49 protein-coding genes and 1 tRNA gene (1 of these 50 only partly in view) are annotated in these 57671 nt (G+C 62.5%); 20 read left to right on the top strand and 30 right to left on the bottom strand.

All coding sequences use genetic code 11. From position 1 onward, the window contains the following. Nucleotides 1-54 precede the first annotated feature (54 nt). Together NKL04_RS01980 and NKL04_RS01975 are read right to left on the bottom strand one after the other, a co-directional pair. Nucleotides 55-1095: a polymerase gene (locus NKL04_RS01980; protein WP_352723191.1), complete on the bottom strand. Its 1041-nt coding sequence runs from the start codon at nucleotides 1093-1095 to the stop codon at nucleotides 55-57. Next, nucleotides 1092-2318 carry a glycosyltransferase family 4 protein gene (locus NKL04_RS01975; protein WP_023701113.1) on the bottom strand — a complete coding sequence of 409 codons (1227 nt, stop codon included), beginning with the start codon at nucleotides 2316-2318 and terminating at the stop codon, nucleotides 1092-1094. Before NKL04_RS01975 ends, NKL04_RS01980 begins: the two co-directional genes overlap by 4 nt. 999 nt (nucleotides 2319-3317) lie before the next feature. Here NKL04_RS01975 and NKL04_RS01970 point away from each other — a divergent pair. Both NKL04_RS01970 and NKL04_RS01965 read left to right on the top strand, forming a co-directional pair. Next, on the top strand, nucleotides 3318-4796 hold the full coding sequence (locus NKL04_RS01970) for a M10 family metallopeptidase C-terminal domain-containing protein (RefSeq protein WP_023701115.1): 1479 nt from the start codon (nucleotides 3318-3320) through the stop codon (nucleotides 4794-4796). Between the two features lie 84 nt (nucleotides 4797-4880). After that, nucleotides 4881-5093, top strand: coding sequence for a DUF768 domain-containing protein (locus tag NKL04_RS01965; RefSeq protein ID WP_023670889.1), 213 nt, complete (start codon nucleotides 4881-4883; stop codon nucleotides 5091-5093). Nucleotides 5094-5172: 79 nt separating this feature from the next. Here NKL04_RS01965 and NKL04_RS01960 read toward each other — a convergent pair whose 3' ends face one another. Then, entirely contained in the window at nucleotides 5173-5898 is a 726-nt protein-coding gene (locus NKL04_RS01960; protein WP_023670888.1) for an AAA family ATPase, read from the bottom strand. 341 nt (nucleotides 5899-6239) lie between these two features. On the opposite strand from NKL04_RS01960, the gene NKL04_RS01955 reads away from it, so the two are divergent. From NKL04_RS01955 to NKL04_RS01935, 5 genes are read left to right on the top strand one after another with little or no spacing between them, the layout of a single operon-like run. Then, on the top strand, nucleotides 6240-8990 hold the full coding sequence (locus NKL04_RS01955) for a non-ribosomal peptide synthetase (protein ID WP_023701116.1): 2751 nt from the start codon (nucleotides 6240-6242) through the stop codon (nucleotides 8988-8990). Continuing rightward, a complete protein-coding gene (gene nadE / locus NKL04_RS01950) occupies nucleotides 8987-9967 on the top strand; it encodes an NAD(+) synthase (RefSeq protein WP_280790677.1) in 981 nt (326 codons plus the stop codon). Before NKL04_RS01955 ends, nadE begins: the two co-directional genes overlap by 4 nt. A gap of 6 nt (nucleotides 9968-9973) precedes the next feature. Next, nucleotides 9974-12001: an asparagine synthase (glutamine-hydrolyzing) gene (gene asnB / locus NKL04_RS01945; RefSeq protein ID WP_023691501.1), complete on the top strand. Its 2028-nt coding sequence runs from the start codon at nucleotides 9974-9976 to the stop codon at nucleotides 11999-12001. Further along, nucleotides 11991-13547, top strand: a complete 1557-nt coding sequence (locus NKL04_RS01940) for a class I adenylate-forming enzyme family protein (RefSeq protein WP_031209394.1) — start codon at nucleotides 11991-11993, stop codon at nucleotides 13545-13547. The genes asnB and NKL04_RS01940 overlap by 11 nt, the downstream gene beginning before the upstream one ends. Before the next feature lie 55 nt (nucleotides 13548-13602). After that, complete coding sequence (locus NKL04_RS01935) at nucleotides 13603-13869, top strand: acyl carrier protein (RefSeq protein ID WP_023701118.1); 267 nt, start codon at nucleotides 13603-13605, stop codon at nucleotides 13867-13869. A gap of 53 nt (nucleotides 13870-13922) precedes the next feature. On the opposite strand, the gene NKL04_RS01930 is transcribed toward NKL04_RS01935, so the two are convergent. Further along, complete coding sequence (locus NKL04_RS01930) at nucleotides 13923-14615, bottom strand: N5-glutamine methyltransferase family protein (protein WP_023697126.1); 693 nt, start codon at nucleotides 14613-14615, stop codon at nucleotides 13923-13925. Nucleotides 14616-15101: 486 nt separating this feature from the next. Between NKL04_RS01930 and NKL04_RS01925 the strand changes: the two genes are divergently transcribed. Then, a complete protein-coding gene (locus NKL04_RS01925) occupies nucleotides 15102-15473 on the top strand; it encodes a response regulator (protein ID WP_023670881.1) in 372 nt (123 codons plus the stop codon). A 371-nt stretch (nucleotides 15474-15844) separates the two neighbouring features. Beyond that, nucleotides 15845-16048, top strand: coding sequence for a hypothetical protein (locus tag NKL04_RS01920; RefSeq protein ID WP_155921622.1), 204 nt, complete (start codon nucleotides 15845-15847; stop codon nucleotides 16046-16048). 172 nt (nucleotides 16049-16220) lie between these two features. On the opposite strand, the gene NKL04_RS01915 is transcribed toward NKL04_RS01920, so the two are convergent. The 8 genes from NKL04_RS01915 to NKL04_RS01880 form a co-directional block, all read right to left on the bottom strand. Further along, the gene (locus NKL04_RS01915) at nucleotides 16221-16406 is read right to left on the bottom strand and encodes a hypothetical protein (RefSeq protein WP_023697125.1); all 186 of its coding nucleotides are present in this window, start codon (nucleotides 16404-16406) and stop codon (nucleotides 16221-16223) included. A gap of 188 nt (nucleotides 16407-16594) precedes the next feature. Beyond that, entirely contained in the window at nucleotides 16595-16789 is a 195-nt protein-coding gene (locus NKL04_RS01910) for a hypothetical protein (protein WP_023701119.1), read from the bottom strand. Nucleotides 16790-16997: 208 nt separating this feature from the next. Next, the gene (locus NKL04_RS01905; RefSeq protein WP_280938714.1) at nucleotides 16998-17501 is read right to left on the bottom strand and encodes an NAD(P)H-dependent oxidoreductase; all 504 of its coding nucleotides are present in this window, start codon (nucleotides 17499-17501) and stop codon (nucleotides 16998-17000) included. A 111-nt stretch (nucleotides 17502-17612) separates the two neighbouring features. Further along, on the bottom strand, nucleotides 17613-18668 hold the full coding sequence (locus NKL04_RS01900) for an aldo/keto reductase (protein WP_023670876.1): 1056 nt from the start codon (nucleotides 18666-18668) through the stop codon (nucleotides 17613-17615). A 20-nt stretch (nucleotides 18669-18688) separates the two neighbouring features. Next, complete coding sequence (locus tag NKL04_RS01895; protein ID WP_023701121.1) at nucleotides 18689-19636, bottom strand: ABC transporter ATP-binding protein; 948 nt, start codon at nucleotides 19634-19636, stop codon at nucleotides 18689-18691. After that, entirely contained in the window at nucleotides 19614-20612 is a 999-nt protein-coding gene (locus NKL04_RS01890) for an ABC transporter ATP-binding protein (protein WP_023701122.1), read from the bottom strand. Before NKL04_RS01890 ends, NKL04_RS01895 begins: the two co-directional genes overlap by 23 nt. Before the next feature lie 2 nt (nucleotides 20613-20614). Further along, entirely contained in the window at nucleotides 20615-21613 is a 999-nt protein-coding gene (locus NKL04_RS01885) for an ABC transporter permease (RefSeq protein ID WP_023701123.1), read from the bottom strand. Then, complete coding sequence (locus NKL04_RS01880) at nucleotides 21614-22600, bottom strand: ABC transporter permease (protein WP_023701124.1); 987 nt, start codon at nucleotides 22598-22600, stop codon at nucleotides 21614-21616. 313 nt (nucleotides 22601-22913) lie between these two features. Here NKL04_RS01880 and NKL04_RS01875 point away from each other — a divergent pair, with 313 nt between their 5' ends. From NKL04_RS01875 to NKL04_RS01855, 5 genes are all read left to right on the top strand, one after another. Then, nucleotides 22914-24524 carry an ABC transporter substrate-binding protein gene (locus NKL04_RS01875; protein WP_023701125.1) on the top strand — a complete coding sequence of 537 codons (1611 nt, stop codon included), beginning with the start codon at nucleotides 22914-22916 and terminating at the stop codon, nucleotides 24522-24524. Nucleotides 24525-24587: 63 nt separating this feature from the next. Beyond that, complete coding sequence (locus tag NKL04_RS01870; protein WP_023701126.1) at nucleotides 24588-25772, top strand: LLM class flavin-dependent oxidoreductase; 1185 nt, start codon at nucleotides 24588-24590, stop codon at nucleotides 25770-25772. 9 nt (nucleotides 25773-25781) lie between these two features. Continuing rightward, nucleotides 25782-26819 carry an ABC transporter substrate-binding protein gene (locus tag NKL04_RS01865; protein WP_023701127.1) on the top strand — a complete coding sequence of 346 codons (1038 nt, stop codon included), beginning with the start codon at nucleotides 25782-25784 and terminating at the stop codon, nucleotides 26817-26819. 15 nt (nucleotides 26820-26834) lie between these two features. Continuing rightward, nucleotides 26835-28052: an acyl-CoA dehydrogenase family protein gene (locus NKL04_RS01860; protein WP_023701128.1), complete on the top strand. Its 1218-nt coding sequence runs from the start codon at nucleotides 26835-26837 to the stop codon at nucleotides 28050-28052. An 8-nt stretch (nucleotides 28053-28060) separates the two neighbouring features. Beyond that, nucleotides 28061-29323: an FAD-dependent oxidoreductase gene (locus tag NKL04_RS01855; protein ID WP_023701129.1), complete on the top strand. Its 1263-nt coding sequence runs from the start codon at nucleotides 28061-28063 to the stop codon at nucleotides 29321-29323. Nucleotides 29324-29356: 33 nt separating this feature from the next. Here NKL04_RS01855 and NKL04_RS01850 read toward each other — a convergent pair whose 3' ends face one another. Next, on the bottom strand, nucleotides 29357-31804 hold the full coding sequence (locus NKL04_RS01850) for an NtaA/DmoA family FMN-dependent monooxygenase (protein WP_023701130.1): 2448 nt from the start codon (nucleotides 31802-31804) through the stop codon (nucleotides 29357-29359). Between the two features lie 186 nt (nucleotides 31805-31990). Here NKL04_RS01850 and NKL04_RS01845 point away from each other — a divergent pair, with 186 nt between their 5' ends. Continuing rightward, nucleotides 31991-33445: an FAD/NAD(P)-binding protein gene (locus tag NKL04_RS01845; protein WP_050593567.1), complete on the top strand. Its 1455-nt coding sequence runs from the start codon at nucleotides 31991-31993 to the stop codon at nucleotides 33443-33445. 80 nt (nucleotides 33446-33525) lie between these two features. Here NKL04_RS01845 and NKL04_RS01840 read toward each other — a convergent pair whose 3' ends face one another. Together NKL04_RS01840 and NKL04_RS01835 are read right to left on the bottom strand one after the other, a co-directional pair. Then, complete coding sequence (locus NKL04_RS01840; protein ID WP_023701132.1) at nucleotides 33526-35121, bottom strand: ABC transporter substrate-binding protein; 1596 nt, start codon at nucleotides 35119-35121, stop codon at nucleotides 33526-33528. Nucleotides 35122-35215: 94 nt separating this feature from the next. Further along, complete coding sequence (locus NKL04_RS01835; RefSeq protein WP_023701133.1) at nucleotides 35216-36811, bottom strand: ABC transporter substrate-binding protein; 1596 nt, start codon at nucleotides 36809-36811, stop codon at nucleotides 35216-35218. Nucleotides 36812-37147: 336 nt separating this feature from the next. Here NKL04_RS01835 and gcvA point away from each other — a divergent pair, with 336 nt between their 5' ends. Further along, nucleotides 37148-38158, top strand: a complete 1011-nt coding sequence (gene gcvA, locus NKL04_RS01830) for a transcriptional regulator GcvA (protein WP_352723180.1) — start codon at nucleotides 37148-37150, stop codon at nucleotides 38156-38158. Between the two features lie 6 nt (nucleotides 38159-38164). Here the strand turns inward: gcvA and NKL04_RS01825 are convergent, their stop codons facing one another. From NKL04_RS01825 to NKL04_RS01785, 9 genes are all read right to left on the bottom strand, one after another. Continuing rightward, on the bottom strand, nucleotides 38165-39025 hold the full coding sequence (locus NKL04_RS01825; protein ID WP_023701135.1) for an NADPH-dependent oxidoreductase: 861 nt from the start codon (nucleotides 39023-39025) through the stop codon (nucleotides 38165-38167). A 51-nt stretch (nucleotides 39026-39076) separates the two neighbouring features. Beyond that, entirely contained in the window at nucleotides 39077-40171 is a 1095-nt protein-coding gene (locus NKL04_RS01820; RefSeq protein ID WP_023701136.1) for an LLM class flavin-dependent oxidoreductase, read from the bottom strand. Nucleotides 40172-40245: 74 nt separating this feature from the next. Further along, on the bottom strand, nucleotides 40246-41589 hold the full coding sequence (locus NKL04_RS01815; RefSeq protein WP_023701137.1) for an LLM class flavin-dependent oxidoreductase: 1344 nt from the start codon (nucleotides 41587-41589) through the stop codon (nucleotides 40246-40248). Continuing rightward, nucleotides 41586-42767 (bottom strand): acyl-CoA dehydrogenase family protein, encoded by a 1182-nt coding sequence (locus NKL04_RS01810; protein ID WP_023701138.1) that lies wholly within the window; start codon nucleotides 42765-42767, stop codon nucleotides 41586-41588. The genes NKL04_RS01815 and NKL04_RS01810 overlap by 4 nt, the downstream gene beginning before the upstream one ends. A 4-nt stretch (nucleotides 42768-42771) precedes the next feature. Then, nucleotides 42772-43113, bottom strand: a complete 342-nt coding sequence (locus NKL04_RS01805) for a DUF3088 domain-containing protein (RefSeq protein ID WP_023670853.1) — start codon at nucleotides 43111-43113, stop codon at nucleotides 42772-42774. A gap of 10 nt (nucleotides 43114-43123) precedes the next feature. Next, complete coding sequence (locus NKL04_RS01800; RefSeq protein ID WP_023701139.1) at nucleotides 43124-44479, bottom strand: LLM class flavin-dependent oxidoreductase; 1356 nt, start codon at nucleotides 44477-44479, stop codon at nucleotides 43124-43126. Nucleotides 44480-44492: 13 nt separating this feature from the next. Continuing rightward, complete coding sequence (locus tag NKL04_RS01795; RefSeq protein ID WP_023670851.1) at nucleotides 44493-45668, bottom strand: acyl-CoA dehydrogenase family protein; 1176 nt, start codon at nucleotides 45666-45668, stop codon at nucleotides 44493-44495. A 24-nt stretch (nucleotides 45669-45692) separates the two neighbouring features. Then, entirely contained in the window at nucleotides 45693-47132 is a 1440-nt protein-coding gene (locus tag NKL04_RS01790) for an NAD(P)-binding domain-containing protein (protein WP_023701140.1), read from the bottom strand. A gap of 833 nt (nucleotides 47133-47965) precedes the next feature. Next, nucleotides 47966-48041 (bottom strand) — tRNA-Ile (locus NKL04_RS01785). Nucleotides 48042-48175: 134 nt separating this feature from the next. Here NKL04_RS01785 and NKL04_RS01780 point away from each other — a divergent pair. Next, entirely contained in the window at nucleotides 48176-48886 is a 711-nt protein-coding gene (locus NKL04_RS01780) for an SIMPL domain-containing protein (protein WP_023672467.1), read from the top strand. A gap of 268 nt (nucleotides 48887-49154) precedes the next feature. Here NKL04_RS01780 and NKL04_RS01775 read toward each other — a convergent pair whose 3' ends face one another. Both NKL04_RS01775 and NKL04_RS01770 read right to left on the bottom strand, forming a co-directional pair. Then, nucleotides 49155-49499: a hypothetical protein gene (locus NKL04_RS01775; RefSeq protein WP_023672466.1), complete on the bottom strand. Its 345-nt coding sequence runs from the start codon at nucleotides 49497-49499 to the stop codon at nucleotides 49155-49157. Nucleotides 49500-49719: 220 nt separating this feature from the next. Next, nucleotides 49720-50166, bottom strand: coding sequence for a YcgN family cysteine cluster protein (locus NKL04_RS01770; protein WP_023672465.1), 447 nt, complete (start codon nucleotides 50164-50166; stop codon nucleotides 49720-49722). 202 nt (nucleotides 50167-50368) lie between these two features. Here NKL04_RS01770 and NKL04_RS01765 point away from each other — a divergent pair, with 202 nt between their 5' ends. Next, nucleotides 50369-52564 carry an OmpA family protein gene (locus tag NKL04_RS01765; protein ID WP_023691506.1) on the top strand — a complete coding sequence of 732 codons (2196 nt, stop codon included), beginning with the start codon at nucleotides 50369-50371 and terminating at the stop codon, nucleotides 52562-52564. A 326-nt stretch (nucleotides 52565-52890) separates the two neighbouring features. Next, on the top strand, nucleotides 52891-53406 hold the full coding sequence (locus NKL04_RS01760; RefSeq protein ID WP_023672463.1) for a TIGR00645 family protein: 516 nt from the start codon (nucleotides 52891-52893) through the stop codon (nucleotides 53404-53406). 130 nt (nucleotides 53407-53536) lie between these two features. Here the strand turns inward: NKL04_RS01760 and NKL04_RS01755 are convergent, their stop codons facing one another. The 3 genes from NKL04_RS01755 to NKL04_RS01745 form a co-directional block, all read right to left on the bottom strand. Then, nucleotides 53537-54403 carry an SDR family oxidoreductase gene (locus NKL04_RS01755; protein ID WP_023672462.1) on the bottom strand — a complete coding sequence of 289 codons (867 nt, stop codon included), beginning with the start codon at nucleotides 54401-54403 and terminating at the stop codon, nucleotides 53537-53539. A 119-nt stretch (nucleotides 54404-54522) separates the two neighbouring features. Further along, nucleotides 54523-55230, bottom strand: a complete 708-nt coding sequence (locus NKL04_RS01750; protein WP_156951471.1) for a helix-turn-helix transcriptional regulator — start codon at nucleotides 55228-55230, stop codon at nucleotides 54523-54525. 8 nt (nucleotides 55231-55238) lie between these two features. Then, complete coding sequence (locus tag NKL04_RS01745) at nucleotides 55239-56111, bottom strand: S1C family serine protease (RefSeq protein WP_023689760.1); 873 nt, start codon at nucleotides 56109-56111, stop codon at nucleotides 55239-55241. Between the two features lie 169 nt (nucleotides 56112-56280). On the opposite strand from NKL04_RS01745, the gene NKL04_RS01740 reads away from it, so the two are divergent. Then, on the top strand, nucleotides 56281-57231 hold the full coding sequence (locus tag NKL04_RS01740) for a S1C family serine protease (protein WP_023672459.1): 951 nt from the start codon (nucleotides 56281-56283) through the stop codon (nucleotides 57229-57231). Between the two features lie 4 nt (nucleotides 57232-57235). On the opposite strand, the gene NKL04_RS01735 is transcribed toward NKL04_RS01740, so the two are convergent. After that, nucleotides 57236-57671: the 3' portion of an arginase family protein gene (locus NKL04_RS01735; RefSeq protein WP_023701144.1), read on the bottom strand. The gene runs 476 nt beyond the window's last position; only the last 436 of its 912 coding nucleotides appear in the window; the start codon falls outside the window, past its right edge; its stop codon occupies nucleotides 57236-57238.

Genomic DNA, 57671 nt, shown 5'->3' with positions numbered 1-57671 from the left:
GCCAGGCGGACAACGCAGCTGAGCCGAAGATCCACATCAGGGCTAGAACCGAAATCAGGCCGCCCTGAGTGTAGAGATCCAGGATGGTGCTGTGCGCCTCGAAGGGCCGCGGCAAAAACTGTTGATTGACCACGGGGGACTATCTAGGTGCGGGCCCGGACCCAGTCCAAGCGATCCCGATCGTGCCCCCTTCTCCAAGGCTGCATTCCAGAGATAGAGGCGAAGCGCCGCGGTTTGGGCAGTCGCTTCCCCGCCCTTGTCTTTGGTCAGGCTCTTGGCGAAGTCTTCGGCGCTGGAGGCCTCGCTGAGGGCATAGGGCGCTATAGACAGGGCCAGCGGCAGGAAGCCAACGGCCATCAGGACGGCAAGCTGCCTTGAAAGGCTCGCCTTATTGCCGTCGCTCGTCAGCCAGGCCCGGACCCGCAGCCCGAGAAGGATCAGACAAGCCAGGACCGTGGTATAAAGGTAGGTATCGCTTTTTGTCAGCCTTCCGACGTAAACGGTGAATATGAGGCTGCATAGGGCAAGGCATCTTCCCCATTTATTGCTGGTGGTTGTGGCAAGATGCAAGGCCAGTGGACCGAGTAGGGCGCAGTAGAGCGCAAGCTGGTTCGGATTGTCGGACCACCCGCAGAAGCGGTCCCAGTACCAGGGTTCGACCCCAGCCTGATGGAGCCAGCCGAAACCAAGCCCTACCTGAATGATGAAGCCCGCATTCGCGACAGCAACCATCCACCAGGCGATACGACGCAAACGGAAAGACGCGTTGGGCTCCGCAGCGGCCAGACAGGTGACGCACGCCAACAGCACATAGGCCAGCGTGTCGTGCAACAACGGATCCAGGAACAACGTGGTTGTCAGAAAACCGATGATGTAACCCACGCCCATGGCAAGCGCCAGGATCAGCCAGAAAAGCCCAAGCTTAGCCAGTGCCGGCGTAACCTCCAGTTGGCCGCCAGCAAGGATTCGCGTCATCGACAGCATTATCCAGAGCGTGAGGCACAGTTCGCTGTAGCCGAAGGGCAGCCCTGGGATGCTGAGTTGCGCCGCGTAGGACATCGCGACGCCGAAGGCCAGAAGCGCATCACGCATCATTGCCGCGCCTCACCCAGTCGATGGGGGCTTGGCACCGCCTCTTCCCTCGGATTCGCCTGCGCAGCTTGAACAAGCCTGCTGCGATATCTGCCACCCAGTATTGTCTTATACAGGTCGCAATACTGGTCGATCACCCACGACAGCGAGAACCGCTCCCGCACGAATCCGACGGAACGGCCGCCCATCGTCTTGCCACGGGCGGGGTCGGAAAGAAGATCGACTATCCGGGAGGCCAAGCCATCCGCATCGCGCGGCGCCACGAGATAGCCGTTCCAGCCATCCTCAACCACATCGTTGCAGCCCGGCATATTCGAGGCGACGATCGGCAATCCGGACAATCCCGCCTCCAGCAGGACACGCGGAATTCCCTCGCGATATTGCGTCGGAAACGCAAAGATATCCGCCATGCCAAGGAGGGCTGGAATGTCGCGCCTTGGCCCCAATGCGACAACGTGGGGAACATGGCGCTCGATATCGGCTCTGCTGACGGCAAACGGACCTTCGGAGTCTTGCGGGCCGACAAGTACGAAACGCGCGTTGGGCCTCTCGCGGATAACGCGAGGAACCGCCTCGATGAGGGTTGGAATCCCCTTCTGCCGCGTGAGCCGGCCGACAAATATTATGACCTGGGCCGATTGTAGGCCAAGTTCCTCGCGCATCGTGGCAGCCGAAGGACCACGATACCTTGCCATCGAGAATGCATCGGGGTCGATGCCAGAACTCCGGATCAGTCGCCCTTTGCCGCGAGCCACCAGCCGGTAGCGCTCGAAGAAGGCCTGATCATCACTATTCTGGAAGACGGTCATGGCTGTCCAACGAGACGCCACCCCCTGAAGGCCGCAAAAGAAAGGACGCAATGCCAGGGCCCGCGGCTCCCGCGACGAGAATGTCCAACCAAGCCCGTTGATGGTGCGAACGACGGGAACGTGCCCGCGCACCGCCAGTGGAGTTAGGATATTGGGCTTGGTGTCGAAACTTTGAATGATGTCCGGACGCAGTTCGGACATCAGTTCACGGATCGCGCTGACAGCACCCCATTCTGCACCGCCGCTGCCAAAGCGGTCGAACCCAAATCGGCGATGGGCAATGCCATGGGGTGAGAAGGCGGCTCCGAGATCACTCGAAACGGCAGTGACTTGAAAACCCCTTTCGCGAAGCGCCAAAAGAAACGGGATTCTTAGTCTATGATCCTCGCCGCCAACGCAAACCAGATGCGGACTCATCCTGTCGCTCCTGGATGCGATCCCAATCTCGTTAAACAGCTGACCCTATCCGCGGTTTCCATGGCCGGTTTCATCGCCCCTGAACACACAACAGCCAGTCCCACGCTAGGAGCAGGCTTTCGTGCTGTCCTCGTCTGTTTGCATGAAGCAAGCTGATCAACGATGCGGCAATGCAGCCACAATCGCTGTCGCCTCGGTCAGTGCGTTGGATCATCCGGTCTGACGGTGCAACGACGACACGTTCGCGTACGACACGGCGGGCCGGATATTTAGAAAAAGAGGGCTGTGTTCGACGGGGTCCGCGCGCTCGCGTTCTCTGCCCGCCTTCTCACGCCGGATCAACATCGCACCCAGATGGTGTGATGACTCGCACCGGCAGTTCTCCCGACCGCTTCGTCTGGAACAGGCTTTCACCCAGTCTTTGGATATGGTCGGACCACCAGCCGCCTCTTCCTGCGGATGGGCGACCGCGTTGTCATGCTCCCCGTCATTCGGACCCGCACGCCCGCCTTTCGGTTGAACCCGGCGGGATCCAGTTCAGTGCCTCTCCGCAATTGCCAGCGGCGCGCGCCTCGCATGACCTTGTGGAGTACTGCCTTGCTCATTTTGGCGCCGAGGCTTTTCACGAGGAGCATTGAGCGGCTGCAATGGGAGGGCTTCGCCAGGACGCGATTCCTTTGCGGTCTGAGCTCGAAGAAATCCTGCGGGAGCGCGCATTTGGGCGGTGGCTCAACCGAAGCGCGCATTGGCCGATTGCCGCCACTGCAAACGCACAAGGCGCTCCGGCAGACTTCGCTGCAATGCTTTCGTTGCAGGCTTGAGCACCCCATACTTGGATCATCTACATACCTCTGAGGCAAGCGTAGCATCGAGGCTGTTGTGTTTTTCGGACGCTGATCAAAGATTCTATCAAGGGGCGCCGGTATTTGATTTGTCGCTAATGGATCCTTTCCCTAGGCAGGTGTGGGGCGCCTACCGAATCGGACGAAGGGTATGTCAATGACAACACTCCATTACGCCTCGGGCGGGTCGGCCTCCGAGGTCGCGAAAGCCGGATTCAATCTTGTTGATGTATCTTCCTTGGACCAGCTCAACGCCTTGCCGGCCGGCCAGAAAGGCCTGGTGTGGCTCAATGAAGCCGATGGTGCAACCTCCTCCTTTATCCAGAAGGTCACGCCCTTCATCGGCAATCCGAAAGTGTTTGGCTTCTTCCTGGTCGATGAGCCGGACCCGACCGGCAAATGGGGAACTTATGCCACCGCCGCTGATCTGAAGGCGGAGTCAGACTGGATCCACAGCCACCTGCCGGGCGCCAAGACCTTCATAACCATGATGAACATGGGGTCTTCCGCTAACCCCGACTTTTCAAACACATTCAATCCTGCCAACACGCATATCGACTATTACGGCTTGGATCCCTACCCGGTACGGACCGGAACAAGCACGATTGATTACAACATGATCGACAGGACTGTGGCGGCGGCCGTCGCCTCGGGCATCCCGCTCAGTCAGGTCGTTCCCGTGTATCAGACCTTCGGCGGCGGCGACTGGACGACCGACACGGGCGGTCGCTATGTCCTGCCCAGCGTTGCTCAGGAAAAGACCATGTTGGACCACTGGGCCAAGGTAGCGCCTTCGCCGGCCTTCGACTATGCCTATGCTTGGGGTTCTCAACAGGGCGACACGGCGCTTGAGAGCTCGCCGACGCTGCAGGCTCTGTTCCTTCAACACAACCAGAGCACCGCAAGCGGTCCTTCGGCCAGCGAACCGACGCCGCCGCCTACCAGCACAGTGCCTCCGCCCACAAGTGTCCCTCCGACCAGCACCGGCGATCACATTTTCTACGGCACGGGTAGCGCGGATGTGCTTCGCGGCACCGCTGGCGCGGACACGATGATGGGCCGCGGCTACAACGACACCTACTATGTCAACAACGCCGGCGACAAGGTGGTGGAACTGCGGCACAGCGGCAACGACAGCGTGCTGGCATCGGTGAGCTACGCGCTGTCGGCCGGCTCGCAGGTCGAGCATCTTGCGACCACCAGCAAATTGGGAACTGCCGCCATCAAGCTCACGGGAAACGAATTCGCCCAAACCATCGATGGCAATTCCGGGAGCAACACTATCAACGGCGGTGGCGGGAGAGACGTTCTGACCGGACATGGCGGCAACGACGTCTTTGTCTTCGATTCGGCTCTCAAGGTCGGCAATATCGACAAGGTCACCGATTTCAAAGTGGGCCACGACAAGATCCAACTCGACCACACCGTGTTTGCCGGCCTGCATACAGGCGCCCTTCCCTCTTCGGCGTTTTACGCCGGCAGGGCCGCGCACGACAGCGGCGATCACATCGTCTATAACAGCACGACCGGCGCGCTTTCCTTTGACAGCGACGGCTCGGGCGGCGCACATCAGATCCAATTTGCCACTCTATCGCCACATCTGGCTCTGACGGCGTCCTCGTTCATCGTGACGTGACCGTGGGACGTCAGCCTGAGCAAGATGGTCTGATCTTGAATATGGCTGACGGAACCAAGAAGCCCCGCCGAGCTTGTACTTGGTATGAGCGCGCGCGGCATCGAATTCCTGCAGAAATGGGTAGAGGATAAGATCCCACTCTACACCAAGGCCGATCCGGCTCTTGCGGCGAAACTTGCGGACCAAGCAACGGCGGATGCCATCAGAGCGGGAATCCGCCCCGAGGAAATCTCTGAGGAAGTCGGAAGCATGTTGACGACCATGCTCGAAGTGCTCGATCAGCACGATTCGACATGATTGCGCGCTTGGCGGCAGATGCTGCCCGGCTTGGCGCCAAATGCATAAATGTGTCATGGATCATAGGTCATGGGCCAGCCTAGGCAGCATGACCAACATGCTCTCCCAGAACGCGCGCGACGACCCCGTCCACGTCGTGAGGTTCAGCACCATTGACTTGTATCAACGGCCATCGGTCCTGGCGCAGGCACTCGCCGACCTCTCTTGAGATTTCGGCCTGCCTTAATCCTTTGTCCACGCCAAGTTCGAACAGCATAACCTCGAGGAGCGGTTGCTGCGCATGCCTATCCACAAGACGGCGGCGTAACGTTTCCTGGGGCGCGTCGAGTTGCACAACGAGATCCGGCCGCGGCAGGAACGCCAGGCACTCGCGGACCGCGTCGAGGCTTGGAGTTCTAGCCAGCACACCCAGCGCACACAAAGCCTGAATCATGCCCTCTTCGAAGATGAAGCAACCGGGCGACTCCCGCGCTTGGCGCCAGGACTGGCACAGTTGGGCGATGTCGACCTTCATTCGCCATGACCACACGCGGCTTCGAAGAGGGATCGATGCCAGAAGCCGGGCCGCGACACTGTCCTTTGGCAAGGTCGACAGCAAGATAGGACCGGATGTGGCAATCTTTTTGCCAATTCTTCCTATGCCATGGCGGATTTCCGGAGCGTCATCCTGAGCCGATCCAGGTTCAATCAGGCGATACCCATTTACTGTCTTCACATTGATGCCGTGTCTCGCCAGCCCTTGGCAGAGGCCGCGAAGCAGCGTGGTTTTACCCGCGCCAGGCGGCCCAAACAACTCGATGATCATATGCTCAAGCGTCTCCGAACGAGCAGTCATTCCCCTACGGATCAAGCTTAGCCGGATTTCAGATCACACCAACGTTCATTTGAATGATTGTTCCAGTCAGTGAATCTGGGCACCGAGCCCGGATTCTAGCGGAGATGCCGATCGCTCCGTTCGCCTGGGCAAGCCGTCTTGCGCTCGACGGAGCTTGCAAGGAAAAACGACCGGTGCTGGACACAGATGGCAAAACTTCTGAAGGACGCTCGGGAAGCGCTGGCTAGGCAAGATCGAGGCATCATCCGAATGATTGATGAAAAGATCTCCGCGGCGAGCGATGTTCGACCGTCAGCTTGGCGGGGCCCTGAATGTCCTCAGTGTGTTTGCATTCGGAAGTGGCAAATCAAAACCTACAGGTGGATCTGCGACCCACCCGAAAGTGGTCAGTCGTTCCCGAATATGATCTTGACCAAGGGGGGCCAGTCTGGCGCCGTTACCGACAGATGGGTGCCAAATTTGCGGACACTCCAATCTTCGACCACCTTGGAGATGTCGCCAGGCGGTATCCTGACAAGCTCGCAATCAGCGACGGCGCGAACCGCCTGACTTTTTCTGAGCTTTTCCGGGCGGTCGAGACGCTGGCAACTCATATCGCTGCCGTCGTCCCCGAAGGGCAGGCCATCGGCATCCTGCAAGCAAACTCCGCTTGGTATCCTGTGGCGATGTTGGCGACCATGGCGGCGGGACGGCCTTCGGTTCCGCTCAACACAAGAGATCCCGCCTCTCGCATTTTCGATATAGTCAGTGCCGCGGGGCTCGGCGCGATTATAGGCGCCGAAAATGTTCGCCCGGTCGAATTGGCCCAAGAGATCATCTGGATCGAAATTGCGGCCGCCGTGGCGTCCAACGATCAACACCCAGAACAGCAGCATAAGCCCCCTATGGTTTCGGTCGATGCGCCCGCATTGGTGCTTTACACTTCGGGCAGCACCGGGCGCCCCAAGGGAATCGTCAACAGCCAACGCAGCCTGCTATGGCGGGTCCGGCAATATGTCGATGCGTGCCATATCAGCGCGGATGACGTTTTCCTGCCGCTGACCGGGCCAGCCACGATCGCCGGTTGCCGGGAGATCTTTGCGGCGCTGCTGACGGGCGCCACGTTGCATCTTCTCGAGGTGGAGGCTGTCGGCCTGCGCGCTACGCGCGCTCGATTGCAGTCCGAAGGTGTGACGATCGCCTATCTTGTGCCGGCACTGCTTCGAGCCCTCCTGGCTGAGGCGCCCGCCGACGCTTCCTGGCCGCTCAGAGTGGCCCGGATCGGTGGGGAGAAAGTGTCATGGATGGACATCGCTTTGCTGCGCAAAGCCGTTTCGGACCAGTGTCTGATCCAGATCGGCTACTCATCGACTGAAACCATCGGTTCGCAATGGTTCTTGCCGCCTGACTGGCCCGAGCAAGACGCGTCGGTTCCCGTCGGCAGGCTGCTCCCTGGTATGACATTCGCTATCGTCGACGAAGCGGAGCGCAATGTAGGGCCAGGCGAAAGTGGAGAGCTTCTGATCAAAAGCCGCTATGTCCTGCTTGGTCATTGGGAGAACGGTGTGGTCGTTCCCGCGCAGCCGGACCCCGACGATCCCGAGGCTCGGCTTTTTTCGACCGGGGACCTCGTTCGGCTCGACGATGATGGCATCTTGAGGATCGTCGGCCGCAAAGGGCGCCAGATCAAGATCAATGGTCGACGCATCGAGCCCGCCGAACTCGAACGGGTCTTGCGTTGCGCGCCTTCGGTGGCGGATGCCGTGGTGATGGTAACGGCCGCGCAGGAACTCATCGCCTTCGCGGTTCCCCAGCGCTTCGCAGGCGGCGCTTTTGCAGACGACCTTCGCCAGCTCCTCAGAATGACCTTGCCGGCACCATTGCGTCCCTTGCGATTGCACCCCGTTGACGCAATCCCACGCCTGTCGGGAGGTAAGGTCGATTTGGCAACACTGGCCGAGATAGATCGTTCGCACGGAAGGAGGGCGCGAGTCGCCCGGTCGTCCACTCTCGATGCTCCGCCCGCCGGAGGAGCAAAGGACACACGTCAAATAGTGCAGCACGCGTGGACGCAGGTTCTCAACACAGGCACTGCCACGGGAAACTGGGATGATGCTGGAGGAGATTCGCTGCAGCTGCTGCACTGCGTGATGGCGATCGAAAACGCCATCGGGCAAGAGCTGGGCCTCGAAGCATTCACCGTCGGCATGAGCTTGGACGAGATGGTTGAGGCGGTCGTCTCTGCACGGTCGGGCGAAGGGCGCGAAAAGAAGCACCACCCCCCGGTTCTTTTCCTGTTTCCAGGGTCCGTTGGCTATGGTCCGAGCCTGGCTGCGTTCGCAGCCGCCATAGGGAAAGTCGCCCGTGTAAACCCGATCCGATATCCGAGCCTTGCGGCGATACTGGACGGACACAACACCCTCAGCGCCATGGCTGGCGCCGCACTCGAGCAGATAAGCCGCATCCAACCTGCGGGCCCCGTGCGACTTCTCGGCCATTCTCTGGGTGGCGCGGTTGCATTCGAGGTTGCCGCACGGCTCATGAAGGCCGGGCGAACGGTGCGGTTCCTGGGCATCCTCGACACGAGCCTTCTGGACGAGCCGAGCAACCATTGGGAGACACTTACCCGTACGTTCTATCGTATTCGCACCAACCGCATATCCGCGCATCGGATGGCTTGCAGAGCCCTTGCGAAGATCACCGTCGCCGTGGGCGGCGAAGCGCGTCTGGCCAGGATTCTGGACAGATTTGCCAATGGAGAGTTCAACCCGACGATCTTCAGGACCAAACTGGAACTGCAGGAGGTTTTAAGGGCGAAGTCATTCTTCCAATGGCTTGAGGCACCGAAACCGGCTCTGCCCCTCTCCGGTACCTTGTTCCGATGTCGCAGGGAGGGAATGCCGCGGGCCTTGGGCTGGGACAGCGTCTTGGCACACCTGGACGTCATTTCGATCACGGGCAGCCACATCGACCTTGTCGTCGAACCAAACCTTGCCACCAACCGTCCGCTTATCGAGACGGCCATCGTGCAGACCTATTCCCCCGCCGAATCTCGCAAAAGGGAGGACTTGTCATCGACATAATTCCGGAATTCAGCAAGGACATGCTGACGCTCGATGCCCGCGCGGAGGTCGATCGCATCGTTGACACCTTGCGCACTCAGGTTCTCGGCACCCTGCATCGTCGCGGCGTGGTTGTCGGTCTTTCCGGCGGTATCGACAGCTCCGTCGTCGCGACCTTGTGCATGCGCGCGTTCGGGAAAGACAAGGTCCTGGGACTGTTCATGCCGGAGCGGGATTCTTCCGGCGACTCCCTGAGACTTGGCCGCCGCGTCGCGGCACAGCTTGGCATTGAAAGCGTCCTTGAGGACATAGCACCGGCACTGGAGGCCATTGGGGCCTACCGCCGGCAGATCGATGCGATCCAGACCGTCGTTCCCGACTATGGGGAAGGGTGGAAATGCAAGCTGGTGATCGCGTCGGTTCTGGAGAGCAGCGGGCTCAATATAACCCGCCTCACGGTCCAGGATCCGCAGGGTAAAGTAGATACCGTGCGTCTGCCGCCAGCTGCCTATCTGCAGATCGTTGCTGCGACAAACTACAAGCAGCGCCTGCGCAAGATGACGGAATACTATCACGCCGACCGCCTCAAATACGCGGTTGTCGGCACTCCAAATCGCCTCGAGTACGACCAGGGCTTTTTCGTCAAGCAGGGCGACGGAGCCGCCGACGTTATGCCGATCGTTCACCTTTACAAAACCCAGGTTTATCAACTCGCGGAATATCTCGAGGTGGATGATGAAATCCGGCAGCGGCCACCGACCACCGACACCTTTTCCATGACCCAAAGCCAGGAAGAATTCTATTTCGCGCTGCCCTATCACCTGATGGATCTATGCCTCTACGGCCTGAACCACGGGGTCGCCAGCAATGAGCTCGCGGCGGTTGCTGGCCTCACCGAGCCCCAGCTTCAGAAAGTGTTCAAGGACATCGAAGCGAAACGAAGGGCGGCCCACTATCTTCACGCGCGGCCTTTGCTGTCCGCGGAAGGCGGAGATTGACCGAGCATGTGCGGCATCGCTGGAATCGTGGCGCTGAATGCCACAGCGGCTTCTCCTTCGCGGCAGGCGCTGATGCAGATGATGGGCGCGCTGGCGCATCGCGGCCCCGACGGGCGCGGTCTCTACCGGGACAGACGCGCGGGGCTGGCGCATGTGCGCCTGTCCATCGTCGATCTTTCCAGTGGCCAGCAACCGATGGCGGACACAGGCGATACGACGTGGATCGTGTTCAACGGCGAGATATTCAACTACGTCGAATTGCGTGAAAAACTCACGGCGCTCGGCCACCGCTTCCGAACCCGCAGCGACACGGAGGTCGCGCTACACGCCTATCGTGAGTGGGGAGAAACGGCCTTCGAGCGGATGAACGGCCAATGGGCAATTGCGATCTGGGATTCAGTGGCCAATCGTCTTATATTGTCGCGCGACCGCTTCGGCATTTGCCCGCTGTATTTCAGCGAGCATGCGCACCGGCTTTATTTCGCCAGCGAAGTGAAAGCCATTTTCGCGGCCGATCGAACCATACCTCGCGCCCTTGATCCAGCCGGCATCGATCAGACGTTCACGCTCTGGACGGTCGTTCCGCCGCAAGGAGTTTTCCACGGAATCAACGAACTCGAGCCGGGTCGTGTCCGCATCTATCAGGATGGCACCGTTCGTGAGCGGATTTTTTGGCAGCCTTCCTATCCCGACAATTTCGGATCGCGGCAGGGCGAGTTCCCCGGGTCCTCCAACGACGCGGTGGACCGCGTGTCTAGCGCTCTTGAGGCCGCGACGGCGCTCAGAATGGTGCGCGCCGACGTGCCTGTCGGGTGCTACCTCTCCGGAGGGCTGGACAGTTCGCTTGTGGCCGCGCTCGCGAGGCGCTTCGCGGGCGATCGCTTCCAAACCTTCTCCTTGCGTTTTGCCGACGCCGAATATGACGAGACCCGCTTCCAGCGAATGGTTGCCGAGGCGACCGGCAGTGAGCACCATGAAGTGGTCGTTTCGCGCAGAGATATAGCCGGAATCTTTCCGGAGGTAATCCGACACACCGAACGCCCGATACTGAGGACTGCCCCGGCGCCACTCTTCCTGCTCTCGCGCCTAGTGCGCGAGCGTGGAATCAAGGTCGTGCTGACCGGCGAAGGCGCTGACGAAATGTTCGCCGGCTACGACCTGTTCCGCGAAGGCAAGGTCCGCCGCTTCTGGGGGCGCCACCCGACTTCGACACGACGCTCTCGGCTCCTGGAACGCCTTTACCCCTATCTCACCCGCTCGCCGGTGCAACAGCAGGCGATGGCGCGTCAGTTCTTCGGGCGAAATATTCAGGCTTACGACGCGCCGGGCTTTGCTCATGAAACCCGCTGGCAAACCACCAGGGCCATCAAGCGCTTGTTTACGGCCGATTTGCGGGCTCGAACGCAGGGCCGCGACGCCGTGTCCGAGTTGCTCGCCCGTCTGCCCGCGCAGTTTGCCCGTTGGAGTCCCCTTGCGCAGGACCAGTATCTCGAGGTGCAAACACTGATGTCGGGCTATCTGCTCTCCTCGCAAGGCGACAGGATGCTGATGGCTCACTCCGTCGAGGGGCGCTTCCCGTTCCTGGACGATGAACTTGTGAGGCTCGCGAATTCGCTGCCACCCTCCTTCAAACTCCGCGGCCTCGACGAAAAGCACGTGCTGAAGCGCATGGCGGCACCCATCCTGCCCTCCGAGATCGTAGCCCGCAGGAAGCAGCCCTTCCGTGCGCCCAACGCGCTTTGCTTCGTCGGCGCAGACGCTCCGGATTACGCTCGCGAGGCGGTTTCGCAGAAGGCCCTGCGCGAGGCGAATGTCTTCGATCCAAAGGGGGTCACGCACCTGCTTGCCAAATGCCAGGCCAGAACTGGCGATGGCGACCTGTCCAATGCCGACAACATGGCGCTGGTCGGCGTGTTGTCGACCCAACTTCTTCATCAGCAGTTCGTCGCGGGTTGTCCCAGTGCAACGCTCGAATGCACGCTCAGCGTCGACGTCGACTGCGAACATCGGGAAGAGCGCCTGTATGTTGCATGATGCCGCACCATTGCTGCATGACTACCTCGCCCATTCAGCCGTCCGACACGGAAGTAAGGTGGCGCTGGTGTGCAACAGGCAGCGTGTCACCTACCTCGAACTCGAAACGCGAGCCAACGCGATCGCCCGGGACCTGGCCGCATCCGGAGTCGTTCGCGGTGATCGCGTGATGATCTTCGCCGACAACACCGTCGAGACGGTGGTTAGCTTCTGGGCGGTGCTAAAGGCGAATGCGGTGGTGTGCATCGTCAACCCGCTCACCAAGAGCGACAAGCTCGATTATCTGCTCAACGACTGCCGGCCGACGGCGCTCATCACGGACGGCCATCTGCACGCGATCTTCCGCGAGCCGGCGCGCGGCTGCCCGTCACTTCTGCGGGTGATCGTATCGGGACCGATCGACGACGTCGAACTCGCCCAGCTGCCGTTTGCCGTGCGCTGGGACGCCGCCCTCGCCAATGGCGCGGATACGCCGCCGGCACGGCAGTGCATCGATGTTGATCTGGCAGCCATCATCTACACGTCCGGGTCGACGGGCGAACCCAAGGGCGTGATGCTGACGCACAGAAACATGATGACCGCGTGCGCGTCTATCGCTTCCTACCTCGCGATTGCCGAGGACGAGGTGATCCTCAATGTCCTACCCCTCGCCTTCGACTATGGACTGTACCAGATGATCATGGCTTTTCGTACCGGCGCCCGGCTGGTGCTGGAACGCTCGTTCGCTTTCCCGGCTCAGGTCCTGGGGTTGATCAGGCAGGAGGGAGTTACGGGCTTTCCCGGCGTGCCCACAATCTTTGCCGCACTCTCCGAACTCAGGTCCCTCAAAGACCAGGATTTCTCGAGCATCCGCTACGTCACAAACACTGCGGCAGCCCTACCCCTCAAGCATATTTTCATGCTTCGCGAGCTGTTTTCGGGTGCACGCATCTATTCGATGTACGGTCTCACCGAATGCAAACGTTGCACCTATTTGCCGCCAGAGGACCTCGAGCGAAAGCCATTGAGCGTAGGGATCGCAATCCCGAATACGGAGATGTGGATCGTTGACGAGCATGACAGGCGGATAGGCCCAGGCGTTGTCGGCCAACTCGTCATTCGCGGCGCAACGGTGATGAAGGGGTATTGGGGCAAGCCCGAGGCAACGGCCAGGAAGCTCAAACCCGGCCCGCTGCCCGGCGAGCAGGTCCTATACACCGGCGACTACTGCCGGATGGATACGGAGGGTTACCTCTACTTCGTTGGCCGTGGGGATGAGATCATAAAGTCGCGAGGCGAGAAGGTGGCGCCAAGGGAAGTGGAAAACGTACTCATGGACATTCCAGGAGTCCGAGAAGCGGCTGTCATCGGTGTTCCCGACGAGCTCCTCGGGCAAGCGGTGAAAGCCTTTGTGGTGATGGAGCATGGAAGAGCCATTGGCGAAAGGGAACTGCAGAAGGAGTGCCAGAAGCGTCTGGAAAACTTCATGGTCCCGAAATCCATAGTCGTTGTGGCGAACCTGCCGATGACGGACACGGGAAAACTCAAGAAAACGGCGCTGTCATGATGCGGGGCCAGAACCAAGTCGCTGATTTAATGGTGACGCCACGGAGGACGAATTCATGTTGACCATCAAGGAACGCGCCGGAATCTACAGCGAGCAGATTCGTAGTTTCTTGGTTTCAAATTTCTACGTCAGCGACGTCAAGGCATTGCTGGATGACGCATCCTTGCTCGATCAAGGCATTGTCGACTCGACGGGTGTGCTTGAGATTATCGGCTTCATCGAGGAGACCTTTGGCATTACCGTCGAGGATAGCGAACTTCTGCCTGAAAACCTCGATTCCATCCAGGGGATCGAGCAATACATCATCCGCAAAATGAACTGATGGGTAAGCGTTACGCCCAGAGCAGCCCGTATTTGGTCTGACTGTCGCAGGATTCATGCCTGCGACTTGACTTGCCCCAGAACCACCCGGCCCTCGCCCGCTTCGTTCGAGACCGAACGGATGTTCTCGAATGCCTTGCTGCGTTCCAGCAGACCCGCTACCTGTCGGTCTTGGCCAAGCCCGACCTCGAAGAGCAGGATGCCGCCACGCCGCAGGTATCGCGGTGCGTCTTTCAGTACGCGCATATGAATGCTCAGGCCGTAAGGGCCGGCTGCGAACGCCTCGCGCGGCTCAAGCTCGATCAGATGGGCGCGGTCGCCCTCGAGCCGCTTTTCAGAAATGTAAGGCGGATTGCAGACGATTACGTCGATAGTTCCGTCTAGCCCAAGGCCGATGAGAGAGTCGAACAAGTCGCCCTGAAGCACCGAAAGACGCTCAGCCATGCCGTGATGTGAGGTGTTGCGGCGTGCCGTTTCGACGCATTCATCGGTGAGATCGCTTGCCCAGACAAGGGCGCTGGGCACATGGTAGGCGATCGCGCACGCCAGATTCCCAGTGCCGCAGCACATATCAACTATGCGCGGAGCCGGCAGGTTCATCTGATGCAACACACCAAGCGCGGTCTTGCCGAGCAACTCGGTCTCAGGTCTGGGGACGAGCGCACCGGGCGAAACCAGCAGTTCAAGTCCCATGAACATGGCGCGGCCGGCGCCATAGGCATCAGCTACACTGAACTCTTTGCTCATGGCCGACCCCATCGCTTGATCTCCCCAGTATAGATCTGCGGCGCTCATGCGCCAGCCAAACCTGCTCCGAAATCATGAATTCTCAAGCCTTTCCTTCGAAAAACTGCAGGCACAAACTCGGTGCATCGCACTTCTGACGCTCATTGACCGATTGCAATCTCAGGTCGCCCAAGATGGAGAGAGAGGTGCTGCTCATGCTTTGAAGAGCCAATGGCGCGGTACGGCGGCTTTTAGATTTTGTGGATCGTGGAGAGGGGTAAACGCCTATCCAACTCTGATGGAGCGGAGGCGCGGACGGCAGCTCCATTGACGCGCTAATCTTCGGCTCCGGTAATTCAGCAAGTGGTCGGTGGAAGCGCCTCCGCTCCAGCATCAGCCTCACCTTGCTGCATGGAGAGGTTACCTATAGGTTTGCGGACATGTCGAAACAACTACCCGAAGGTCTCGGATCGACATCTCATTTCCGGTCAATCGCAGAGAGGGGCCGTGAGCGAAAGCGTGAGTGTTCTGATTGTTGAGGATCAATGGCTAGTCGCGCAGGACACTGCCGCGCGGCTGCGTCGCGCCGGTTATCAGGTGGTCGGACCTGTGCCGTCGGTATCCGCCGCTCTGCGTCTTGTCGAATCGGACAAGATTGACGTGGCGTTGCTAGACATCCAGCTGAACGGTGAAACGGGGCTGCCGGTGGCGAGGATATTGCAGGCGCGAGGCATCCCCTTTGCCTTCTTGTCGGGATTTGGCCCCGCCGACGTTCCCGCGGCTTTCCGCGACTGCAGATTCCTGCCGAAGCCGGCAACCGATGCTGTCATCCTTGCTGCTGTCAGCGAGTTGGCGTCCCTGCGCACAGCTTCGCGCTGACATTCGCTCCGCCGCATTATTACCGGAGTTGCGCCCTGGCGACCTGGTAGGCCGGACGAGGTCAGTCTCACAAAGGGCAACATTGGCGCTTTGGCCATGAGGACGGCGGACTACGACCGGCGAGGACGGAAATTCAGCGTTCAAAAAGCATCCGCCGGGGTTCCACTTCTCGGCCTGTTGGCGGCGATTTGGACTTAGGTCCGATCCCGGTCGCCAGAGGTCGGATTGCGGAACATCTGCCAAGGACCCACGTTCGGGGTTTGAGCACGGAGGTGCCGGCCGATCTCGAAGCGCAAGTTTCACGGGCAACTGTTGGGGAGTGTCGTAGTGCCGATTTCAAACGATATGGGGGACGAGTACCTGGAACTGGAATGTCCAAACTGTTCTCATGTCATCATAAAAAAGGGATCGTGGTTGAAGGTGATATCCAACTTCAACTGCACCCAATGCCATGCAAAAATCAGAATTGGTTATATGACCAAGCTCGCGCTTTTCGAGAAAAAAAGGCAAAGCATGAACCCGGCTGCGCAGTGAGCGTCCTGGCGGCCCGACAGTCGTTTGGGGTGGTGCGTTGAACCGTCGGGCCTGACCGGCCCGATGGCGGGGGAGCCAGGCCGGCTGGGTGAATCGTATACATTAGATCATGCTTATCAAGCCCAAATCCGGGCGCGACATCGCCTGGTGGAGCAACGGTGAACCCCGCGCCCGTATACGCGCTAGCAGGAACGTCGGCGGTCAACATGCCGCTCATTCGTAGAGAGTGCGAACAGCTTCATCAAACAGCTCCACCTCGGCTTCAACCTTTTCAGCCGCTTTATCGACCTTCTCGAAACGCTTCAGCATTCGATTGTGGAGCATGGACAAGCGTGCGGCATGGTAGACCACGCTGCGCTTGTAACCTTCAGAGTCGAGTGGTTCGAACAACATTGTCATGGCAGAAATCCTCAATGTTTTTCGCCCTGCAATCCTTCCCTAGTAAACCGCCAATTAACTCTTTCGTTCCGCTGGTGATGCGAAGGCGCCCGAATGAATAACTCGTTGCGCTGTCTCCAGACTGCACGAGCGTGATTCGTCTGTCTGCGGTTGGGCCTCAAGGCTTGCGCTTGCCTCGCCTGTTCGGCTCATGCTGCGTCAGTCACGACATGGACGGCCAGCTTCAGTTCAATCGCTTTGGGCGTGAGTTGAATACCGGCGCTGCCAAGAATTGCCGAATGATCATCCTGCTGTGGTGGGACCGCCGAACCCGTCAGGAGCGACGAACCGAGCCGGCTTGGATAGTCGCCCCACCGCAAGGACGCGAGCGGATCGAAGATCACGTCGGCAGGTGCTCTGCCCTCTCTGGGAAGCCGGCGCCGCGCGCACTTACTGAAAAAACCCAAACAGAATAAGAGCGAGAAAGGCAAACAGCAGCGCTGCAGCCGCTAGCAACACACCTTTGTTGGAGCCCCGCCGAGGTTGAGGGTCAGGCACGAGTTTTTTCCGGTTTGGGAGTTCATTCATTGGACATTAATTTGCGGCTGCAAATTAGGTTCCGCTCATGCAACGTCGCGAACTGGTCCACGGCCTGTGCGGCCAGCCCAGGACCGTTGGATCCAAAAGCTTGCCGTCGGCAAAATCGCTGTCGCTGCGATAGACGGCGCTCGGCACCCTCAGCGCCGAATAGAAGCCGAACGGCGGGCGAAGCTGGTGTTCGACCACCAGCGCGTGGCGCTGGCCGCCTCCCGTCGCGCCGATCAGGACTGGGCGATCGACGAGTGCCAGCGGATCGATGAGGTCGAACAGGCCAGCATAGGAACCATTATAGACCGGCGTCGTCACGATCAGCGCGTCGGCTTGTTCGACCGCGGCCATCACATCCAGCGCCTCCGGCGTCAATTCCTTTCGGGTGAACGCAGCACCCAGACCGCGGCTGGCATCGACGAGATCGAGGAAATTCACTGTGACCGACAGTTTTTCGCGCAGTGCCTCACCCAGGTGATGCGCCAGCCTCCGTGATTTCGACGGCCTATGGGTGTTGCCTGACAACACGACGATGTTCTGGCGCAGCCGTTCGACATGGAAATTCGTGGTCTCTCTCTCTGTGCGAAATGATTGGAGACTCTGACGGGGCCGCCGGCCCCGCCAGTCCACAGCTGACCGTCAGGCGGCGCGCAGAGGCCGCGTCAGCGGGATCGGTGCGGCCGGCTCGGAACGCGGCACACGGCCTTCGACCGGATGGCTCGGATCGTTGAACCCATGCGTCGAGGCATGGCCGGCGGTGACGAGGCGGTCGACAAAGGCCTCGTCCTCGGCGGTCAGCCTGAAGTCCAGCGCCTTGGCGTAGCTGTCCCACTGTTCCTCAGTGCGCGGACCGGCGATCGCCGCCGTGATCAGCCGGTTGTTGAGCACCCAGGCCAGCGCGAAATCGGCGGCCGAGACACCGCGCGACTTTGCGTGCGCCGCGATCTGCCTGGCGATCTCGATCGATTCCGGGCGCCACTCGGTCTCGGCGATACGCTTGTCGCCACGCCCGGCCCTAGTGTCGGCGGCTGGCGCCTGGTTGGGCTCGTATTTGCCGGTCAGCACGCCGCGCGCCAGCGGGCTGTAGGAGACGACACCAAGACCAAAATAGGCTGCCGCCGGCAGTTGCTCGGCCTCGGCGGTGCGGTTGACGATGTTGTAGAGCGGCTGGCTGGCCACCGGCCGGTCGATGCCGAGTTCATCGGCGAGATGCGCGACTTCGGCGATGCGCCAGCCACGGAAGTTCGACACGCCGAAATAGCGCAGCTTGCCCTGGCGGATCAGGTCGGCGATGGCCCGCACCGGCTCCTCCAGCGGCGCATCGAAGACGGCGCGGTGGAAATAGAACAGGTCGATGTAGTCTGTTCCCAGGCGCCGCAGACTGTTCTCGACGGTCTGGATCACCCATTTGCGTGAATGGCCGCCGAGATTGGGACCCTTGTCATGCGAGTTGACGAATTTGGTCGCCACCACCCAATGATCGCGCGTCGCCTTGATGCCGCGGCCAACAACTTCCTCGGACTTGCCATTGTGGTAGACGTCGGCGGTGTCAATGAAATTGACGCCTTGCTCGCGCGCCTTGTCGATGATGCGGTGCGCGACCGTCTCCTCGGTCGGCCCGCCGAACATCATGGTGCCAAGGCTGAGCGGGGAAACCTTCAGGGCGCTGCGGCCGAGATAGCGGTAATCGGACATTGTTTTGCTCCGTTGAACTTTCAGTTGAGGGTTGGTTCGGCGTAGTGGCAAGCGACGTGATGCCCCGCCGCGATCGCCCGGAATGCAGGCTCCTGCGAACGGCAGAGATCCGTCGCCAGCGGGCAGCGCGTGTGGAAACGGCAACCGCTGGGGATGTTCTGCGGGCTCGGCAGATCGCCATGGATCGGCGCTGCCTGGCGCCGGCGCGCCGGGTCCGGCACGGCGTCCATCAGTGCGCGCGTGTAGGGATGTTTTGGCGAGGTCCACAGCGTCGCATTGTCGGCGCTTTCGACGATGCGTCCGAGATACATGACCAGCACCCGGTCAGCGAAATAGCGGACCACCGACAGATCATGCGAGATGAACAGGTAGGACAGGCCGAGCTGCCGTTTCATGTCGACCAGCAGGTTGAGGATCTGGGCCTGGATCGAAAGGTCGAGTGCCGACACCGGCTCGTCGCAGACGACCAGTTCCGGATTGAGGATCAGTGCCCGGGCGATGCCGATGCGCTGGCGCTGACCACCGGAAAATTCATGCGGGTAGCGGCCAAGCGAATCCTTGGGCAGACCGACGCGCTCGATGATATCCTCTACAATCTTGCGCCGCTCGGCCTTGTTGCCGATGCTATGGACTTTCAGCGGCGCGGTCAGGATGTCGCCAATTGTGTGGCGCGGGTTGAGCGACGCGAACGGATCCTGGAAAATCATCTGGATGTTGCGGCGCGCCGCCTTCAGCCGGCGGGCGTCGAGAACGGTGATGTCGGTGCCGTTGAACTCGATCTTGCCGCTGGTCGGATCGACCAGCCGCATGATCGTCTTGCCGAGGGTCGATTTTCCGCAGCCGCTTTCGCCGACGAGGCCAACCGTTTCGCCGCGTCCGACCTCGAGCGAGACGCCGTCGACGGCGCGCAACGCACCACCCTGAGCATGGAAATGCGTGGAGAGGTCAGAGACCGAGAGCAGCGCCATGCGCAACCTCCGGAATGAAGCTGTAGGGGCAGGCGACGAGGCGATCCTCGCTCACCTCGACGAGGTCGGGCACGAAATGGGCGCAGCTATCGCGCGCCACCGCGCAGCGCGGCCGGAACGGGCAGCCTTTCTCGCCAGCGGCCGAGACGATGCTGCCGGGTATCTCCGTCAGCCTGGCGTCGCGGTAGTGCAGATTGATCTTCAGCCTTGGCGAAGCGGCCAGCAGGCCGCGCGTATAGGGATGGAGCGGAGTTCTGAACAGCGCGCCGGGCAGCGCCTGTTCAACCTTGCGTCCTGCATACATGACGACGACCTTGTCGGCCCACTGCGCGACGACGCCGAGATCGTGGGTGATGAGCACGACAGCCATCGACAGTTCGCGGCGCAGCGTATCGAGCAGGTCGAGCACCTGCGCCTGGATGGTCACATCCAGCGCCGTCGTAGGTTCGTCGGCAATCAGCAGGCGCGGACGGCAGGCAACGGCAATGGCAATCATGACTCGCTGGCGCATGCCACCGGAAAGCTGGTGGGGATAGTCGTCGATGCGCCGCTGCGGATCGGGAATACGCACCAGATTGAGAAGCTCGATGGCACGGTTCCGCGCTGCCTTGCCGCGTATGCCTTCGTGCAGCGTCAGTACCTCGGTGATCTGCCGGCCGATGGTCAGCACCGGGTTGAGCGACGTCATCGGCTCCTGGAAGATCATGGCGATCTCGCGCCCGCGCAGGTTCCGCATCGCCTTCTGGTCTAGACCGAGCAGATCCCTGCCGGCGAACTCGATCCTTCCATTGGGGATCTTCGCCGAGCGCGGCAGAAGCTGCATCAGGGCAAGTGCTGTCAGCGATTTGCCGGAGCCCGATTCGCCGACGATCGCCAGCGTCTCGCCTTCGCCGACCTCGAAACTCAGCCGGCTGACCGGCTCGGTGCTCGGGAAGCGAACCGTCAGATTGTCGACCTTGAGCAAAGCAGCGGCCATCTCTAGCGCTCCTGCGAGAAGCGCGGGTTGAGCGCGTCGTTGAGGCCGTCGCCGATCAGGTTCAGCGCCAGCACGGTGAAGACGATCGCAAGCCCCGGCAGTGCTGTCAGATACCAGGCGGTGCGGATCAACTCCCTGCCCGCTCCTATCATCGAACCCCAACTGACGACATTGGGATCGCCGAGGCCCATGAAGGACAGCGCCGATTCCATCAGGATTGCGGTTGCCACCATCACCGACGAGGTCACGATCAAAGGCGGCAGCGCGTTTGGCAATATCTCCCGAAAGATGATGCGGGCATGGCCATAGCCGAGGCTGCGCGCGGCCATGACGAAATCCTTTTCGCGAATGGCGCGGAATTCGGCGCGGGTCAGCCGCGCCACCGTCGGCCAGGTGATGACGGCGATCGCCACCGTCACGACAAGCGCCGTCGGTTGCGCGATCGCCACCATGACGACCAGAAGCACGAAGCTCGGTATGGTCTGAAAGATCTCGATCAGGCGCACCAGCACGTCATCGATCCAGCCGCCGAAATAGCCGGCGGTGGCGCCGACAAGGATGCCGAAGCTCAGGCCAAGTGCTGTCGCCACCAGGCCGACGAACAGTGAAATCCGCGCACCGTGCAGAATGCCGGAAAGCACGTCGCGGCCCATGGAATCGGTGCCCAGCGGAAAGCCAGGATTCTGCCCCGGCCAAAGGAAGGGCCGCGCCACCATCGACAGCGGATCGGCCGGATAAACGACGGGCGCCAGCAATGCTGCGAGCACGACCAGCGACAGGAACACCACGCCGAACATGGCGTTGGGATTGCGCAGGAAAATCCTCAGCGCCCGGCCGCCGGCTGCAATCGGTACCGACGCCGCAGAGGCGGAGCGCGCGTCGGGCGCGTGAAGATTGCTCCAGCTCTTCGCCTCGGGTTCAGCCGGTGCCGCAGGCTCGCGAGCCTCGGCATAGGCGCGGCGGGAGCGGGCGTCGCCCGTGACGAAATCGGTGGAAGCCATTCAGCGCACTCCGATGCGGGGATCGAGCCAGGCGTGCAGCAGATCGACCGTCGCATTGGCGACGATGACCAGCAGCGACGACAGCAGCAGGATGCCGAGCAGCACCGTGAAATCGCGGCCCATGACCGCCTCGAAGGCGAGGCGCCCGAGGCCGGGCCAGGAATAGACGGTCTCGACAACCACGGCGCCGCCAAGCATGCCGCCGACATGCATGCCGGCCATGGTGGTGATGGGGATCAGCGCGTTGCGCAGGACATGGCGGATGGTGATGATGGTCGGCGACAGGCCCTTGGCGGCGGCGGTTCGCACGTAGTCCTGCGACTGGACTTCCAGCATCGCCGCCCGCGTCAGCCGCGCATAGATCGCCACGTAGAACAGCGCCAGCGACAGCGCCGGCAAGATCATGTAGCGCACCTTGTCCCACACGCCGGCAAGGCCGGTCAGGTTGCTGCCTATGGTTCCCGAACCGCCGCTCGGCAGCCAGCCGAGCTTGACCGAGAACAGCACGATCAGCATCAACCCGATCCAGAAGCCCGGGATCGAATAGAACAGCAGCGAAACGACCGAAAGCAGACGATCCGGCAGGCGTCCCGAAAACACCGCCATCAACGATCCGAGGACGAGACCGAGTGCGATGGCGATGCTCAGCGCCACCGCCATCAGCAACAGTGTGCCCGGCAGCCGCTGGCCGATCAGGTCGGCGACCGGCATGCCGTAGCGCGGCGAAAAGCCGAGGCTGAAATGCGCCAGGTTGTAGAGATAGTTGAACAGCTGGACGAGCAGCGGATTGTCGAGCCCGAAGCGCTCGCGCAGCGCAGCCATGGTTTCCACCGTGGCCGAACCGGCCTCGCCGGCCATGACGTCGGCAGCATCGCCCGGCGCAAGCTGCAGCAGGAAGAAGTTCAGGATGACGATGCCCAGAACGGTTGGCACCGCCTGGATGGCCGTGCGCCGGAAGGTTCTGCCAATGCGCGTCAGGGTCGACATCGTTTTCGCTATCCCGGCTGTGGCTGACGATGCGGGTTTGCTGTTTCCCGGAAGTTCCGTGCTTTTTAGTTGACAAGATTTATAGACATTGTCAAACCTGATTTAAGAAATTTTGTTCTGCAAATGGCAGCATTGCAGAATAGAATTTCATTTCATGCTACAAAAATAGCCATTTGAAGTATGAAATCTTACGTGCGGGAGCGGATCGGCCAAATCTTTTCACAAACGGCCCCGCTCTTGGAACGACGGATTTTTCACCCGGCGGCCGACAACCGGTCGATCGGGGTCGGCAGCAAAAAAGGACCAGGGCGCGATGTCTCATTTCCTCATTCCGAACCGCCGCAGGTTCCTCGGCCTTTCGGCGACAGTGCTCGGAGCCACCCTGTTGCCCGCATCGCGCAGTGCCTACGCAGCCGAGCCGAAACAGGGTGGGACGGCGACGCTGCTGCTCTCGGCCGACCCGCCGGTGCTGACGACGATCGCCCACACCGCATTCAATTCGGTCTACGTCTCGGCAAAGACCACCGAGGGCCTGCTGACCTATGATTTCGATCTCACGCCGCGGCCATCGCTGGCCAGGCAGTGGTCGGTCAGCGACGATGGCCTGCAATACACATTCAAGCTGCGCGAAGGCGTGAAGTGGCATGACGGCCAGCCATTCACCGCTGCCGACGTCGCCTATTCGATCGCCACGATCAAGGAGGTTCATCCGCGCGGCCGCAACACCTTCCTCAACCTTGTCGAAATCCAGACGCCGGATCCGCTGACCGTGACGCTGGTTCTGTCGAAGCCGGCACCTTACCTGATCACGGCGCTGGCCGCGGCCGAAACGCCGATCGTGCCGAAGCATCTTTATGACGGCAGCAAGGCCGCCGAGAATCCGGTCAACACGGCTCCGATCGGCACCGGCCCATTCGTCTTCAAGGAATGGGTCCGTGGCAGCCACATCGTCTACGAACGCAACCCCGGCTATTGGGATGCACCGCGCCCCTATCTCGACCGGCTGATCGTGCGTTTCATTCCGGACGCCTCGGGACGCGCACTGGCGCTCGAGACCGGCGAGATCGACCTGGCGCCGGCAACGCCGATCCCGTACAGCGATTTGCAGCGCTTCGAAACGCTGCCGCATATCGGCTTCGAGAAGCAGGGTTACCAGTATTCCAACGGCATCAGCCGGGTCGAGTTCAACCTGGAGAAACCCTATTTCCAGGATGTTCGCGTCCGCCGCGCCTTCGCCCATGTCATCGACCGCGACATCATCCGCGACACCATCAACTACGGCTATGGCGCGACCATTCCGGGCCCGATCAATCCCAATCTGAAGAAGTGGTTCGTCGCCGACCTGAAGACCTATCCGGTCGACATTGCTGCCGCTGAGAAACTGCTCGACCAGGCAGGCTTGCCGCGCGACGCCGACGGCGTCCGGCTCAAGCTTGTCCACGATTATGTTCCGAGCGGTGAGACCTACAAGCGTGGCGCTGAATACATCAAGCAGGCGCTGTCCGCGGTCGGGATCGCGGTCACCGTGCGCAGCCAGGATTTCGCCACCTACACCAAGCGCATCTACACCGACCGTGATTTCGACTTCACCTTTAACGGCATGAGCAATCTGTTCGACCCGACGGTCGGCGTGCAGCGCCTCTACTGGTCGAAGAATTTCAAGCCGGGCGTGCCGTTCTCGAATGGCTCGAAATACAGCAACCCCAAGGTCGATGAACTTCTTGAAGCGGCCGCTGTCGAGGTCGACCACGAAAAGCGCTTCGAGCAATGGGCCGCGATCCAGCAGATCCTGGTCGAGGACCTGCCCGACATCGGCATCGTCAGCCAGCCGGAAATCACCCTCTACAACAAGCGCATCGCCGACCACACGGTAGGCGCCGAGGGCAATGCCGGCTCCCTCGCAACAGCCCACATCGTCGCCTGATCCGCCAAACCCGTGCGCGGTCTTCACGCACGGGTTCCCTGCCTCCATCCGAGAAAGTTCGCCATGACGCTCGCCCATAAGCCTGGTTCCATCGTCGGCACGCCCTTCTTCAGGGCGCCCACCGATTATCCCGACAGCCCGCTGTCGAAAGCGCTTCAGCAGCCGGTGCTGCTCGGGCTGTTCCTGCCGATCCAGGCCGGTGGTTGGACCAACTCGACCCTGGAGCGTTCGACCGACTGGCGCTTCGACTACAATCGCGACCTGACGCTCAGGGCGGAAGAGCTTGGCTTCGACCTTGTCTTTGCCCTCAGCCAATGGCTGCCCAAGGGTGGTTATGGCGGTGTCTTCAACGGCCAGGCGCTTGACAGTTTCGTGTCCATCGCAGCCATGGCCGCGATCACCAAGAGGATCATGCTGATCTCGACCATGCATGTTCTCTACGGCCCGTGGCATCCGCTGCATCTGGCGAAATTCGGCGCTACTCTCGACCACATCTCCGGCGGCCGCTGGGGCATCAATGTGGTCACCGGCCATCGCGCCGTCGAACACGAGATGTTCGGCTGGAACCGCATCGAGCATGACCGCCGCTACGAACTCGCCGCCGAGTTTGTCGAAGTGCTGCAGCGGCTGTGGCAGGACGACGAGAATTTCTCCTTCTCCGGAGAATCGAGCTGGAAGCTCAACGGCGGCTTTGTCACGCCGAAGCCGAATTACGGCCGGCCGATCCTGGTCAACGCCACCGGCTCCGACGCCGGCATTTCCTTTGCCGGCCGTTACTCCGACATCGTCTTCGTCACCAGCTCGGCCGGCTCAGACATAGCCAGCGCGCTGGAGGCGCTGCCGGCGCATACCAAGAAGGTAAAGGACGCGGCCCTCGGTGTCGGCCGCACCGTGCGCACGCTGCTCAACCCGCTGGTCATCAGCCGTCCGACCGAGAAGGAAGCCTGGGCGGTCGCCGACCAGATCGTCGCCCATGCCGACAGCCGCACGCCGAAAGGCTTCCAGACCTTCAACAGCGACGCCCAGGCCTGGAAAGGTCGAGAAGGCCGTGACGATCCCTACGCCAAGGTCGGCGGCAACATCTATCTCATCGGCACGCCCGAGCAGATCGTCGACCAGTTCGTCAAGCTCAAGGACGCCGGCATCGACGGACTGCAACTGTCCTTCTTCGACTTCAAGCCGGATCTCGAATTCTTCGGCGAGAACATCCTGCCGCTGATGAAGCAGGCCGGCCTGCGCAACGTCTGAGGAGCAATCATGACCACGACTGCGATCTCCGAAATCTGGTACACACGCTGCCCGGTGCCGACGCCTGTCGGACTTGCGGCACAACTCGGGCTTCTCGACGAAACCTTCCGCAAGGAAGGGATCGAATTGAAGTCGATCATCGACTCGCCCAACCGCGATATCCGCCAAAGCCATTTCAACCACACGCTCGACTGGTCGTTCCGCCACGGCGGCAACGTGCCGCCGATCCGTGCCCGTTCCGAAGGGCGCAAGACGCGTCTCGTAGGCATCACCTGGACCGACGAGTTCCAGGCCATCATCGCCTTGCCCGGCTCCGGCATCAAAACGACCAGAGACCTGAAAGGCCGCCGCTTCGGCATCGCCCGGCGTCCCGAAGGCATCGTCGACTTCATGCGGGCGACGGCGCTGAAGGGCCTGGTATCGGCGCTGTCGCTCGAGGGCCTCAGCCATGCCGACGTCGAGATCGTCGACATCGCGCTGACCGACAGTGTGCTCGACAGCCAGGAAGGGCCATCGTTGTTCGGCCTCAAGCGCAAGCAGGCCTATGGCGAGGAGGCAGCAGCCCTGATCCGTGGCGACGTCGACGCCATCTATGTCAAGGGCACGGCCGGCATCAATGTCGCCAATCTGATCGGCGCCATCCAGGTCGCCGAATTCGGCTTCCACCCGGAGCCCAATATCCGCATCAATTCCGGTTCGCCGCGCGTGCTGACCGTCGACGATTTGCTGGCAAAAGAACGCCCCGAACTGATCGCTCGGCTGATCGAGACGATCCTGCGCGCCAGCGCCTGGGCCGAGGCGCATCCCGACGAGACGCGGCGCTTCGTTGCCCGCGAATCCGGCGCCACCGAAGAGCAGGTGCTGGCGGCCAACGGTCCGGATGTCCACAAACATCTCGGCCTCGGGCTGCAGCCCGAGCTCATCGCGGCGGTTTCCCACTACAAGGATTTCCTGTGCGACTGGGGTTTTCTCGCCAGCGATTTCGACGTCGAGAAATGGGTCGATCGCCGGCCGCTCGATCTGGTGACCATTCGCGCCGCCGCCTGAGAGGAAGCCAGCTTCATGACCTCGACCATTCCCGAGTTTCCACAACTCCTCGACACGGCAGCCGGCCTTGCCAACGACTTCGCGCTGACCGCCGCGCATCACGACGCGACCGGGGATTTTCCGTTCGCCAATTTCGACCGGCTTCACCAGGCCGGGCTGCTTGGCCTGGTGACGGCGCGCGAGCATGGGGGCCTCGGTGGCGGGCTGGTGGAAGCCCAGGCAGTGATCGCCGAGATCGGCCGTGGCGAGCCGTCGACGGCGCTGGTGCTGGCCATGCATTACAACAGCCAGTACGCGCTGCGGAAATCCGGCAAATGGCCGCGCCATCTGGTGCAGCGGATTGTCGAGGCCGGCCGCCTCGGCCCTGCTTTGATCAACGCCGCGCAGGCCGAGCCGGGGATCGGCTCGCCCGCTCATGGCAAGCCGCCCGAAACCATTGCCCGGCGCGACGGCAATGTCTGGCGGATATCCGGCCACAAGAATTACGTCACCGGCATTCCCATTCTGAAATGGGTGAACTTGCTGGCGCTGACCGACGAGCCGCAACCGCGCCTCGCCTCGTTCCTGGTGCCGACCAATGCGCCGGGATTGCGCGTCGAAAAGACATGGAATGCCGCCGGCATGCGGGCCACCGCCAGCGACGATGTCATCCTCGACAATGTCGTGGTGCCTGCCGAAGACATCACCGAGGCGCAGCCGGCGTCTGAACCGCTGAGGCGTGAAGAAGGGCCGACAGCGTTCTTCTTTTCGCTGATCGGCGCTGTCTACCATGGTGCGGCCCACGCGGCCCGTGACCGGCTGGCCTCCTTCGTCACCACGCACGCGCCGGCGAGCCTCGGCGCGCCGCTATCGACGGTGCCGCACATCCAGGCGGGGCTGGGCGACATCGAGGTTCGGCTTGCGACCAGCACGCGGCTGCTGCGTTCGCTCGCCGAAGATGTCGATGCCGGCCGACCGGTCGGCACCGACGGCATGACGGTCAGGCATGTCGTCATCGACAATGCCGTTGCCGTCACCTCGCTGGCGCTGGAGCTTGCCGGCAATCCCGGCCTCAACAGAGACTTCCAGCTCGAGCGCCACCATCGCGATACGCTGACCGCGCGCTCGCATGCACCACAGAACCACATGATCCGCACGATCGCCGCCAAAGCGGCGCTCAGCCGCCACGCTGCCCCTCAGGTAGCCGAGCCGCCGGCTGTTGCTGTCAAACCCAGGCTCAAGGCGGTCGGGTGAGCGGCGTCATGGCATCCGAACATGTCGAAGTCGCCATCGTCGGTGGAGGCCCTGGCGGCCTGACACTGGCGCAGGGCCTGAAGAAGAACGGCATCGGCGTCGCCGTCTTCGAGAAGGATCGCGCCCGCACCGACTATGTCCAGGGTTTCCGCCTGCGCATCCGCCAGCGCGGCATCGATTCGCTGATCGCCAATCTGCCGCCGGAACTCTACGAAGCCTTTGTCGCCACGCTCGGCCAGGCGCCGGACCGCAACATCCTGCTCGACGAGAATTTCGAAACCTTGGGCGAGGATGCCTGGGGTGGCGGCAATGCGCAGGGCGAGGTTGACGACACGCATATCGAAAAGTCGGTGAGCCGCATCACGCTGCGCCAGGTGCTGCTGTCCGGCCTCGACGGTGTCGTGCGCCATGGCAAGGTCTTTTCACGCTACGAGGAGCAGCCGGACGGTTCGGTAACGGCGCATTTCGAGGACGGCTCGACAATCCATGCCGATGTGCTGGTCGGCGCCGACGGCGCCCGCTCGCGCGTGCGCCAGCAGTTGGTGCCGCATGCGCGAAGCTTCGACACCGGCGTCAGGCGCTTGGCCGGCAAGATGACGCTGCATGCCGCAGCCCTTCACCAGATCTCGCCGCTGCTGCTCGACTACAATGCCGGCATCCGGCCGTCGGAAGGTCACGGGCTGATGGTCACCAGCCATCGCGTCAATGTCGAGGCCTATCGTAGATATGGGCTGATCGGGCTGGACGACGACACCCACAAGGACATTGCCGGTTTCCATTTCAACAACACCACCAGCTATGTCTGGTGGAACACCGCATACGAAAAGGGCGAGCTGGCCACGGATGAAATGCTGGCAAAGCTCTCCGGTGCCGACCTGCTCGACCTGCTGGTTTCGAAGATCGGCCACTGGCATCCGGAGATCCTCAACCTCATCCGCCACACCGATCCGTCGACAGTGGCGCTGCTGCATGTCCACAGCTCCGAGCCTGTCGATGCATGGCCGACGAAACGGGTCACGCTGCTTGGCGACGCCATCCACGCCATGACCTATTTCCGCGCGCTCGGCGGCAACACCGCGATCTACGACGCCGGCTTGCTGGTGCCCGAACTCGTGGCCGCCAAACGCGGCGACAAGCCGCTTCTCCAGGCACTGTCGCACTACGAGGCCAGATTGCTGGAGCACGGCGCCAAAGCCGTGCGTTCTTCGCTGACGGCGATGCAGAAGAACGTGCTCTCAGGCCGCCGCCGTCAACAGGAAGCCGCCGAATAGCAGCCCGAAAAATCGCCTGACAGTGCTCCTACCTTACGCCGCTTCCACCAGGCTCGCCGACTGGAAGTCGTGCAAGAGGATGGCGATCTCGAAGCCGCGCCGCTGCAGCCAGTGCGCCGTCGTCGCCGCGCGGACGCCAAGCAGATCGTCGATCAGCACGATGCGGGCGCCGCGCACGGCGATGGTGCGATAGGCGACCCCGAGCAACTGCCCACCCTCCGACGTGGTCGACCCCGGAATATGCGCTTCGGCGAACTCTTCCGGCGTACGCACGTCAAGCAGGTAGGTTGTCCGCTTGTCGTCCCTCGCCCAGGCTGCGGCCGTCGCCGCATCGATGCGCGGAAAACCGTCGCCCTCGGCAAGCTTTGCGATGTGCTCCCCGGCGAAACGCTTGGCGTCCTCGCTGGCCGGACCATAGGCAGCGGTCCTGCCGGTTTCCAGCTCGAGGCCGGCCTCGCGCCACGCCTTGGTGCCGTCGTGCAGATAGGCGACCTTGTTGGGCACGCCGGCGTCGATCAGCGTCTGCGCGCCGATGATGGCGCGCGGCAGGCCGGCGCAGGAGACGACCACCTGCGTCTCCGGCGACGGCACCAGGTCGGCGAAGCGCAGCACCAGTTCGGCGCCCGGCACGCTGATGGCGCCCGGCACATGGTCCTTGTCGAACTCCGCCACCGTTCGACTGTCGAGGATCACCACGTCGGCGCCCTGGCCTTTGAGCGCTTCAAGTTCGTCTACGGTGATGACCGGCGTTCCCTTCTCGTCGCGGATCGCCAGCGAAAAATCGACGCCCGGCGTGTCGAAGGTCGGCAAGCCGTCCACGCCGCCTTTCGTCCATTCAGGAATTCCACCGGCCAGTGCGAAAAGCTGGCTGCGACCATGCCCGGACAACCGTTCGACAAGTTGCTCGGCAACGCAGCTGCCGTCATCGGCCAGCACGGTGCGCACCGCTTTGCGCGGGATGAAGCGGTCGATCTCCGCCTCGACCTGATCTGCGGGCAGATTGGTGGCGAACAGCGGCGATGCATATCCGACAGCCGCGCTGTCTCTGATATCCAGCACCGCCAGTTCCTCGCCGTCCGCCAGCCATTGGCGAAACGTTGTCGAGTCGATCGTCGTGTCGCTCATGATGCTTTCCTCTCTTTGCTGTTCGGCGGCGCCACGGACCGGACGCGCAAGGCCGAGATTCTCGCGTAGCGTGCTGCCTTCGTAAGCGGTGCGGAACAGGCCGCGCCGCTGCAGCTCCGGGATGACGAGATCGACGAAATCGGTGAGGCCCGTCGGCAGGATCGGCGGCATGACGTTGAAGCCGTCGGCCGCGCCGCCGGTGAACCACTCTTCCATCATGTCGGCGACATCCTTTGGCGTGCCGACGATCTGGAAATGGCCACGTGCACCGGCAACGGCGAGGTACAATTGCCGGATCGTCAGGTTCCGGCTCGCGGCCAATTCGGAAACGACTTTCAGCCGGCTTTTCACTGCATCGGAACTGCCGAGTTCCGGCAATGGTCCGTCGAGCGGATAACCGGAGAGATCCACGCCGCCGAGCAGTCCGGAAACCAGCGCCACGCCGACCACCGGATCGACCAGGCGCTGGATGGCGTCGAACTTGTCCTCGGCTTCAGCACGTGTCGGCGCGACGACCGGAAAGACACCGGGCATGATCTTCAAGCTGTTGGCGTAGCGGCCAAACGAGCCCAGCCGGCCCTTCAGCTCGCTGTAGAAACCCCGCGCCGATTCGATGGTCGGATGGGCCGTGAAAACCACCTCCGCCGTGCGCGCCGCCAGGTGCTGGCCGGCATCGGACGAACCGGCCTGGACGATGACGGGATGGCCCTGCGGTGGGCGGGCGACGTTGAGCGGTCCTTTGACGCGGAAATGCCTGCCGACATGGTCAAGAGCATGGATGCCGTGCCGGTCGATGGCGATCCCCGAAGCCTTGTCGGCGACGAAGGCATCGTCGTCCCAGCTGTCCCACAGCTTCTGCGCCACGGCGACGAACTCTTCGGCGCGGTCGTAGCGATCGGCATGAACGGGGTGCTGGTCGCGGCTGAAATTGGCGGCCGCGGGCGCATCGGCCGAGGTGACGACATTCCAGCCTGTCCTGCCGCCGCTCAGATGGTCGACCGAGGCAAACAGGCGCGCCAGATGGAAAGGCTCCCAATAGGTGGTCGAAGCGGTCGCGACGAGCCCGATCCTCTGCGTCACCGTCGAGAGCGCCGACAACAACGTCAGCGGCTCGAAATGCACGACATGGCCGGTGCGTTCAAAAGTCTCGATCGGCTGCTCGCCATTGCGCGCGCTGAGGCTGTCGGCAAGAAACACCATGTCGAAGAGGCCGCGCTCTGCGGTGCGCGCGGCGTCCGCGTAGTGCTGAAAACTCAGGCCCGGATTGGCCGGCACATCGGGATGGCGCCAGGCAGCTACATGATGGCCCGGTCCGCGGACGAAAGCGCCAAGCCTTATCTTTCGATCTTCAGTCATCAGCGGCTTTCAGGTTGATCGCAAAAGGGCGTTCCTATCTAGCGCCTGCCAAACCCACTGAGCGAAAGAATGCCTTTCGCCAGCTGGCAATTATTGTTTTTTGACATCGGGTCAAGGGAAAGCACGATGGCCGGCGCGGGAGCGATGGGCTAGAGCCACGCACCGTCGGTGTCGCAAAGGTCCTTGATGTTTCATACCCCCTCCTCCCCGCCTTCGATCATCCCTCCGCGTTCGACCCCGCGCTCGATCATCATCGTCGGCGGTGGCTTTGCCGGCGCGGTTGCCGCGATCAAGCTGCTCGACCGTTCGACCGAACCGCTGGCAATCACCATCATCGAGCGACGGGCAGAGCTCGGCCGCGGCGTCGCCTACAGCACCGTCGATCCACAACACCTCGTCAACGGCGCGGCGCGCATCTTCTCGCTGCACCCGGACGACCCAGATCACCTCGTCCGCTGGCTCCTGGCGAATGGGCCCAAGCATGGCTGGACACCGCCCGCGGATGTGCCTGACTCCAGCCCGCCGCGCTGGCTGTTCGGCAGCTATGTCCAGTCGGAGTTGACCAGAGCCGTCAGAGAAGCAGATCCGCGTTCCTTGCTGCGCCACATCAAGGCATCCGCCGTCGACATGCTGACCGGTCAGTCCGGAGTCTGCGTCGGCACCAGCGACGGCCAGCAATTGCTGGCCGATGAGGCCGTGCTGGCGACAGGTGTTTTTCAGAGCGAGCCGTCCGCCACGGAAGCAGCCATCGTCGGCGATCCCCGCTATGTCTGCAACCCCTGGAATCCGGCGGCGCTCGACCGGCTTGCCGGCAGCAGGCAATTGCTGCTGATCGGCTCGAGTCTCAGCATGGTCGACGTCGTCGCCAGCATGGAGGCGCGCGGCTTCAAGGGCAGCTATCGCGTCGTGTCGCGGCGCGGACAGATCGTCGAACCTCGGCGCAATACCGAAGCGTGGCGCGATTTTCTTACCGGGCGGCCGCTGCCGAAAACCACGAGGGCGCTTCTTGCCTTGGTAAAGGCCGAACGCCGGGCCATCGAGGCCGCCGGGCTGGACTGGCAAGGGCTGCCTTTGACGATCCGGCCGTGGATCCTGGCTCTGTGGCAAGGCGCTACCGACAAGGAGCGCCTGAAGTTCGCACGCCATCTGCGCGCTTTCTGGGACGTCACCGCGCATCGAGCGGCGCCGCCGAGCTTTGAGCGCGTCGCACTGGCGCAAAGCCAAGGCCGTTGGGCGGGCGGCGCCGGACGGGTGCTGGCACTGCATCCGCGAGCCGGCGGCATTGTCGCCGAGATCCGCTGGCGCGATAGCGGCGCGGTCGAACGGCTGCGTTTCGACGGTGTCGTCAACTGCCGGGGCCATCAGGAGCATGACTGGCGGCGGATCGCCGATCCGTTTGTCCAGAGCCTGCTGGAGAACGGCATCGTCAGGCCGCATGCGACCGGGTTCGGCATCGACGCCACGCATGACGGCCAGGTGATTTCCGGCGACGGCAGGACCCGCGGCAATCTGTTTGCCATCGGCCATCCGCTGCGCGGCGTCGCCTGGGAATCGAGTTCCATCGGCGAACAGCTGGCGCAAGCCATCGCCCTTGCCGGCCTTCTGGTCGGCTCCAGCCCAAGGCTGCGTGCTCTGGCCTGACCGTTCTGCACCTCAAAACCATAGAAACGAAAAGGGCCGCGTCGAGACGCGGCCCCTTTTCTTGCTGATGTCCGCCGGGTTCAGGCGTTCGGATCGATATAAGCGTCTGCGAAACTGGCCGACAGGCCTTCAGCACCCGGCGCGTAATTCTTGACGGCCTTGCGGGCAATGATGATGGTCGGCGGTGCGATCAGATTGATGATCGGCAACTCGTCGGCGATGATCTCCTGGAACCTGAAGAACAGCTGCTTGCGCTTGGCCTCGTCAAGCTCCACCGATGCGGCCTCCAGCAGCCGGTCGACCTCAGGGTTCTCGTAGTGCGCGCCGTTGGAGAATGGCAGCCCGATCTTGATGTTCTTCGACCAGTAGAGCCGTTGCGCACCGGCGCTCGGGTCGAAGATGTTGCCGCAGGATTCCGTCGACAGGTCCCAGGTGCGATCCGTGTAGATGGTTTTGACATAGGTGCCGAAGTCGAATTTCTGGATCTCGGCGTCGATGCCGATCTTGGCCAGTGCCTGTTTGAGGAAGTCGGCATAGCCCCACGGATTGTAGGGATTGTTGGTGAGCCTGAGCTTGAAGCGGATGCCGTCCGCTCCGCGCTTGAAGCCAGCCTCGTCGAGCAGTTTTTCCGACAGCGCCGTATCGACGGTCGCCGCCTTCACATCGGGATCGAAATACTTCTTGTTGACGACGCTGATCGGTGTCGGCGACACTTGGCCATAGCCGTAGAACACGATGGCATTGATCGCATCGAGATCGATGGCATGCGCGATTGCCTGACGGACCTTCTTCTCCTTCAGGATCGGGTTTTCCAGGTTGATGATCAGCTGGTGCAGCGGGCCGCTATAGGCAAAGACGGTGCTATCGACGACGAACTGCGGCAACGCCTTGAACCGCTCCAGATCGGCAAACGCCACCGGGTTCGGGCCGATGTCGACTTCACCCGTCTCGAGTGCCGCGGCGCGCGCGCCGGGATCGGTGATGAAGCGGAAGATGATCCGGTCGAGATAGGGTTTTGGCGCATCCCAATAGGTCGGGTTCTTCTCGACGATGATGTGGCTGCCCTTGACCCATTCCTTGAGCACGAACGGTCCACTGCCGATGATCTGCTCGAAGGACGGATCGTCCGCCGGCTTCAGCTTCTCGTAGATGTGCTTGGGCACGACGGGCGATTCCGTCGCGGCCAGCCCCGAGATCAGCGCGGCGGACGGTTTAGACAGTTTGATTTTCACCACATGCGGATCCGACGTGTCGACGTCGGTGACATTCTGGAAGGTGATGCGTCCACGCGGATGCGCTTCACGCAGCCGCGAGATCGAAAAGGCCACGTCTTGCGATGTCAAATCATGGCCGTCGCTGAATTTCACCCCCGGCCGCAGCTTGAAGACATATTCGAGCCCGTCATCGCTGATCGACCATTCGGTGGCCAGTTGCGGCCTTGGATTGAGGTCGTAGTCGTAGGCGAGCAGGCCGTCGAAAATCTTCGGCCCGATGGTGGCCGGTCCACCGGCGCTGGTGTTGATGGAAACGATCTGGTTGGGCTCGGGATAGTAGACGAAATTGAGCGTGCCGCCCGCCACCGGCTTGGCGTCTTCGGCAAAGGCCCCGGCAGGTAGGGCGGTACTCGCGCCGGCCAGCAGCAGGAACTGATTGAACAAGCGTCGGTTGATGGTCATGGTCGGTACTCCGCGTTTGCGCGATTTGTCTTTATGGGGAAAAGTCGGGATCGGTGGTTTCACGCACCGATCCAAGGCAAGGCAATCCGAGCGCCTATGCGTTTGGCGCGAGCCAGATCTGCGCGAAGCTGTTGTTGATGCCTTGCGCTCCGGGTGCGAAATCCCTGACCTTCTTGTTGGCAACAATCTGGGCACCGGCCGCAACGAGGTCGACCGACACCACGTCGTCATGGATGATGTGCTGGAACTTGTACCAGAGCTCGCGCCGTTTCGTTTCGTCGGGCTCGATTGCGGCGGCTTCGAGGATCTGGTCGACCTCGGGGTTCGCATAGTGGCTGGCGTTGGAGAAGACGAGGCCGATCTTGAAATTCTTCGACCAGTAGGCGCGCTGGACGCCGAGCGTCGGATCAAAGGTGTTCGACAGCGACTCAACCACCAGGTCCCAGGCGCGGTCGGTGTAGACGGTCTTCAGGAACGTCGACAGATCGAGCTTCAGGATCTCGGCGTCGATGCCGACCACTGCCAGCGACTGCCTGATGAAATCGGCATAGGACGCCGGCAGGAACGCGTTGTAGGCGAGCCGGAGCTTAAAGCGCGTGCCCTCGGCGCCGCGCGGATGGCCGGCATCGTCGAGCAGTTTCTCCGCCAGTTTGGGGTCGGGTTCGCGCGCCTTGATGCTGGGGTCATACCATTTGGGCAGTGCCGTGCTGATGGGACTTGGCGATACCTGCGCATAGCCATAGAGCGCAATGTCGACCAGCTTCTGCAGGTCGATCGCGTGGGCGATGGCCAGACGCACGTCGCGCTTGGTCAGGATTTCGTTCTCGTAGTTGAAGAACAATTGCTGCTGCGGGCCGGAATAGGCATAGGTGTTGGTGTCGACGACCAAAGCGGGGTTGGCCTTCAGCCGCTCGATATCGGCCAGCGGCACGGGATTGGCGCCGATATCGATCTCGCCGGTTTCAAGAGCCGCCGAGCGTGCCGCCGGGTCGAGAATGACATGCAGCACGACGCGGTCAAGGTAAGGCCTTGGCGCATCCCAATAGTTCGGATTGCGATCGAAGATCAGATGGCTGCCGGGCACCCATTCCTTGAGAACGAAGGGGCCGGTGCCGATCGTCTGTTCCAGCTTGGGCTGTTCTGCCGGCTTGAACGTTTCGTAGACATGCTTCGGCACGATCGGTGATTCCGAACTGCTCAGCGCCGTGATCAGATAGGGCGCCGGCTTCGAAAGCACGACAATGGCGGTGTGCGGATCGGGCGTCTCGACCGCTGTCACGTTCTGGTAGGTGATGCGGCCGCGCGGATGCGCCTCCTTCAGCCGGAAGATGGTGAAGGCAACATCTTCCGAGGTGAAGTCCTTGCTGTCATGCCACTTGACACCCTGGCGCAGCTTGAAGGTGTAGCGCAGGCCGTCATCGCTGATCGACCACTCCGTGGCCAGCAGCGGTTTCGGGGTGAGGTCGTAGGCGAAATCAAGCAGGCCTTCATTCACCTTGGGGCCGATCGCCTGGCCGGTGCCTGACGAGGTGTTGATGGCGATCAGCGACGTCGGATCGGGATAGTAGGCCCAGTTGAGCGTGCCGCCCTGAACGGGCGTGCCTTCGGCTGCAAAGGAAAAGCCGGGCAATGCGAAGCTCGCACCGCCAAGCAGCAAGAGCTGGTTGAAATGACGACGATTGACAGACATGGTCTTGGGCTCCGGAAAACGGATTGCATCCGGCGGCCGAACGCACTCCGGCGCCTCGACGCAATGATCCCTGCCGTCGCGCAAAACCGGAAGAATGATTTTCTATCGTCGGCCGAAAGCGCCGCTTTGCACGACTGGTTCATTCCAGGCCTGCGAAGCCGACCGACACCCAAATCGGTGCTGCCCGTCTTATTTCTACAAGAATAGTAGACATTGCGATTTTTTAGATTTCCGTTCCCGCTGGCGCGACGCTGCGGCAAACGAAATTTTCCGCCGCGCGCTTTGGCGCAAAGCCCGCCCTCGTCGCGCCGGGTCCGAACGTGTTGAATGCGCCTCATGGTTGATCTCATTCGCGCCAAACCGAGGAAGCTACGACCGACGCTGGCGAGACTTCCGCCGCTGACCTCGCTTCGCGCCTTTGTCGCAACCGCCCGCCACCTGAGCTTTACGCGAGCGGCGGAAGAACTCCATGTCACGCCCGCCGCCATCGGCCAGCAGATCCGCCTGCTGGAGGATCACCTGGGGCAACCGCTGTTCCAGCGCAACCGGGGCGAGCTTTTGCTGACCTCGGCCGGTCAGGCGCTGATGCCCGGGCTCACCGAGGCTTTCGACGTCGTTGTCGAATCGGTCGCGCGTATTTCCGGCGACGAGGAGGATGCGCCGATCAAGGTGTCGGTCGCGCCCTCCTTCGCCAGCAAATGGCTGATCCCGCGCCTCGACGCGCTGCGTGAGGCGGTGCCCGGACTCGAAGTACTGGTCGATGCATCGACAAGGCTTGCCGACTTTGCCAGCGAAGATATCGACTGTGTCATCCGCTACGGCTCGGGCGCCTATAGCGGCCTCATCACGGAACGGCTGTTCTCGGAAGCGGTGCTGCCTGTCTGCAGCCCCGAATTTGCCCGCACGCACGGCCTCTTCCGTGGACCGGAAGGGCTGCGTAACGCGCCGATCCTGCATGAGGACGGGCCGGAGCGCGATCCAAGTTGCCCCGACTGGAAGGGCTGGCTGCGATCCAACGGCCTGTCCGGCCGCCTTGTCGACGGCGGCATACGGCTTAGCCAGTCCTCGCTGGTACTCGACGCCGCGGTTGCCGGCAAGGGCATCGGTCTCGGCAAATTCCGACTGGCCGAGCCTGACCTTGCGGCAGGGCGGCTGGTCAGCCCTTTCGGCTCGCCGCAGCCGGTCGAGTTTTCCTATTACTTCGCGACGACGCCACACAAGGCGAAGCTCGCGACCGTCGAGCGCTTCCATGGCTGGCTGAAGGCTGAGGCGCGAAGGGTTGGCGCACTCGACTTCACACCGCCGGCAGCACTGCCGGCGCGCATCGCCATCGTTGCCGCCGAATAGCCTTGGCTATTTAAGCTTGAAGCCCAGCGCCTTGAGCGCATCACCCAGGCGATCACGGCCTTTCAGCGCCGCAGTGCTGCCGATGCGGTTCGACATCAGTTCGGTCCAGTCGACAACGGGCATCGACTGCTCTTGCTGAAAGGTGCGAAGCGTCAGGTTGTACGCTGCGAGATCGTCCTGATCGAAGCCTGACTGATAGCGCTCGCGATGCAGCACAACACGCTGCGGCAGTCTGGGCTTGATGTCGGTCGCAGCCAGGAGATCGGGACAGCCAACGGTCAGGCCGAACACCGCCACGGCTTCCGGCGGCAGGCCGAGCTCTTGCGCCACGGCCTCAGGATGATTGCGCATGGCGCCGATGTAGCAGGAGCCGAGCCCGAGCGCATCGATTGCCACCACGGCATTCTGCGCGGCAAGTGCTGCGTCGATCACGGCCAGCAGAAAACTCTCCTGATAATCGAGCCCCTCGCCCGCCCGGCTGTTTGCCTCGGCAATGGCGCGCAGCCGTGACAGGTCGGCCAGCCAAACCAGCAGCAACGGCGCCTGCTCGATATGGCGATTGACCGCCGCCAGTCCGGCAAGCCGCGCCTTGCGCGCCGGATCCTCGACGGCGATGACGCTCCACGCCTGCAGATTGGACGAGGTCGGCGCCGACTGGGCGGCAGCGATGATCAGTTCGAGCGTCCCTTCGGGCAGAGGCCTGGCGAGATAGTTGCGGACCGAGCGATGTGAAAGGATCGCCTCGAGGGCTTCGTTCCAGTTTGCAGTGTTCGCCTCTTGCGGCGCCCGGTAACGCCGCCTTAGTGCTGCTTCACCGCGCAGGTCGGCGTCGGAAGGGCGGATGCTGAAAGCGGCCGGCTGTGGCATTGTCGTCCCTATTTGGCGATCTGGCTCGTTCGGTGTTCTGACAACCCCACGTCATTCAACAAACGCGGCTTGGACCCTATTGCGCAATAGCGGGAGCAACTGGTCGCCTTGCCGCTTGATCTCGGAAAGATACGGCGTGTCCGAGAGCACGAAATGCGTGATGCCCAGATCCCGGTACTTGCCGAGCGAACTGGCCACGTCGGCGGCCGAGCCGACCAGCCAGGTGGTGCCGGCGCCGCCGCCGCCATATTTGCCCGGCGCAGTGTAGAGATTGTCGTCCAGCACCTCGCCGCGCGTGTGCAGATCGAGCAGACGCTGCTGGCCTACCGCTACCGCCCGACCATGATCATTCCAGCCGGCGCCCTGGCCCTTTGCCATTTCGGCGACCTTCGCCTCGGCGTCCGTCCAGGCCTGCCCGGTGGTGTCGCGGACCAGCGTGGTGACCCGAAACCCGAATTGTAGAGGTGGGAGGTCCCGGTCAAGTTCCCGGCTCAAGGCCTTGAGCCGCTCGATCCGCTCCTGGACGCCGTCGAGCGGCTCGCCCCAGAACAGCTGGACATCGGCCTCGCTGGCCGAGACGCGCTCGGCCGCCTCCGACGCGCCGCCGAAATAGAGCCTGGGATGGCGACGGTTTCCACGGACAGGGATGCGGGGCATGACGGTAGACCCGGTGACCTTGAAGTGCTCGCCGGCAAAGGTGACGTTCTCTTCGGTCCAAAGTCTGCGAACCAGCCGCATGAACTCTCTGGTGCGGGCATAGCGATGGTTCTGCTCGCCTTCGCTGTCGCCATAGGCAGCGAGGTTGTCCTTGCCCGACACTATGTTGATACGCACGCGACCGCGGGTCAGCTGGTCGAGCGTGGCGACCGCGGATGCGAAGTGCGCTGGCCGCCAGTAACCCGGGCGGATCGCGATGAGCGGCTCGAAGGAGGTGGTCCGCGCGGCGAGCGCGGCGGCGACGGTAAACGTGTCGGGCCGGCCCCAGCCGGTACCGATCAGCGCGCCCTTCCAGCCGTGTTCCTCAAGCGCCTTTGCGTGGCTGGTCAGCGTCTCCAGGCTGTTGTGGTCCTCGACGGCCGGCTCGCCGCGGTGACCGGGATCGACCTGGTTCGGGATGTACCAGAGAAATTCGGGATCAGCGCTCATCGTCGGGCCTGTATTTTTGTCGGGCGTGGAGGTCAATGGCGGTACCTTCCGCGCCGTTATCGTTTGATGATCGTTCAATGGGTGGCCCCGAGCAACCCTGACGCCTTGTGCGGCTGCGGCGCGAAACGGCTTTCAGGCCTGATAAGGCCGAGATGGTCGCGCAGCGTGCGCCCTTCATAGTCGCTGCGAAACAGGCCGCGCCGGCGCAGGATCGGCACGACCGTATCGACAAAGACTTCCAGCCCGGTCGGCAGCACGTCAGGCATCAGGTTGAAGCCATCGGCGGCGCCGGCGACAAACCATCTTTCGATATCGTCGGCGATCTGCTCCGGCGTGCCGACAACGGTGCGGTGGCCGGTACTGCCGTTGAGCGCCCGGATCAGTTGGCGAACGGTGAAATCGTTGTTGCGGGCAAGTGCCAGCGTGGCCTTGAAGAAGGTGTGGCCGCCGTTGGGCGGCAGCGGGATGACGTCAGGCAGCTTCTCGTCGAGCCTCAGCCGCTCGCGGTCGATGCCGAGCACGCCCGACAGCCGCGTCAGGCTGTAGTCGAGCGGGATGCGGTCCCACAGTTCTTCCTGCCGCCGCTCCGCTTCCGCCTCGGTGCTGCCGATGATGGTGGCCAGACCGGCGAGGTTGAGCGGCACGCCGCCGCTTCTGCCATAGGCGACAGCCTGGGCCTTCAGCTCCTTTGCGTAGGCGAGCGCCTCCTCGAACGATTGCGACGCGGAAAACACCGCTTCGGCGTGGCGCGCGGCGAGCTCCTTGCCGTCATCGGAACCGCCGGCCTGGATGACCACCGGATGCCCTTGCGGCGAGCGCGGCCCATGCACCGAAAAATGCGCGCCCTCGTGCTCGATGGCGTGAACCTTGGCGGCATCGACGAAGCGCCCACTGGCGACGTCGCCGATGAAGGCATCGTCCTCCCAGCTGTCCCACAGCGCCTTGACTATTTCGGTGAATTCGGCGGCCCGCTCGTAGCGCCGGCCATGATCTATCGCGCCGGTCAGGCCGAAATTGCGGGCCGAGGCGGGATCGGCCGTGGTCACGATGTTCCAGCCGATGCGCCCGCCGCTGACATGGTCGAGCGTCGCGAAACGACGGGCGATGTTGTAGGGCTCGTTGAAGCTGGTCGATGCCGTCGCAATCAGGCCGATGCGCTCGGTCGCGGCGGCTATCGTCGCCAGCACGATGGTCGGTTCCAGCGATGTAATCGGCCGATAGTCGATGCGATCCGAAATTGCCGCCTGATCGGCAAGGAATATAGCGTCGAGCTTGGCGCGCTCGGCGATCTTCGCCACCTGCACATAGTGGTCGACGGTGAAGGCGGCATAGGGGTCGACCCCGTCCATCCGCCATGCCGCCGGCGAGAAGCCGGCGTGCAGGATGTTGACATTGAGGTGGAGCTGTCGGCCGCTCATCGAAAGACGCCGGGCTCGGGATAGGCGCCGGTCAGATACCAGGTGCCGACGGTGCGGGCCTTGTATTCGGCGGGGTTGTGCAAGGTGTGGATGCGCGCATTGCGCCAGAAACGGTCGAAGCCGTATTTGCGCACCGCCGAGCGCGCGCCCATCACCTCGAAGATCTCGGTGGTGACTTCGAGCGCGACATTGCCGGCCAGCACGTTGGCCGCGGCAACTGCAACCGCCGCTTCCCCGCGCTCTTGCTCGGTCAACGCCTTGCCGCGCGCGATCGCATGATCGATCGCCGCCGCAGCGCGATCAGCCAGCACCGTTGCCGCCCGCGTCTTGACCCAGAGCTCGCCATATTGCCGCTTGATCCATGGATCGTCGATGTGGCGCTCGACGCCGGAATACATCCACGGTCGCGAGCTGTTGAGCGTGTAGTCGCGTGCCGCTAGCAGTGCGCCCTGGGCGGTGCCGATGAAGACATTGAGCAGCACGCTTTGCTGCTGCAGCGGGCCGATGGTGCGGATCGGCAGCGACGCGTCGACCCAGCCGCGCACCAGTTCGTTGTCATGGATCCTAACATCCTTGTAGGCGACCTTGCCACTGCCGGTTTGCGTCTGGCCGATGCCGTCCCAGTCGTCGAGAATGGTGATGCCCTCACGATCCGCCGGGATGGCCGCGAACTTCCGCTCGCCGCTGACCTCGTCTTCCCAGGAGGTCGAAAGATAGTCGGCGACATGCGAGCCGGAGGCGAAGGGCTTGAAGCCGCTGACGATCGTCCACTCGCCATCCTTGCGGCCGAACAGCGTCTTGGAAAAGCTGTTGCCGGTGTTGCCCCAGAACCAGTCGCCCGCAGCCGAACGCCGCAGCAGATCGGCTGAGCGCGGTTCGTCCGAATTGAGCCTTGCGGCGATCAGCGCGCTGAAATGGTAGCCGTAGATGTGGCCGATCGAGCCGTCGACCTTGGCGAACTCGCGGCCGATCTTCAGCGCCGTCGAATAGGGTTCGCCGGCGCCGCCGAATTCCTTGGGAATGACGATACTGAGCAGGCCGCTCTCCTTGAGCAGGCGGATCTGTTCGACGGGCCTGCCGCCAAGCTGGTCGCGCTCGACCGCGTCGCGGGCAAAGATGTCGCGCAGCTCGACCGCCTTGGCGATCCATGGATTGGAGGTATCGGGATCGAAGCTCATCAGGTCACTCATGCAGATGCGGGAAGCCGTGGCGCTCGGCAAGCAGCGCAAGAATGCGCCTTGTGTCGTCGGCAAAGACCTTGCCCTTGGCGGTCGGTAGGTCGGCTGGCGGATCACTGCCGACGACCAGCACCGGCAGCGACTGGTGGCGTTCGCCGAGCGCATCGATCACCTTACCCCTCGGCCTTGCGAACGGCACGCGCTCGACGTCCAGCCTGGCAGCAAGATCGGGAAAGGCTGCGAGCAGCCCTTCGACCTTGTTGGAATAGGGGCAGACGAAGGTCTGGCCCGGATGCTTTGGGTCGGCGAAACCCGGCTGGATGAGAAAGAGCGTGTCGCGCGCCATCGGCTCATTCCTATTCCGCCGCCGCCGCGGCATGCCGCGAAAAACGGTTTGCCGGCCGCTTCAGGCCGAGATTGTCGCGCAAGGTGCTGCCCTCATACTCCCGACGGAACAGGCCACGGTGGCGCAGTTCCGGCACCACCAACTCGATGAAATCCTTCAAGCCGCCGGGCATGATCGGTGCCATGATGTTGAAGCCGTCGGCGCCGTAATTCTCAAAGCGCTCTTCCATCGTGTCGGCGATCTGTTGTGGCGTGCCGACCACCTGCCAGTGGCCGCGAGCGCCGGCGATGCGCAAATAGAGCTGCCGGATCGTCAGCTTCTCGCGCCGCGCCAGATCGATGACCAGCGCCTGCCGGCTCTTGCCGGCATTGGTCTCCGGCAGTTCCGGCACCGGCCCGTCGAGCGGATAGGCGGTCAGATCGAAGCCGCCGGCCAGCGCCGAGACCAGACCGAGGCCCACTTCCGGCTGGATGAGATCCTGCAGCTGTTCGAACTTTTCCTGCGCCTCGGCTTCGCTGCGGCCGACGACCGGAAAGATGCCTGGCAGGATTTTCAGATCATCCTCTGAACGGCCGTACTTACCGAGCCTGCCCTTGACGTCGGCATAGAAGGCGGTGGCTTCATCGAGCGTGATCTGCGCGGCGAAAATCGCTTCCGCGGTGCGCGCCGCCAGCTCCTTGCCGGGGCCGGACGCGCCCGCCTGGACGACGACCGGATGGCCTTGCGGCGTGCGCGGCGTGTTCAGCGGACCGCGCACCTCGAAGTGCTGGCCCTTGTGGTTCAGCACATGCAGCTTCTCCTTGTCGAAATAGCGCCCGCTCACTTTGTCGCGCGGGAAGGCATCATCCTCCCAGCTGTCCCACAGCCCAAGCACGACATCGGCGAATTCCTCGGCGCGATCGTAGCGGTCGCCGTGCTGGATATACGTATCGTGGCCGAAATTGAATGCCGCATCCGGATCGGACGAGGTGACGAGGTTCCAGCCGGCGCGCCCGCCGCTCAGATGGTCGAGCGACGCGAACTGGCGGGCCAGATTGTAGGGATCGGAATAGCTGGTCGAACCCGTGGCGATCAGGCCGATGTTGGTGGTCACCGCCGACAGCGCCGACAGCAGCGTGATGGGCTCGAACGGATAGACGCCGCTATGCGCCTTGCGGCTGGCAGCCTCGAGATTGCTCAGCCGCGCCGCGACGCCATCGGCAAAGAAGATCGCATCGAATTTGGCCGCTTCCGCGAGCCTGGCCAGTTCGACATAGTCGCCGAGGCTGGTCCCCTCGGCCGCCTGTGGATGGCGCCATGCCGCCACATGGTGGCCGGTGAAGAGAAGAAACGCTCCAAGCTTGAGCTTGTCCTTGCGCCTGGCCATTTTCCGCGCCTCCTCAGCGATACAACCCGCCGACCGGGAATTCCCCGGTCAGCAACCAGGTGCCGATGGTGCGCTTCTTGTATTCGGCCGGGTTGTGCAGCGTGTGCGTGCGCACATTGCGCCAGAACCTGTCGTAGCCATTGGCCTTGGTGGCCGAGCGGGCGCCCATCACCTCGAAAACCTCGCTCGATGCGTCGAGACCGATTTGCCCGGCATAGACATTGGCGGTGGCAAGGTCGATCGCCGTCTGTCCGCGCTGCTCCAGGGTCAAGGCCTCGCCCTTGCCATAGGCGGCATCGAGGCTGCGCGCCGCCACATCGGCGAGTTCGGCGGCAGCCAGCGTGCGGATATAGAGATCGCCATATTTGCGCTGAACGAACGGATCATCGGTGTGGTTCTCATAGCCGGAATAGACCCAGGGTCGCGATTGCGAGACCGTATAGTCGCGGCCTTCGCTCAGCGCTCCTTGCGCGCTGCCGACGAAGAGGTTGAGCAGGACCGCCTGCTGGAAGAGTGAAATCAGCGTCTGGAACGGCGTCAGCGGCACGGCGGGCGAGCCGATCAGTTCGTCATCACCGATATGCACATCCTTGAACGTGACTTTACCGGAACCCGTCTGCCGCTGGCCGACGCCATCCCAGTCATCCTCGATGACGATACCTTCACGATCGGCCGGGATCGCAGCTGCCAGGCGGTCCTGGCCGTCTTCCCATGCCACCTGGATATAGTCGGCGATGTGCGAGCCGGAAGAGAACGGCCGGAAGCCGTTCAGGATCCAGCCCGAGCCGTTGCGCCTGGCCGTAGAGGTCTTCGACATGGCGTTGCCGGAATTGCCCCAGACCCAGTTCTCGCGGGCCGAGCGTGTCAGCAGTTGGTCCTTCTGCGCGTCCGTACCGCGAAATAACACGCCGTTGAGCGGCAGATGATGGTAGCCGTAGAGATGGGCTAGCGAACCATCGGTGCGGGCAAATTCGCGCACGACGCGCAGCACCGACAGCCAGGGCGCGCCCTTGCCGCCATAGTTTTTGGGAATCTGCGCCGACGGCAGTCCACTTTCCTTGAGCAGGCGGATCTGCTCGACCGGTCGTCCACCAGCCTTGTCGCGCGCCACCGCATCGCGATCGAAGATGGTGCGCAGCTCGACCGCCGTGGCGACGAACGGGTCGGAAAGGTCAGGGCTGAAGGTCATCGGCGTTTGTCCATGGAAATGCGTCTATTCCGCCGCAATGGTCTGTGCCGGTCGCCAGACGGCAGAGGCGTAGGCCTCCTCCCCGAACTCGGCCGGATGGCTGCCGGTTATCCGGCTCTCATGGCTGTCGAGATCGGCAAGGAAGAGATCGCGGCTGATGCGGGCGACGACAGCCGGCACGTCGCGCCTGATAGAGGGAACATCGCCGATCGGCAGGCCGAAACTGACGAAGCCGCCTGGATTGAAGACGTGGATGTTCCTCAGGAACGGCGCCTCCCCCAGCGCTTTCTCGAGGAATTCATGGCCGAGGCCGAGATAGGGATGGGCGCCGAAAAATTCATCCAGTTCGCCTTCCGCCGGCGCGTATTGGTCACGCCACAGCCGGATCGAGGCGGCGAAATTGCTAAATTCCGGCTTGCGCGTCGGGTCGGCGAAATAGCCGGTGCCGGCGATGACGAAGTCGAAAGCGAACGTCTCGGCGCCGATGTCGGTGACGACCTTGCCGCCGTCGATATCCGCATTCGTCCAGGGGGCACCGAGATGCAGGTGGAAATTCTTGTGCCGCACTACCCGCTCCACGGCATCGGGCGGTGGCGTCGAACCGGCCTCGCGGAAGCGCAGTGCCTGGCGCCAGCGCACCGGATCGGGCAAGCGCGGATAGTTGTCATAGGCGCCGGGATAACCCCGCACGCGGTTGATCGGCACGCTGGCGATACTGGTGCGCCGCGCGAACAGGCGCACCGATTGCGCGCCGGCCTCAAGGGCTGTCCCCGCCGCATCGAATGCCGAAGCCGCCGACCCGACGACAGCGACCGCTTTGCCCTTGAGCGAGGCAAAATCGATTGCTGCAGAACTGTGTGCGACAAAGCCCTGGGGCAGAGCAGCGAGCACCGCCGGTATCATTGGACCGCCGCTGCCGCCAAAGCCATTGGCCAGAATGATCTTCCGCGCCGTTTCGATCAATGGCGTGCCGCCGGCATCGAGGTGGAGGCGAAGATACCCGTCAGCCGGCTCGATGCGAAGGAGACGCGTGCCGTAGCGAATGCCAATGCCGAGAAAGTCGCGATACCATTTCAGGTAATTCGCCCAATCCGTCCGCGCGATGCGGTCGAAGCCTGCATAGGCTTCGGCACCATGGCGCGCTTCGTACCAGGATTGAAAGCTCAGGCCCGGCAGGCCGAGTTCCGGTCCCGGCAGGCCCTTTGGTGTTCGCAGCCGGTTCATCCGCGCATGCGTGAGCCAGATGCCGGCCTTGCCCTCATCCGGCGCCGCATCGATGACCGTGACCTTGCCGATGCCGGCCCGCCTCAACGCGAAGGCGAAGGTCGCGCCCGTCTGCCCGCCGCCAACGACAAAGACATTGTGGTCGATGCCCTCCCGATCCGGCACCCAATTTTGCGGATCGGGACCGATCAGTCGAAGTGTTTCGCGGGCGTCGTGATCTGGATCGGACGGTAAGGCCATTTCGGTCCTGGCTGAAGTTCAAGCGTTACACCAAACTCCGCCCCGGTCGGCAAACAGTCCAGAAATGTCTGCTTTGATTGCCCGGTAGTTTTTTTCACTTGCATCCAACGGCACAATCGGAGCGTCACCGGGCTGCTGCCGGATATTCGGCACCACCTGCAATCCGTGATGACAAGCGAACAATTGGCGCGCAGGGCTGACATAATCTGAACGCTCGGTTGCCCGCGTCGATTCCGCTGCAATTCTTGCCCGTTGAAAGGAGTACGCTGCGTTTCCGACACTTCACCCAAGTAGGGGTCGAGCCCACGTGTGTAAAAACGCGTCATGCACCCGAAAGGAGACCTCGAGGACTTCGATTGGTGGCGGCTCTCACCACGCCTTGAGCTGCACCGGCGTCAAGTACACGGCGCCGTCGCGGTCGCGATTGAGATCTATTTCAAAGCACGACCGATGGAAAACGATGCGGTTGGGGACATTACCGATTACCATTCTCATGATTTCCTCAGCCTTTACCTGTCCGGGCTGGGTAAGAGAATTCTGTCGGAATTGGCTGCCAGATCCGCACAGATCAACCGAACTGGCAAGCGCATTTTGAGACTGCGGCCGAGTTCAGAACCCGCCTAATTGCACGTCGTTGCCGCCGATTGCCGCAGGCATCCTTGCAGGGTATTTCGAACCCAGGGGCTTGAGCTAGGTGTGACAGTGCCATCAACGAGATGGAGAAAATTGACGAACGGGCCCCAAAACCATTTTGCCCAGAAGCCATAGATTTACCCGATAACGCTCAACTCAAACTCAAATAATTAGGCGTAAGGTATTGATATATAATAAACTGGTGGGCCCGGAGGGACTCGAACCCCCAACCAAGCGGTTATGAGCCGCCGGCTCTAACCATTGAGCTACAGGCCCCACGCGCGCTGGATTAGTGTTTTTCCTTGCGCGGCACAAGGCTTTCCGGACGGGCTGGCCGAGATCGCCCAAATCAGCCCATATTCGCGCCCTAGTCGACAGGCGCGACTGGATCGCACACCGAGGAGATTTTCATGACCAGACATATTTTGCCGCTCGCACTTGCCGCCGCGATCGCTTTTCCGGCGATGGCAAGCGCTGCCGATTCGCTGCCCCCGCCCCGCATCATCGTGTCGGGTGAAGGCCAGTCGACCGTGGCGCCTGACCTGGCGCTGCTGACGCTCAGCGTCATGCGCGAGGCCAAGACCGCACGCGCGGCACTCGACGCCAACAACGACGCCATGGCCGCCGTGATCGCGGCAATGAAGTCGGCAGGGATCAAGGACCGCGACCTGCAGACCGCCGGCATCCAGATCAACCCGCGTTACAACTACACCAACAAACCGGACGGCAGCCAGGAAGCCGAGCTTGTCGCCTACCAGGTGACCAACACACTCTCGGTGCGCATCCGCGACATCGACAAAACAGGTGAGATTCTCGACAAGGCTGTGTCGCTCGGCGTCAATCAGGGCGGAGGCATTTCGTTCTCCAACGAGGATCCGAAAGCTGCCGTCACCGAAGCCCGCAAGAAGGCGGTCGCCGATGCCATGGCCAAGGCCAAGACGCTGGCCGAAGCCGCCGGCGTCAGCATAGGCCGGGTGCTGGAAATCACCGACCAGAACGTTGCGCCGGCGCCGATGCCGATCAATGCAAAGGCCTTCGATGCGGCAGGCGCCGCGGTTCCCGTGCAGGCCGGCGAGAATGCCTACGCCGTGCAGGTAACAGTGACATTCGAGCTTAAGTAGCAGGCCGCCGGGCTGGGCGCGGTTCTGCTGAACCCGTCGGCCGGAACCGCAGATTTCCGACATGAAAAACCCCGGAGGACTGGCCTCCGGGGTTTTTTCGAGCCGCACCTTTCCGCGGAGGGAAAGGGGCTCCTGGCTGACCCTAGAAGGGTCATGCCGCTACTCCAGGTACTCCAGGCTGATCCTGGCAGAGGAACATGCCTCCGGATCGACCTTCGCAGAAGGTCGTATCCCAGACTGATCTTCGCAGAAGATCAGTCTGGTTCTCTTAGCGATAGATAACCGGGCAGCCGCGCTCATTGGCGAACACGACCACTACGCGATCGCCATACTGGCGGCCGGCGACCTTCACCACGCGGCGATTGACATCGACGATGCGGACGCGGTGCAGGCCCATGCGCTCGGCCTTGTCGAGGGCGCGGTCCGGCGAGCAGCGGCGCCAATTGCGGTCACGGCGAAAGCCGTCCTCATCGTCGCCGGTGTAGACGCCGACGCGGCGGTCATGGTTGTTGCCGAAGCCGAGATAGATCGAGTCCGCCTGGGCGGGCACTGCGGCAAGGGTGCCGAGAGCTACGAGACCCGAAAGGGCTGCCGTCTTGAATGAGTTGAACATTGTCTTCTCTCCTTGTTGAGGGCTTGCGCCCGTCTTGGTCGAACCGATGGGGGGAGAATGCTCCTTGCAATCTGAACTCTTCGCGAACCGGCCGTTCATTTTCGGTTAATCTGCCCGACAGGTCAAAAGCAACCGCCCCTTCCACCGCTGCAAACGATCCTGACCGTCAAAAACGTCCAATGGCGCGGAACGCCCTATGGCAACGTCCGTTCCAGAATGCTCAGGGCTCGTCGTCGAGCATATAGTCGAAATAATCGTCCGGCTCGGCCAGATCGGTCTCACTGGCGCGGACGCGGCCGCGCATGGAGATGCCGGCATCATGAACGGTCTCGGCACTTCCCGACACCAGCCTGTGCCACCAATAGAGGTCGTGCCCCTCGGCAACCAGCCGGTAGGCACAGGTTTTCGGCAGCCACGTGATGGTGCGCACATTCTGCGGCGTCAGCCCGACACAGTCCGGCACGCGCGCCAGCCGGTTGGCATAGTCCGAACAGCGGCAGCTTTGCCCATCGAACAGCCGGCAGCCGACTGATGTCCAGTAGATCTCGCCGGTATCCTCGTCCTCGAGTTTAGACAGGCAGCATTTTCCGCAGCCGTCGCACAGCGATTCCCACTCGGTGGGCGTCATCGCTTCCAGCGTCTTGGTCTTCCAGAACGGCGTTTCCATTATGGGTCGAGATGTGGCCTCCGCATGCGGCAAGGTCAAGCTGTTGTGTGACTTCAAGTTCCGGCCGCACCATAGGAAAAACATGAAGTTGCCTTCAAAACGCCGGTCAATCGTCCTTGGGTGCGGGTAATGCCTGCAAACCGGAACCAATCCGGTCAAGGACAGTTTGGGCAGGGATGGGACCCCACAAGGAGAATTTAAGATGAAACGCCAACCACGGGTACTGGCAGGTACGGCACTTGGCCTGCTTATGGCATCCGCGCCGTTGGGCGCATCCCCGTTGCAGGGCAACGCCGTTTTCGGCCCCTTGCAGCACACGGCCGCGCCACTGATCCTGGTCCAGGACGACCCTGCTGCAGATGGTCAGCAGACCGACCAGGAACTGCCGCGCAAAAAGAAACGCCAGCAGGCCGAACAGGCAGCGCCGGCCGCCGAGCAGCCTGCACCGGCTGCAGAGCAACCCGCCCCTGCCGCCGAGGAACAACAGCCGCGCAGGAAGAAGCGGGATCAGCAGCAGACCGAGCAGGCCCCGGCCGAACAGGCCGCACCTGCCGCCGAGGAACAGCAGCCGCGCAAAAAGAAGCGCAATCAACAGCAGCAGATCGAGGCGGCGCCTGCGGATGAGGGCGGCGCCCAGGCAGCGCCGGCGACCGATGAGCAGCCGCTCAAGCCACGCAAGAAGAAGCGTGACCAGCAGCAGATCGAGGCAGCACCGGCTGAACAACCGGCCGAACAGGTAGCTCCGGCAAATGAAGAACAGCCGCTAAAGCCACGCAAGAAGAAGCGCGACCAACAGCAGATCGAAGCGGCGCCCGCTGAACAGCCGGCCCAGCAGCCTGCCGAGCAGGCAGCGCCCACCGAACAGGTGGCGCCGGCAAACGACAACAAGTCGGGCAAGAAAAAGCGCAAGCAGGATCAGCAGATTGAGGCCGCGCCTGCCGACAAAGCGCCAGACGTCAAAGTTGCGCCTGCCGGAGAGCCCGCGCCGCAGGCCGAGCCGATTCAGCCCCCGGCCGATCAGCAAGCGGCTCCCGCCGAAGGTGAACAGCCGAAGGATCAGGCGAAAAAGCACGGCAAAAAAACTGTCGGCGAACAGCCGGTGACGGGCGAACAGCAGCCTGCGACCGGTGAACCACAGCCTGCGGAGCAACCGGCCAATGCCGAGCAGCCCGCGCAACGTGAGACGCCGGCGCAAGGCGAAGCCACGGCCAACCCCGACGAAGCACCCATCCTGGACAGCCAGAAGGATGCCAGGCGCAAGCACCGCAAGGACCAGGGCGGCAACAGCCAGAATGGCGACGGCCAAAATGGGAACGGCCAGAATGCTGGCGGCCAGACGGGCGAGCAGCCCGCGCAGGGCGGCACCGAGGCGCAAGCCCCGAAGCCGGCTCCGGTCGACCAGGGACCGCCGCCCACCGACGACAAGTCAGCTCAGCAGGCAATTCAGCCAGAAAAGATCGCCCCGGTGACGGAGGAAAAAGGCAAACGCGTCGAGCGTGCACCCGATGAGAACGTCCGCGACCGCCGGCGTCCGAAAGGCGTCGACGTCGTCAAGGAACTCGGCGACCGCGTCATCCTGCAGTTCAACAACCAGACGATCGTGGAAAGCAATGACGCTCCGCGCATGCACCGCGGCGCCAGGAATGTTTACTATGAGGAACTGTCGGGCGATCGCTCTCGGGAAATCGTCGAGCGCGACAATGGCATCCAGATCGTCACCATCCGCAACCGCAATGGCGACGTCATCAGGCGATCGCGCATCACGCCGGATGGGCACGAATATGTGCTGAGCTATGTCGACGAGCGCAGCTATGACGACGACAATGACTGGCGCGATCCCGGTGACGACCTGCCGCCGATGCGGCTCACCATCCCGCGCCGCGAGTACATCCTCGATTCGGAAGATGTCGAAAGCCCGGACGATTATTACGAGTTCCTCGAACAACCGCCGGTGGAGAAGGTCCAGCGCCTCTATTCCATCGACGAAGTGAAGCGTTCGGCGCGCGTGCGCGACATTGCCCGTCGCGTCGACCTCGATACATTGAACTTCGAGTTCGGCTCGGCCTCGATATCCGACACCGAAGTGCAGAAACTGGAAGGCGTCGCCACGGCCATGGAGAAACTGTTGAAGAAGAACCCGGCCGAAACCTTCCTGATCGAAGGCCACACCGATGCGGTTGGCACGCCGGAAGCAAACCTTGCTCTGTCCGACCGGCGCGCTGAGTCTGTCGCCGAAGCGCTGACCAATGCCTTCGGGATCCCGCCGGAAAACCTGACCACTCAGGGCTATGGCGAGGAATACCTGAAGGTCAACACCACGGCGCCCAACCGCGAGAACCGCCGTGTCGGCATCCGTCGCATCACCTCGCTGGTGGCACCGGTGGCGAGTAACAATTGATCTGCTTTCCAATAGCTTGAGCAGCTTTCTGGAATCAGATCGACAACAAGGACCCATCCCGGCAGATCGGGATGGGTCGAGCTGCGGACAGCAATCCCGGTTCAGCAAGAATTGTACTGGTATTAGAACCGGCTCATTGAATAGAGCGGCCGCCCTCCCCAGATTCAAGCCTGGGCGTTCCCTGCCCCGTCCCGACTCCAGCGGGATGCATTGAACCCCGCCGGCCCTCCCGGCGGGGTTTTTTTGCGTCGCAATTTGCCTTGCAAACTGCGGCAAGCTGATCGAAATACCCCAGTCGACCTCAGAAAGCTGACCGGAACCGCTGCATGAAACGTCTCGAACTCGCCATCGAATCGATCATCCTCGCCTCACGCTGGCTGCTGGTGGTTTTCTACATCGGGCTGGCCCTGGCGCTCGCCGTCTATGCGCTGTCCTTCGGCAAAAAACTCTACGAGTTCGTCATGGTCGCCTTCACACTCGACGACACCGACACCATCCTGAAGATGCTCGGCCTCATCGACGCCGCACTTGTCGCCTCGCTGGTGGTGATGGTGATCATCTCCGGCTACGAGAATTTCGTCAGCCGCTTCGACGACCAGGATGGCGGTGTGCACTGGCTGGGTACGATCGATGTCGGTTCGCTGAAGGTCAAGGTCGCCTCGACCATCGTCGCTATTTCCTCGATCCACCTGTTGCAGGTGTTCCTGAATTCGTCTTCCTATACGATCGACCAGCTGATGTGGCTGACCATCATCCACCTCGCTTTCGTCGTCTCGGCGCTGATGCTGGCCTATATCGACCGGCTGATGGGACTGAGCAAAGGCAAGAAGGGCGAGGAGTGATGAGCCCCTTTCTCCCCGTTCATGGGGAGGTGAGGCTGGTCCGCACAGCGGGCGAAAAGCCAATTGCTTGGTTTTTCGAAAAACGCCGGCAGGTGGATGAGGAAGCAGCGCCGTCGGCCCGTGATTTCCGTCAGTAGATGCTTTTGACGTTCGTCGGCGAATTGGCAAATACCGCGTCCGGCACGAAAAAGTCGCCGGCCAGCGGCCCGGTCGCGCCCGGCGCATAGACCGCGAAATCGGTCACGCCCTCGGCCCGCAGCACCTCTTCATCGATGTAGAAATTGCCTGATGTCTCGCGCGATGAGCGCATGAAGATGGCGTGTGCGGCATCGGCCATGATGTCGGGTAAGCGGCTCATCGCCGCCACCGTCGCGCCGCCGAGCAGATTGCGCACCGCAGCCGTGTCGATGGTCGAGATCGGCCACAGCGAATTGACCGCGATGCCGTCCTTGGCAAACTCGGCGCTCATCCCCAGCGTGCACATCGACATGCCGAACTTGGCCATGGTGTAGGCGACATGGTTCTTGAACCATTTGGCCTTCATGTCGAGCGGCGGCGCCAGATTCAAGATGTGAGGATTGCTTGCCAACTTCAGGTGCGGAATGCACATTTTCGACACCAGGAAGGTGCCGCGCGTGTTGATCTGGTGCATCAGATCGTAGCGCTTCATGTCCGTCTCCAGCGTGCCGGTGAGCTGGATGGCGCTGGCATTGTTGACGCAGATATCGATGCCGCCGAACTTTTCGACGGTCTTGGCAACCGCCTCAGCCACCTGCGCCTCCTCGCGGATGTCGCACAAAACAGGCAGCGCCTTGCCGCCGGCCTGCTCGATCTCCTCAGCTGCCGAGTAGATCGTGCCCGGCAGCTTCGGATGCGGCTCGGCGGTCTTGGCCGCGATCGTCACATTGGCGCCGTCGCGCGCAGCTCGCAGCGCGATCGAAAGACCGATGCCGCGCGACCCGCCGGAGATGAACAGCGTCTTTCCCTTGAGCGACATGTCTTGGCACCTCCCTTGCTACATCACTGACGCGAACCATTGCGCGGCGGCAATGCACTGCGCAAGGCCTCGGCAGCCTGCAACGGGTTACGCAACGTAGGCTCAAATGGATAAGGGGGTTAGACCAGCACCAGGCCCTGCCGCATCGCGATCGCGATGGCATCCGTGCGGTTCGCAGCACCCAGCTTGATCAGGATCGCGGCGACGTGGAACTTTGCCGTGTGCACGGAGATGTTCAGCAGCCGCGCGATCACCTTGTTGGGCGCGCCTTCGGCCAGCAGCGCCAGCACTTCGGCCTCGCGCGGCGACAGCGCCGGACGGGCGGTAGCGCCATCGTCCAACGGCTCCTCGCCGAACAGCCCGCTATGGCTTCCGCCGTTGGCGGCGCCATCGAAATCGTCGTGGCGAGCGGGCGTCGAACGCCCATCCCTGGACACCCGGTAGCCGGCCGCCGCAAGTCTGACGGCAGCCGCGATCAGATTCGCATCCGACGCCAAAGGCAGCACGGCAAGCACCCGGTTTTCCGGCCGGCCAGCGCTCGCGGATAGCAGCACCCGTGGGATTGCGCTGTTGCCACCATCGGCCCGATCGAGCCAGGCCGGACTGTTCGCAACAGCGTCATCGACGACAGCGACGTCGGCAATCCCGCTGCCGGCCACGACCGGAAGCAGATCGTCCGCCATGGCAAGCGAAGCTGACAGGCGCTCGGCACGCGCGGCATCGTGCAGCGCGATCAGCACCACGAGCTGGCGTCCGCCGCCCGCCACCTCCGGCCCACCCACCTCCGGCCCACCCGCCTCCGGCCTTGTCAGCGTGTCGCTTTCCATCGCCCCTCTCAGCTCAGCGGTTTTTCACCGACGGTCAGCGCGACGTCGCGCTGCTCGCCGCCGCGCACCACGCCGAGCGTCACCGCGGCGCCCGCGCTATCCGGCCCAAGCTTTCGGATCAGTTCGCGCGGGCCGTGCACGGCCTCGCCATTCCACGCCACGATGATGTCGCCCAGCGCAAGGCCGGCGGCCTTGGCCGGACCATTGTCGTCGAGGCTCATGACGATGGCGCCGCGCGCCGCGCCGTCACGGATCGGGTGCAGGCCGGCGCCGAGATAGCCGCGCGCGACATGGCCCTTTTCACGCAGCGTCGCCACGGCCCGCTCGATCGTCTCATAAGGCATGACCAGCGCACGACCACGTGGCCCAAACAGCAGCATGCCGATCAGCGCGCCCTTGGCGTCAAGCACCGGCCCGCCCTCGAAACGGCCGCCGGCATTGACGGCGAGATTGATGCGCCGATCGATGCTGCCGCCGCGCATCGAGCGCCAGGCGGGGCCGACCTCGCCGACCGAACCCGATACGGCCAGCGCCGAACCCTGACTACTGCCGATGGCGATGGCAAGATTGCCGGGCCGTACCGCGTCAGCCTTGGCCAGCGCAGGCGCTGCGGCAGCGCCGGCCGGCTTCAGAAGCGCTACGCCGGTCGACGGATCGCGACCGACCAGTTCGGCCTTCACCGCTTCGCCCGAAGCCAATGTCAATTCGATCTCCTCACCGGCCTCGACAGCTTCCTCGGCGGTGACGAAATAGCCGTCACGCCAGTGGAAGGCGCTGGCGGTGCGATGGTGATGGGTGGTGAAACTTGCCGTTGCCGGCGCAGCCTTGGCGGCGAGATCGGCGATGGCGTCGGAAAATGCATTAAGGTTGAAGTCACTCATGATGATCTCCTGGGTTTTCTCATGCCCCAGATATCGCTCGGCAGTGCGCCCGGAGGTACTCGTCTGACGGCTAGTTACTGGTTTGACTGGCCATCTGGTCAGGTCGCGGCAGTTCGAGCCGCTCCGCACATATAGTCATCATCGCGCCTGAAAACACGGAGCCCCGCCAATGGCCCTCGCCGCCCACAAATTCGAAACCGACGACACACTGCTCGACGCCTATTCGACGACAGTCGCCGACGCCGTCGACCGCATCGGCCCAGCCGTCTGCCGCATCGAGCGCGTCGGTGGCCAAGGTGGCCATGGCTCCGGCTTCGTCATCACCCCGGACGGGCTGGTCGTCACCAATTTCCATGTCGTTGGCGATGCCAAAACGGTGCGCGTCTCTATGCCCGACGGCGCCTCCAGCGAAGGCCGTGTGCTAGGCCGCGACCCCGACACCGACATCGCGCTGGTGCGCGCCGATGGCAGCTTCACCGAAGTCGCGCCGCTCGGCGATTCCAAGCGGCTGCGGCGCGGCCAGATCGCCATTGCCATCGGCAATCCGCTCGGCTTCGAATGGACCGTAACGTCAGGCGTGGTCTCCGCACTTGGCCGTTCGATGCGCGCCTCGACCGGGCGGCTGATCGACGATGTCATCCAGACCGATGCCGCGCTCAATCCCGGCAATTCCGGCGGACCGCTGGTGTCGTCGGCAGGCGAGGTCATCGGCGTCAACACCGCCATGATCCACGGCGCGCAAGGCATCGCCTTCGCGGTCGCTTCCAACACCGCCAATTTCGTCATTTCGGAGATCATCCGCTTCGGCCGCGTGCGCCGTGCCTTCATCGGCATCTCCGCCGACACCACCAACCTGCCGCGCCGCGCCGCCCTTCTGTCGCAAGTGACCACCAGTACGGCGGTACGGCTGCGCAGCGTCGAGAAAGACGGACCCGCGGCGAAGGCCGGCCTCAGGGAAGGCGACATCATCGCGTCAATAGACGGTCGCCCGGTCACCGGCGTCGACGACCTCGTGCGCATGCTCGACGCCGAACGCATCGGCCGCGAGACGCTGTGCACCGTGGTGCGCCGCACCGGCGTCAGCCAGGTGACGGTGACGCCGGTAGCAAGGGCGAGTTGAGCCCTTATCGAGGGTTGAGCACCCGCCCGAGCAGCGACACCAGCAGTCGCGCAAGGTCACCGGTCGGGTCGAGGTCGGGATCGTAGATCGTCATGTCCAAGCCGGTGCAGCGCTGGTCCGCTGTCAGCGCCGACAGAATGGCAACGAGTTCATCGGGGTCGATGCCGGGGCTGCCGGGCGAATCCACCGCCGGCATCACCGTCTGGTCGAGCACATCGACATCGAGATGCAGCCAGTAGGGACAGCCGGCGCGCGCCAGCGTCGCTCTTGTCTTTTGCAACACTCCAGCCGCGCCGAGTTCCTGCGCGGCAAAGACGTCGATGCGCGTCACGGCGGTCGCATTGATGTCGGGCCAGGCAAAATCGGCATCGCGGCTCTCGCGTTCGCCGATCTGAACCACCGCCTCGTCGGCGACGAGCGGACCGACAACACCTGGCCAT

This window comes from Mesorhizobium sp. C264A (assembly GCF_040324515.1).
In the GTDB taxonomy this organism is placed as follows: Bacteria; Pseudomonadota; Alphaproteobacteria; order Rhizobiales; family Rhizobiaceae; genus Mesorhizobium.
Note: the sequence above shows the minus strand (reverse complement) of the source record. Positions and strands in the feature narration are given on the sequence as shown.

Bases quoted from the DNA above. Each gene is read 5' to 3' on its own strand.
- NKL04_RS01965 (WP_023670889.1), top strand. From the start codon at position 4,881: ATGAGCGCGCGCGGCATCGAATTCCTGCAGAAATGGGTAGAGGATAAG.
- NKL04_RS01935 (WP_023701118.1), top strand. From the start codon at position 13,603: ATGTTGACCATCAAGGAACGCGCCGGAATCTACAGCGAGCAGATTCGT.
- NKL04_RS01980 (WP_352723191.1), bottom strand. From the start codon at position 1,095: ATGATGCGTGATGCGCTTCTGGCCTTCGGCGTCGCGATGTCCTACGCG.
- NKL04_RS01900 (WP_023670876.1), bottom strand. From the start codon at position 18,668: ATGTCCGATTACCGCTATCTCGGCCGCAGCGCCCTGAAGGTTTCCCCG.
- NKL04_RS01970 (WP_023701115.1), top strand. From the start codon at position 3,318: ATGACAACACTCCATTACGCCTCGGGCGGGTCGGCCTCCGAGGTCGCG.
- NKL04_RS01790 (WP_023701140.1), bottom strand. From the start codon at position 47,132: ATGGCCTTACCGTCCGATCCAGATCACGACGCCCGCGAAACACTTCGA.
- NKL04_RS01885 (WP_023701123.1), bottom strand. From the start codon at position 21,613: ATGGCTTCCACCGATTTCGTCACGGGCGACGCCCGCTCCCGCCGCGCC.
- NKL04_RS01860 (WP_023701128.1), top strand. From the start codon at position 26,835: ATGACCTCGACCATTCCCGAGTTTCCACAACTCCTCGACACGGCAGCC.
- NKL04_RS01875 (WP_023701125.1), top strand. From the start codon at position 22,914: ATGTCTCATTTCCTCATTCCGAACCGCCGCAGGTTCCTCGGCCTTTCG.
- NKL04_RS01810 (WP_023701138.1), bottom strand. From the start codon at position 42,767: ATGAGCTTCGATCCCGATACCTCCAATCCATGGATCGCCAAGGCGGTC.
- NKL04_RS01765 (WP_023691506.1), top strand. From the start codon at position 50,369: ATGAAACGCCAACCACGGGTACTGGCAGGTACGGCACTTGGCCTGCTT.
- NKL04_RS01770 (WP_023672465.1), bottom strand. From the start codon at position 50,166: ATGGAAACGCCGTTCTGGAAGACCAAGACGCTGGAAGCGATGACGCCC.
- NKL04_RS01880 (WP_023701124.1), bottom strand. From the start codon at position 22,600: ATGTCGACCCTGACGCGCATTGGCAGAACCTTCCGGCGCACGGCCATC.
- NKL04_RS01845 (WP_050593567.1), top strand. From the start codon at position 31,991: ATGTTTCATACCCCCTCCTCCCCGCCTTCGATCATCCCTCCGCGTTCG.
- NKL04_RS01930 (WP_023697126.1), bottom strand. From the start codon at position 14,615: ATGAGCAAAGAGTTCAGTGTAGCTGATGCCTATGGCGCCGGCCGCGCC.
- NKL04_RS01915 (WP_023697125.1), bottom strand. From the start codon at position 16,406: ATGACAATGTTGTTCGAACCACTCGACTCTGAAGGTTACAAGCGCAGC.
- NKL04_RS01835 (WP_023701133.1), bottom strand. From the start codon at position 36,811: ATGTCTGTCAATCGTCGTCATTTCAACCAGCTCTTGCTGCTTGGCGGT.
- NKL04_RS01960 (WP_023670888.1), bottom strand. From the start codon at position 5,898: ATGATCATCGAGTTGTTTGGGCCGCCTGGCGCGGGTAAAACCACGCTG.
- NKL04_RS01755 (WP_023672462.1), bottom strand. From the start codon at position 54,403: ATGTCGCTCAAGGGAAAGACGCTGTTCATCTCCGGCGGGTCGCGCGGC.
- NKL04_RS01850 (WP_023701130.1), bottom strand. From the start codon at position 31,804: ATGACTGAAGATCGAAAGATAAGGCTTGGCGCTTTCGTCCGCGGACCG.
- asnB (WP_023691501.1), top strand. From the start codon at position 9,974: ATGTGCGGCATCGCTGGAATCGTGGCGCTGAATGCCACAGCGGCTTCT.
- NKL04_RS01795 (WP_023670851.1), bottom strand. From the start codon at position 45,668: ATGACCTTCAGCCCTGACCTTTCCGACCCGTTCGTCGCCACGGCGGTC.
- NKL04_RS01840 (WP_023701132.1), bottom strand. From the start codon at position 35,121: ATGACCATCAACCGACGCTTGTTCAATCAGTTCCTGCTGCTGGCCGGC.
- NKL04_RS01820 (WP_023701136.1), bottom strand. From the start codon at position 40,171: ATGAGCGCTGATCCCGAATTTCTCTGGTACATCCCGAACCAGGTCGAT.
- NKL04_RS01975 (WP_023701113.1), bottom strand. From the start codon at position 2,318: ATGAGTCCGCATCTGGTTTGCGTTGGCGGCGAGGATCATAGACTAAGA.
- gcvA (WP_352723180.1), top strand. From the start codon at position 37,148: ATGGTTGATCTCATTCGCGCCAAACCGAGGAAGCTACGACCGACGCTG.
- NKL04_RS01895 (WP_023701121.1), bottom strand. From the start codon at position 19,636: ATGGCGCTGCTCTCGGTCTCTGACCTCTCCACGCATTTCCATGCTCAG.
- NKL04_RS01855 (WP_023701129.1), top strand. From the start codon at position 28,061: ATGGCATCCGAACATGTCGAAGTCGCCATCGTCGGTGGAGGCCCTGGC.
- NKL04_RS01760 (WP_023672463.1), top strand. From the start codon at position 52,891: ATGAAACGTCTCGAACTCGCCATCGAATCGATCATCCTCGCCTCACGC.
- NKL04_RS01865 (WP_023701127.1), top strand. From the start codon at position 25,782: ATGACCACGACTGCGATCTCCGAAATCTGGTACACACGCTGCCCGGTG.
- NKL04_RS01750 (WP_156951471.1), bottom strand. From the start codon at position 55,230: ATGGAAAGCGACACGCTGACAAGGCCGGAGGCGGGTGGGCCGGAGGTG.
- NKL04_RS01890 (WP_023701122.1), bottom strand. From the start codon at position 20,612: ATGGCCGCTGCTTTGCTCAAGGTCGACAATCTGACGGTTCGCTTCCCG.
- NKL04_RS01940 (WP_031209394.1), top strand. From the start codon at position 11,991: ATGTTGCATGATGCCGCACCATTGCTGCATGACTACCTCGCCCATTCA.
- NKL04_RS01955 (WP_023701116.1), top strand. From the start codon at position 6,240: ATGTCCTCAGTGTGTTTGCATTCGGAAGTGGCAAATCAAAACCTACAG.
- NKL04_RS01800 (WP_023701139.1), bottom strand. From the start codon at position 44,479: ATGGCCAGGCGCAAGGACAAGCTCAAGCTTGGAGCGTTTCTTCTCTTC.
- NKL04_RS01775 (WP_023672466.1), bottom strand. From the start codon at position 49,499: ATGTTCAACTCATTCAAGACGGCAGCCCTTTCGGGTCTCGTAGCTCTC.
- NKL04_RS01745 (WP_023689760.1), bottom strand. From the start codon at position 56,111: ATGAGTGACTTCAACCTTAATGCATTTTCCGACGCCATCGCCGATCTC.
- NKL04_RS01815 (WP_023701137.1), bottom strand. From the start codon at position 41,589: ATGAGCGGCCGACAGCTCCACCTCAATGTCAACATCCTGCACGCCGGC.
- NKL04_RS01740 (WP_023672459.1), top strand. From the start codon at position 56,281: ATGGCCCTCGCCGCCCACAAATTCGAAACCGACGACACACTGCTCGAC.
- NKL04_RS01825 (WP_023701135.1), bottom strand. From the start codon at position 39,025: ATGCCACAGCCGGCCGCTTTCAGCATCCGCCCTTCCGACGCCGACCTG.
- NKL04_RS01920 (WP_155921622.1), top strand. From the start codon at position 15,845: ATGTCCAAACTGTTCTCATGTCATCATAAAAAAGGGATCGTGGTTGAA.
- NKL04_RS01805 (WP_023670853.1), bottom strand. From the start codon at position 43,113: ATGGCGCGCGACACGCTCTTTCTCATCCAGCCGGGTTTCGCCGACCCA.
- NKL04_RS01870 (WP_023701126.1), top strand. From the start codon at position 24,588: ATGACGCTCGCCCATAAGCCTGGTTCCATCGTCGGCACGCCCTTCTTC.
- NKL04_RS01780 (WP_023672467.1), top strand. From the start codon at position 48,176: ATGACCAGACATATTTTGCCGCTCGCACTTGCCGCCGCGATCGCTTTT.